This window comes from Ruminococcus sp. 1001136sp1, assembly GCF_039841815.1.
GTDB lineage: Bacteria > Bacillota > Clostridia > Lachnospirales > Lachnospiraceae > Blautia_A > Blautia_A faecis.
Genome location: NZ_JBDPGY010000001.1, coordinates 188735 through 246405, shown reverse-complemented (window position 1 = coordinate 246405; position 57671 = coordinate 188735). Strand labels below are relative to the sequence as shown.

At 44.0% G+C, this 57671-nt stretch carries 43 protein-coding genes and 4 pseudogenes (2 of these 47 running past the window's edge); 36 read left to right on the top strand and 11 right to left on the bottom strand.

The genetic code is table 11. From position 1 onward, the window contains the following. The 4 genes from glgD to ABHC48_RS01110 form a co-directional block, all read right to left on the bottom strand. Window positions 1-591, bottom strand: partial view of a glucose-1-phosphate adenylyltransferase subunit GlgD gene (gene glgD / locus ABHC48_RS01125; protein WP_118581927.1) — the 5' portion only. The gene continues 525 nt to the left of window position 1, outside the view; only the first 591 of its 1116 coding nucleotides appear in the window; its start codon is at window positions 589-591; its stop codon lies off the left edge, out of view. Between the two features lies 1 nt (window position 592). Beyond that, complete coding sequence (locus ABHC48_RS01120; RefSeq protein WP_195408890.1) at window positions 593-1735, bottom strand: glucose-1-phosphate adenylyltransferase; 1143 nt, start codon at window positions 1733-1735, stop codon at window positions 593-595. 155 nt (window positions 1736-1890) lie between these two features. Next, the gene (locus ABHC48_RS01115; RefSeq protein ID WP_179988292.1) at window positions 1891-2121 is read right to left on the bottom strand and encodes a hypothetical protein; all 231 of its coding nucleotides are present in this window, start codon (window positions 2119-2121) and stop codon (window positions 1891-1893) included. A gap of 16 nt (window positions 2122-2137) precedes the next feature. Next, a complete protein-coding gene (locus ABHC48_RS01110; protein ID WP_334285416.1) occupies window positions 2138-2260 on the bottom strand; it encodes a DUF6783 domain-containing protein in 123 nt (40 codons plus the stop codon). Here ABHC48_RS01110 and ABHC48_RS01105 point away from each other — a divergent pair. Both ABHC48_RS01105 and ABHC48_RS01100 read left to right on the top strand, forming a co-directional pair. Then, window positions 2213-2374: pseudogene (locus ABHC48_RS01105) on the top strand (DUF6783 domain-containing protein); the annotation flags it as partial. The gene ABHC48_RS01110 and the pseudogene ABHC48_RS01105 sit on opposite strands and share 48 nt — an antisense overlap. A 217-nt stretch (window positions 2375-2591) precedes the next feature. Further along, window positions 2592-4622 (top strand): GGDEF domain-containing protein, encoded by a 2031-nt coding sequence (locus tag ABHC48_RS01100; RefSeq protein WP_195698911.1) that lies wholly within the window; start codon window positions 2592-2594, stop codon window positions 4620-4622. Between the two features lie 108 nt (window positions 4623-4730). On the opposite strand, the gene ABHC48_RS01095 is transcribed toward ABHC48_RS01100, so the two are convergent. Then, on the bottom strand, window positions 4731-5870 hold the full coding sequence (locus tag ABHC48_RS01095; RefSeq protein WP_195698912.1) for a glycosyltransferase: 1140 nt from the start codon (window positions 5868-5870) through the stop codon (window positions 4731-4733). Window positions 5871-5960: 90 nt separating this feature from the next. Beyond that, window positions 5961-9065 (bottom strand): glycosyltransferase family 2 protein, encoded by a 3105-nt coding sequence (locus tag ABHC48_RS01090; RefSeq protein ID WP_195698913.1) that lies wholly within the window; start codon window positions 9063-9065, stop codon window positions 5961-5963. A 365-nt stretch (window positions 9066-9430) separates the two neighbouring features. Here ABHC48_RS01090 and ABHC48_RS01085 point away from each other — a divergent pair, with 365 nt between their 5' ends. From ABHC48_RS01085 to ABHC48_RS01025, 13 genes are all read left to right on the top strand, one after another. Further along, window positions 9431-16894, top strand: coding sequence for a type II secretion system protein (locus ABHC48_RS01085; RefSeq protein ID WP_195698914.1), 7464 nt, complete (start codon window positions 9431-9433; stop codon window positions 16892-16894). A 19-nt stretch (window positions 16895-16913) separates the two neighbouring features. Then, entirely contained in the window at window positions 16914-17678 is a 765-nt protein-coding gene (locus ABHC48_RS01080; RefSeq protein WP_195698915.1) for a hypothetical protein, read from the top strand. Beyond that, window positions 17675-18028 (top strand): hypothetical protein, encoded by a 354-nt coding sequence (locus ABHC48_RS01075; RefSeq protein ID WP_195698916.1) that lies wholly within the window; start codon window positions 17675-17677, stop codon window positions 18026-18028. Before ABHC48_RS01080 ends, ABHC48_RS01075 begins: the two co-directional genes overlap by 4 nt. A 126-nt stretch (window positions 18029-18154) precedes the next feature. Continuing rightward, window positions 18155-18748: a hypothetical protein gene (locus ABHC48_RS01070; RefSeq protein ID WP_195698917.1), complete on the top strand. Its 594-nt coding sequence runs from the start codon at window positions 18155-18157 to the stop codon at window positions 18746-18748. A gap of 152 nt (window positions 18749-18900) precedes the next feature. Next, the gene (locus tag ABHC48_RS01065) at window positions 18901-20625 is read left to right on the top strand and encodes a GspE/PulE family protein (protein WP_195698918.1); all 1725 of its coding nucleotides are present in this window, start codon (window positions 18901-18903) and stop codon (window positions 20623-20625) included. Between the two features lie 203 nt (window positions 20626-20828). Continuing rightward, window positions 20829-21875, top strand: coding sequence for a PilT/PilU family type 4a pilus ATPase (locus ABHC48_RS01060; RefSeq protein ID WP_195698919.1), 1047 nt, complete (start codon window positions 20829-20831; stop codon window positions 21873-21875). Window positions 21876-22070: 195 nt separating this feature from the next. Beyond that, complete coding sequence (locus ABHC48_RS01055) at window positions 22071-23285, top strand: type II secretion system F family protein (protein ID WP_195698920.1); 1215 nt, start codon at window positions 22071-22073, stop codon at window positions 23283-23285. Between the two features lie 137 nt (window positions 23286-23422). Then, window positions 23423-24190, top strand: coding sequence for an A24 family peptidase (locus ABHC48_RS01050; RefSeq protein ID WP_173773512.1), 768 nt, complete (start codon window positions 23423-23425; stop codon window positions 24188-24190). Window positions 24191-24333: 143 nt separating this feature from the next. Continuing rightward, window positions 24334-26214, top strand: a complete 1881-nt coding sequence (pilM, locus tag ABHC48_RS01045) for a pilus assembly protein PilM (RefSeq protein WP_195698921.1) — start codon at window positions 24334-24336, stop codon at window positions 26212-26214. Continuing rightward, window positions 26211-26831, top strand: coding sequence for a type II secretion system protein GspM (gene gspM / locus ABHC48_RS01040; RefSeq protein WP_173773514.1), 621 nt, complete (start codon window positions 26211-26213; stop codon window positions 26829-26831). Before pilM ends, gspM begins: the two co-directional genes overlap by 4 nt. A 104-nt stretch (window positions 26832-26935) precedes the next feature. Further along, a complete protein-coding gene (locus ABHC48_RS01035) occupies window positions 26936-27649 on the top strand; it encodes a LytTR family DNA-binding domain-containing protein (protein ID WP_118583432.1) in 714 nt (237 codons plus the stop codon). A 229-nt stretch (window positions 27650-27878) separates the two neighbouring features. Beyond that, on the top strand, window positions 27879-28331 hold the full coding sequence (locus ABHC48_RS01030; RefSeq protein WP_195698922.1) for a hypothetical protein: 453 nt from the start codon (window positions 27879-27881) through the stop codon (window positions 28329-28331). A 58-nt stretch (window positions 28332-28389) separates the two neighbouring features. Beyond that, window positions 28390-28809 carry a prepilin-type N-terminal cleavage/methylation domain-containing protein gene (locus ABHC48_RS01025; protein ID WP_195698923.1) on the top strand — a complete coding sequence of 140 codons (420 nt, stop codon included), beginning with the start codon at window positions 28390-28392 and terminating at the stop codon, window positions 28807-28809. 306 nt (window positions 28810-29115) lie between these two features. On the opposite strand, the gene ABHC48_RS01020 is transcribed toward ABHC48_RS01025, so the two are convergent. Continuing rightward, window positions 29116-29490: a hypothetical protein gene (locus tag ABHC48_RS01020; RefSeq protein WP_195698924.1), complete on the bottom strand. Its 375-nt coding sequence runs from the start codon at window positions 29488-29490 to the stop codon at window positions 29116-29118. A 178-nt stretch (window positions 29491-29668) separates the two neighbouring features. After that, window positions 29669-29926 carry a hypothetical protein gene (locus ABHC48_RS01015; protein WP_195698925.1) on the bottom strand — a complete coding sequence of 86 codons (258 nt, stop codon included), beginning with the start codon at window positions 29924-29926 and terminating at the stop codon, window positions 29669-29671. A 118-nt stretch (window positions 29927-30044) separates the two neighbouring features. On the opposite strand from ABHC48_RS01015, the gene ABHC48_RS01010 reads away from it, so the two are divergent. The 10 genes and pseudogenes from ABHC48_RS01010 to ABHC48_RS00965 all read left to right on the top strand — a co-directional run bounded on the left by ABHC48_RS01010 (window position 30045) and on the right by ABHC48_RS00965 (window position 42268). Then, window positions 30045-30626 carry a hypothetical protein gene (locus ABHC48_RS01010; protein ID WP_195698926.1) on the top strand — a complete coding sequence of 194 codons (582 nt, stop codon included), beginning with the start codon at window positions 30045-30047 and terminating at the stop codon, window positions 30624-30626. Beyond that, the gene (locus ABHC48_RS01005; RefSeq protein ID WP_195698927.1) at window positions 30586-31941 is read left to right on the top strand and encodes a recombinase family protein; all 1356 of its coding nucleotides are present in this window, start codon (window positions 30586-30588) and stop codon (window positions 31939-31941) included. The genes ABHC48_RS01010 and ABHC48_RS01005 overlap by 41 nt, the downstream gene beginning before the upstream one ends. Continuing rightward, window positions 31889-33259, top strand: a complete 1371-nt coding sequence (locus ABHC48_RS01000; protein WP_195698928.1) for a recombinase family protein — start codon at window positions 31889-31891, stop codon at window positions 33257-33259. The genes ABHC48_RS01005 and ABHC48_RS01000 overlap by 53 nt, the downstream gene beginning before the upstream one ends. A gap of 295 nt (window positions 33260-33554) precedes the next feature. Beyond that, entirely contained in the window at window positions 33555-34472 is a 918-nt protein-coding gene (locus tag ABHC48_RS00995) for a hypothetical protein (protein WP_227198953.1), read from the top strand. Window positions 34473-34662: 190 nt separating this feature from the next. Then, window positions 34663-36765 (top strand): hypothetical protein, encoded by a 2103-nt coding sequence (locus tag ABHC48_RS00990; protein ID WP_195698929.1) that lies wholly within the window; start codon window positions 34663-34665, stop codon window positions 36763-36765. Between the two features lie 368 nt (window positions 36766-37133). After that, window positions 37134-38111, top strand: coding sequence for a hypothetical protein (locus tag ABHC48_RS00985; RefSeq protein WP_195698930.1), 978 nt, complete (start codon window positions 37134-37136; stop codon window positions 38109-38111). A gap of 241 nt (window positions 38112-38352) precedes the next feature. Next, window positions 38353-39153 (top strand): annotated as a pseudogene (locus ABHC48_RS00980) (prepilin-type N-terminal cleavage/methylation domain-containing protein); the annotation flags it as partial. 424 nt (window positions 39154-39577) lie between these two features. After that, window positions 39578-40489, top strand: coding sequence for a type II secretion system protein (locus ABHC48_RS00975; protein ID WP_272066898.1), 912 nt, complete (start codon window positions 39578-39580; stop codon window positions 40487-40489). A 258-nt stretch (window positions 40490-40747) separates the two neighbouring features. Then, a complete protein-coding gene (locus tag ABHC48_RS00970; protein ID WP_187566504.1) occupies window positions 40748-41380 on the top strand; it encodes a DUF5052 family protein in 633 nt (210 codons plus the stop codon). A 69-nt stretch (window positions 41381-41449) separates the two neighbouring features. Next, window positions 41450-42268, top strand: a complete 819-nt coding sequence (locus ABHC48_RS00965; protein ID WP_195698931.1) for a glycosyltransferase family 2 protein — start codon at window positions 41450-41452, stop codon at window positions 42266-42268. A gap of 4 nt (window positions 42269-42272) precedes the next feature. On the opposite strand, the gene ABHC48_RS00960 is transcribed toward ABHC48_RS00965, so the two are convergent. Continuing rightward, window positions 42273-43091, bottom strand: coding sequence for an AraC family transcriptional regulator (locus ABHC48_RS00960; protein ID WP_195698932.1), 819 nt, complete (start codon window positions 43089-43091; stop codon window positions 42273-42275). 164 nt (window positions 43092-43255) lie between these two features. Here ABHC48_RS00960 and ABHC48_RS00955 point away from each other — a divergent pair, with 164 nt between their 5' ends. Next, on the top strand, window positions 43256-44755 hold the full coding sequence (locus ABHC48_RS00955; RefSeq protein ID WP_195698933.1) for an alpha-N-arabinofuranosidase: 1500 nt from the start codon (window positions 43256-43258) through the stop codon (window positions 44753-44755). On the opposite strand, the pseudogene ABHC48_RS00950 reads toward ABHC48_RS00955, so the two are convergent. Continuing rightward, a pseudogene (locus ABHC48_RS00950) lies at window positions 44702-44905 on the bottom strand (DUF6783 domain-containing protein). The gene ABHC48_RS00955 and the pseudogene ABHC48_RS00950 sit on opposite strands and share 54 nt — an antisense overlap. Between ABHC48_RS00950 and ABHC48_RS00945 the strand changes: the two are divergent. After that, window positions 44855-44965: pseudogene (locus ABHC48_RS00945) on the top strand (DUF6783 domain-containing protein); the annotation flags it as partial. The pseudogenes ABHC48_RS00950 and ABHC48_RS00945 sit on opposite strands and share 51 nt — an antisense overlap. Before the next feature lie 68 nt (window positions 44966-45033). On the opposite strand, the gene tagD reads toward ABHC48_RS00945, so the two are convergent. Further along, complete coding sequence (tagD, locus tag ABHC48_RS00940) at window positions 45034-45423, bottom strand: glycerol-3-phosphate cytidylyltransferase (RefSeq protein ID WP_118584161.1); 390 nt, start codon at window positions 45421-45423, stop codon at window positions 45034-45036. 331 nt (window positions 45424-45754) lie between these two features. On the opposite strand from tagD, the gene sdaAB reads away from it, so the two are divergent. The 9 genes from sdaAB to ABHC48_RS00895 all read left to right on the top strand — a co-directional run. Further along, complete coding sequence (gene sdaAB / locus ABHC48_RS00935; RefSeq protein WP_118584162.1) at window positions 45755-46414, top strand: L-serine ammonia-lyase, iron-sulfur-dependent subunit beta; 660 nt, start codon at window positions 45755-45757, stop codon at window positions 46412-46414. A gap of 79 nt (window positions 46415-46493) precedes the next feature. After that, window positions 46494-47381, top strand: coding sequence for an L-serine ammonia-lyase, iron-sulfur-dependent, subunit alpha (gene sdaAA / locus ABHC48_RS00930; RefSeq protein ID WP_330382726.1), 888 nt, complete (start codon window positions 46494-46496; stop codon window positions 47379-47381). Window positions 47382-47544: 163 nt separating this feature from the next. After that, the gene (locus ABHC48_RS00925; protein ID WP_173772512.1) at window positions 47545-48714 is read left to right on the top strand and encodes an acyltransferase family protein; all 1170 of its coding nucleotides are present in this window, start codon (window positions 47545-47547) and stop codon (window positions 48712-48714) included. 298 nt (window positions 48715-49012) lie between these two features. After that, window positions 49013-50344 (top strand): adenylyltransferase/cytidyltransferase family protein, encoded by a 1332-nt coding sequence (locus tag ABHC48_RS00920; protein WP_195698934.1) that lies wholly within the window; start codon window positions 49013-49015, stop codon window positions 50342-50344. Between the two features lie 3 nt (window positions 50345-50347). Beyond that, complete coding sequence (locus ABHC48_RS00915; RefSeq protein ID WP_195698935.1) at window positions 50348-52627, top strand: LicD family protein; 2280 nt, start codon at window positions 50348-50350, stop codon at window positions 52625-52627. 84 nt (window positions 52628-52711) lie between these two features. Next, entirely contained in the window at window positions 52712-53869 is a 1158-nt protein-coding gene (locus tag ABHC48_RS00910) for a LicD family protein (protein ID WP_195698936.1), read from the top strand. Beyond that, entirely contained in the window at window positions 53866-55761 is a 1896-nt protein-coding gene (locus tag ABHC48_RS00905) for a thiamine pyrophosphate-binding protein (protein WP_195698937.1), read from the top strand. Before ABHC48_RS00910 ends, ABHC48_RS00905 begins: the two co-directional genes overlap by 4 nt. An 893-nt stretch (window positions 55762-56654) precedes the next feature. Further along, entirely contained in the window at window positions 56655-57392 is a 738-nt protein-coding gene (locus tag ABHC48_RS00900) for an SDR family oxidoreductase (protein WP_173735412.1), read from the top strand. A 190-nt stretch (window positions 57393-57582) separates the two neighbouring features. Then, on the top strand, window positions 57583-57671 hold the 5' end (the start) of the coding sequence (locus tag ABHC48_RS00895) for an L-serine ammonia-lyase, iron-sulfur-dependent, subunit alpha (protein WP_195698938.1). It continues 1192 nt past the right edge of the window; only the first 89 of its 1281 coding nucleotides appear in the window; it begins with the start codon at window positions 57583-57585; its stop codon lies off the right edge, out of view.

Here is a 57671-nt window from a genome sequence, read left to right as displayed (position 1 = left end):
CTTCATAATGTAAGTGTCCATGAAAATATTGCGGTTCTTGGCATTTCCGTGGTTTGGCTCAATGGAGAGCACACCCTTCTGCTTGTTCAGATTCAGGATATTACAGTTCAGATAAGCATCCTTCGCATTGTCTACTGCGTGATAAAGCAGGGTAATGTCAGCCTCAGACTGGATATGCTGCTCGATCAGCTTGGAAAAATCAGCAGTATAAACCATGTAATCTGGTGTGATTACCACATATGGATGATGCATTTCTTCGATGCATTCCATATTTTCGTAATAGGAAGCAATATCAGTGTTATAGATATTGTTTCTCTGGTCGCTGTCAGTGAAAAGAACCTGCAGCCGTCCGCTCTTTGAGTTAATGTTATAATGACGTCCGGTGCCGATATGGGAAACCAGAGTTCTTGGTTTCTCTTTCACGTAGACCTGAATGCGGTCAATGCCGCTGTTACTCAGGTTGGAAATCGGGAAGTCGACCATACGGTATCTGCCCAGGAATGAGAAAGCTCCGATTGGACGGTAGTCCTCAAGTCCCTCTACACGGATGTTTCTGGATGATGAGTTTACAATTCCAAATGCTTTATACATATTATTCGGCCCCCTTTACTCGTCTCGCGATCAGCTCGATGTGCTCACTGTCAGCACTTCCTACAAGAGCACCCTTGCCGATGTTTACGCCATTGGCAACAAGGGCACGTATTACGACAGCACCATCCTCCACAATAGCACCTGGCATAAGTACACTGTCAATTACTTTTGCACCTGGTCTCACCCTGGCTCCGGTAAAGACTACGGAATTGGTAACCTCGCCTTCAATTACACAGCCCTGGGTTATGTAAGCGTTCTGGATCCTGGCCTCTGTGCCAATATACTGCGGAAGTGCGGTTACATCTTCGGTGTAAATTTTCCAGGTAAGGTCGCTTAAATCCAGCTCATTATCCGGGCTGAGAAGATCCATATTTGCTTCCCAGAGAGAATCTATGGTTCCAACATCCTTCCAGTAGCCCTTGAAACGGTAAGCGAAAAGACGTTTCTCATCGCCAAGAAGAGTAGGGATGATGTCCTTGCCAAAGTCATGGTTGGAATCCGGGTTCTTCATATCTGCAAGAAGCAGCTTGCGAAGAAGCTTCCAGTTAAAAATATAGATACCCATAGAGGCAAGATTGCTCTCAGGTACTGGCGGCTTCTCAACAAACTCGGTGATACGGTCTGTCTCGCCGTCAGTATTCATAATACCGAAACGGCTGGCTTCCTTAAGAGGAACCTCGATAACGGCGATGGTAGCATCGGCCTGTCTCTCTTTATGGAAGGCAAGCATCTTGTCATAATTCATTTTATAAATGTGGTCACCGGAAAGTACCAGAAGGTATTCCGGATCATACTGATCTATAAAATCAATGTTCTGGGAAATCGCGTCGGCTGTTCCGCGATATACGTCGAGTCCGGTGTCTGCTTTCTCACGAGGCGGAAGTACATATACACCGCTGTCCTTGGAATCCAGTCCCCAGCGTCCGCCAGCTGCAACATAACTGTTCAGCTCAACTGACTCATACTGTGTCAGTACGCCTACTACATCGATGCCACTGTTGGCACAGTTACTGAGGGGGAAATCAATGATACGGTATTTACCGCCGTAGGAAACTGCCGGTTTAGCCACTTTGTTGGTAAGATCGTGAAGACGGCTGCCACGGCCGCCAGCCAGAATCATTGCTAACATACTGTTCTGTTTCATGGTGAACCCTCACTTTCATTTCTTTAAGGCTGCTGTTCGCGGAACTGTATCTGCAAACAGGAATGCTTTAAGCCATATTATACAATATTTTCAATAAAAATACAATTTTTTTGTGCAAAAATATTGTAAAATCCAGATGAAATTTAGCTAAATATTTACTGGTAATTCTGTAGACTTTTCACAGCTTCGATGTCTTCCTGCTGTACCTTCAGGTTGGAAGTGAAAGTTCTGCCATCTGGTGTGGTGATCTGAACCTCGATCACGGTTCCTTCGGAAATGCCGGCCTGCTGTACGGCGGAAATAAATTGTGGGAATTTCGGGTGGCGCCTTGTAAAAGCGTTCCACAGGTTCTTAAGTTCAAGTAATTTCATGGGGTTAATTGCCATTTTTTTATCCTTCCTATCAAGCGCCAGAGTGTGTTTCAGGCACGCCCCACTTTGCGGTATATTTTGCCCGAATTCGGTTGCCGTAGCCCGCTATGGCGCCCTCATCCGGACAAAATCTCCCACAAATTGTGACGCACATCTTGCAGAAAGCCTTTTTCAAACATGCTCTGGGACGATGAAAACGGTTCCCTCTATAACCGATAAAGTCCAATTCTTTACTGCTTTAATTTACAGATGTACGCTTGATGTCTAAAGTATATCAGAAAAAAATCTGCACTGCAATGAAGGACTCAAATATTCACATATTTAGCGAAAGTTCACAAAAGCGACTTTACATGCTATAGGAAACATTGTTATAATAGACGAAAGCCAAAAGCTGATTTTGGATAAAAAAGAACGTGAAAAACAGATGAAGTGCGATATGAAGGAGAAAGAAAAAATATCAAATTTTTGCAGCGAGAGGTGTGAAGATGGAAGAAAAAAAGAGGTATAATCTTGGAGTTCTCATCGGAGGAGTGCATACCTATTTTCCAAAAGAGCATATCAAGGGGATTTCTGAGGCGGCGTCAGAGCTGGATGTAAATGTCTGTTTTTTCCTGGGAACCCGGACGAAGGACTTTTTTGAAGATGTCCTGGGCAGCAAACAGAAAAATTCCTATGACTATCAATTTAATACCATACATGACTACAGCCTGATCGGCGGACTGGATGGTCTGATCATTAATTATGGAACACTGGGAATCCAGCTGCGGGAGGTTGATCCCAACGAATTTGCCCGGAAATATAATGGGATCACCACGGTTTTTCTTACAGAAGTCGTGGATGTGCCCAATTGTCACTCCCTGATCTGTGACAACAAAGGTGGTATTGCGATGGTCATTTCTCATCTGGTGGAAGAGCATCATCTGTCCAGAATCTTGTTCATGGCAGGACCGGAGCATAACACAGATGCCATTGAGCGCAAGGAAGCTTATCTGGAAACCATGAAGAAATACGGGCTTCCTGTAACCCATGGAATGATTGCCCAGGGGGACTATTCCGAGTTTGTGGACAAACAGGTGGAATACCTTCTGGATAGCAACCCGGATGCCCAGGCCATTGTATTTGCCAATGATGAGATGGCTTTTGCCGGCTATCGTGTCTGCGAGAAGCGTGGGCTTGTGGTTGGCAAGGATATTATGATTACCGGATTTGATGACTGTGAGCGTGCATCCGGGATGGAACCGCCCCTTACTACAATTCAGCAGGACGGAGAGCTTATGGGTAAAATGGCAGTTTACGATCTGGTAAACCGCCTGGATGGAAAAGATCCCGGAAAAGAAGCTGTATCCAGACGCGTGCCGGTTTCTTTTGTAAAAAGAGAGTCCTGCGGCTGTGTGTCAGAGGATGTTTCGAAGAAAGAGACACCCATGGGGCTTGGTGCCCAGGTGCACAGGCTGAATAAGACCATTACCGGAATGAAGCTGGAGCTGATCAGTTTTCAGAGGAAATCCTGGTTTATTCCGGTTCTTGCCCGGGATTTAAACGACTGCATGGATGACGAGCAGGCTTTTCTGAAGGAAATTATGGAGAAAATGCGGGAGCTTCATACAAGATGTACTCATCTTTTTCTTCTGGATGAACCGATTGTTTACGATGGAAAACGGAAGTGGACCTGCCCTTATAACCTTCATCTTGCTGCCAGCTATGAGAATGGCAGAATCATTACCAAGGCGGCTTATGAAAGACCTCTGGTTATGAAGGAAAACGGAATCTGTGATCTGATGGAGGACGAAGAGCGCCACCAGTTTATGGTTTTTCTTCTTTTTTCCGGGGAGAAGCAGTATGGACTTCTGGCCTGTGACATTGACCAGGAGGATTTCCCGTTCTTCTATGTGATCAGCCTGCAAATTGGTCTGTCCCTGCATTATCTGGAGATAAGCAAGGCTGAGGCGGCCAGACGGCTGGAGATGTCCAGAGATATGGAAGAGATTAAGGAGAAAAACCGCGTTCTTGGTATTATTTCCGAGTATGATGAGCTGACCGGACTTCTGAATCTGCGCGGGTTTATGGAGCACACCAAGCGGGTTTGCCAGGCTGGGAATGGCCAGAGGGCATATATGATCTATGGTGATCTGGATCACTTAAAAGAGATTAACGACACCTGGGGGCATCCGGCAGGGAACTTTGCCCTTAGGAGTGTTGCCGAAATATTAAAGGGATGTCTGCGCAGCAATGATATTCTGGGCCGTGTGGGCGGTGATGAATATATTATCATGCTGGAATGCGAGGAAGCCGACTTCGGAGAGAAGTTCCGGGAGCGTGTGAAGATGGCATGTAAGCTGTTTAATGAAAAATCCGGCAAGCCTTTCCTGGTGGAGATTTCCCTTGGAATTGCCGAATTCCGCCCAAATATTTCAACAGACATCCAGCAGGTGATTTCCCTTGCAGACCAGCAGCTTTATGAGGCGAAGAAGCATAGGAAGAAGTCGGTGAGCAGGGCGAATAATGAAGGCGCGTGAGAATTGGGAGCTTGTGATGCCACCCTTTAGAGCGGTATCACAAGCCCCTTTGTCAAATCAAAGAGAAACCACCAGCTGAACTGGTGGCTTCTAAATTAGAGCGAAAATTCAATGTTTAAAATGAGAGAGCAGTTTTTTTAATACACCTGACCGTTTAGAGGTACTGTCTGTGGCGTGGGCTTCCTGGATGTGGTGGCGGAAGTCGGCCAGGGTGGCACACTGAGGCATGATTAGTTTGGCTTGTTTTTTGAATTGGGTAATATTGTTATAATTTTTTGTAAGGCTCTCAAATTCTGGAAGAAAAGTGAGATAATCGTAGTACCACTTGAAAGAAGGCGGGAATGCTTCAAGAGGCGAAATATCAAGCTTCTGCGCAAACGCCTGGGTCTGCGCAGTAATCTCTTCTGAAATTTCCGGAATTTTCTTGTATTTGCGATACCAGATAAAAATGTCAATCAGCTCACGCTCCATTACGATGGCCAGCTCGCGGCCCTGAATATTGTATTTGGTACATTGGTTCATGATCAATTGCCAGGAATCAAATTCACAATGGAAGTTTCTGGCACGGTTTCCTACAAGGGATGCGCTGTTATTCACACGGTAACGGACAATCTGCTCGTGAGTGAGCCAGATCCTGTTGGCAGTGAATACGGCTTCACTGTAGAAGGAACGGTCGTTGACACAGACCAGGTTGTTGAAGCGAAGTCCCTTTTCCAAAATGAAATCCCGTTTGTAAATGGCATTCCATGGAACTACACTGATGTGGCTGAAAATTTCGGGAGCCTGGTGGAAATTCAGAACCTTATCGAAGCACTCAGCGGGCACATCAGACAGTGCAAAAAGCGGGGTATCGGAAAGCTCGCCGGTCTCATTGTCAAAGCAGACGGCGCAGCCCTTTACCATGTCGGCACCCGCCTGTTCAGCAATGGACAGATATTTCTGGTAGGCACCTTTTTCTACAAGGTCATCTGCATCAAGAAAGTGAAGGTAATCACCATGGGCTTCTTCGATTCCCTTATTTCGACAGGCTCCTGCAAACCGGGTCTTTTCGTTGAGGAAAAGGCGGATGCGGGAGTCTTTTTGCTGGTAATCTTTTATGAGGGCAACAGAAGCGTCGGTGGATGCGTCATCCACACAGATCACCTCCAGCTCCTCTGGATTTCCCAGATCCTGCTGCAATACACTGTCCAAAGTGGCTGTGATGTATTTCTCAGCATTGTGGACCGGGATGATAGTGGTTAATTTCATAGGTAAATCCTTTCGTAAGGAATGGGGTATAAAAAAGCATTCCCACAAATTGTGACGCACATCTTGCAGAAAGCCTTTTCCAAACACGCTCTAGAGCATTCCCTTATCTTTATTTTTGCCAGAACTTTGCGTCAGTTTCAATCCAGTAAGCTCTGCAGGCAATTCCAGACTACCTGTATCCTTTAACATTCTGCAAAGAAATGCGATCTGGTGTCTGTAAGGTCTTGAGGTACTGTAGCGCTCTGGGTTAAAGGTGTCAAAAGTATAGGACGCTTTTGGCGCAGCAGCCAGAAGCGTAGCAACCGTTTTTATACTATCTGTGGAAGTGATTACGACTTCATCGAATCTTGTCTCTCCCATGCACTTCTTATATTCTTCCGTCCCCAAGTCCAAAATATGGGATAAGGGATAAAATGAGAAAAGTCCCATCCGGCTGGTGAGCACACTTGCCAGCTTCCAGCGGTTACCTTTCTCGGGATCCGGCTTCAATGGCAGGCTGGAACAGTCAGGTGATAACTGTGCCAGATATTTGGCAGAGTCTGTATTGCGGAAATCATTGTATGCAAGCCAGAATTCTTTTTCTGGTGCCTGTGCAGCCAGGGCATTAAAATCCCGAACCAGATTCTGGGAAAGCTTCCGCCCTGTAAAGAACAGGACGCGTGTGCGCGGTGTCGGTACATCATCGGAAGAAGCTGGAGCATAATAGGGCAGCGGTCGTCCATTTAAGAGGGAATCTGCAATATCTGTGAGAAGATATTGTGGGGATTCCTCGAAAATAGTGGCTTCTCCAGAGGAATTCTTTGCTGCCTGTAAATCATGATTGTTTTCCATTTGCAGAGAGCTTTTTTTCGAAGAATTCCAATTGTATTCCTGGGAATCGAACCCATGACCTGTATTGGAAGTAAACTGGTCGACAGGTTCAAAATGCAAAGCTTCATTTGCGGGCATCTTCTCAGAAATCAGTTCTAACTGCCTGATATATCGTACTAACTCCGGCACATTATCAAAAGCGGGATATTCCGGGTGAAATATATCACAAAGTGTGGAGTGCAGATTGCAGGAATGATTTTTCAAACAGGCTCCAGAGCTCTCGGGCAGACAGGAAGTGGTTTCCTGCAGGACAGGAGCAGCTGGTACAGTCTGATGGTCACTGGTTGCATTTTCGTGTCGAAGAAATGTACCGCACAGAAATCGCAGAATCTGTGTGCCTGTGGTGAATCTGGCAGAAAGTGCATTGTGATAATCCGATATAAAAATATCACACGCCGCAGCGAAATCCGGTACATCGAAATCTTTTGGCATTTCTTTTATATGTCTAAATTCAGAAAAATCAATTTCCCTCTCATGATCCAGATGCAGATACAAAACCTGATGATCGGAAAGTTCACAGTCAAATATGTAGAGGGCTGCCATGAAATTCCGGAATGCCTGTTCAGTGTCTGCAATATAGGACCCTGGAAGCAGCGGTGCATACAAAATAGTCTGCATGGAATCCATCTGCAAGCTGCGGCGGAGCTTTTCCCTGTGTGATTCATTGGGAATCACCGGAATGTGGGTGGAAGAACCGATAATGTAAGGCGTTTTGCAGATATTAGCTGTCATACATTCCTGCAGGTAAATATCCCGGTTCTGTACATTGTTAAAATACAGGCAGTCTGCCATAAACATAGTATGCTGCCAAAGCCCTGTATCAGCGGTGGAATCAGGTGTGTTCAGAACGGTTTCCGGATACAGATTGTGTCCGCAGTAAAGCAGCACAAACTGTCCCTCTTCCTTCCGGAAATAGTAGGGCAAAGGCCCATCTGTGATCACGTAGCCGGAGAGTGCAAGTGCTTTGCCGTATTCTTCGCTGTCCGGGCACACCAGAGTAATATTCTCAGACAGAGCTGTGTTGTCGGAAAGATAGCGGTTCAGAAGAGCCTGGAACAAGGCATGCTTCTCCTGAGTCAGGGAGACAATGATCTGGTGTTCTCCAAAATTCTCCAGAAGATGCACAAGTAATTTCAATATCCAGGTAGGAATTTCTTTTCCACGGCTGGCTTCCAGAAGAATCTGCTCCGGATCAGGAGCAAGGCTTCCGGTATAGGCAAAGCCATAAAACTGGGAGGAGGTTTTTTCCCGGTGGATCATCTCAACAGGCTGATAGCTGGGAGAGGTTTTGTGAGAAAGCTTGTAATCCTTTATCCAGGCTTTCTGCTGCTGTACGGTCATTCCGTTGCAGGCCTCTATGAAAGAAATCATTTCCTGCCTGGAACCATAAAGACAGAGCAGCCGCACAATATGTGGCGGAAGGGAATATCGGACATAATGATTGTTCTCCCAGTCCGGAATATTGGACTCCATATAATCGAAAAGCTCATTGATCAATTGCAGCTTCAGTTCTTTCTGGTCAGTCTCATAGTTGGTGAGAAGCTTCCAGAAACGGTAGAAAAAATGGCGCACAGCAATGAAATCCAGCTCTGTCTGATATTGCTCAAACAGCCCCAGCTTCTCCATTTCTTCCTTCATAAAAATAATGGCATTTCGGATGTGAAGGGTAGAAGGCGTGAGACGGCTGAGGAATCCTACATTTTTTCTGTAATTATAGAAGCACTGATCAACGTATCCGATGGAACGGGCTTTCACAGCCAGAAGATAGGCCACTGGAAGATCTTCAAACCGGATTCCTTCCGGGAAACAAAGTCCGTTAAACAGGTCCCTGTGAATGAACTTGATCCATGGGTATGGAGAAATCGCAGGTAATTCATAAGGCTTGTCTGCAACCCGGAAATTCTGATTATGGCAGGATGCAATGTATTCCTTACGAATTCCGGTCTCAGAGTCTACATTATAGTAGCGGAAAAGAACCAGGTCGTTTCCGTCGGCGGTAGCCTTTTCATAAAGAAGTCTGCAGGCGTCAGGCTCTACGAAGTCATCGCTGTCTACAAACCAGACATATTCTCCATGGGAATGGGCAAAACCGTAATTTCGTGCCCTGCTGACGCCGTGGTTCTCTGTGGAAAATATAAAAAGCTTCTCCGGATTTAACGACTGATAAGCCTGCAGAATCTGCAGGCTTCTATCTGTACTGCCATCATTGACAGCTACGATCTCTATTTCCTCAAGTGTCTGTGCCAATAAGCTGTCCAGGCACGCGCTCAGGTATTTTTCCACGTTATACACCGGTAAAATGATGCTGACTTTAAAAGACTTCATCAAAAACTCTCTACCCCATTCCTAATTCCGATATTTCAAGTCAAAATTGCAGTTATTTCGTCAATCTTTTATCTATAATAGTACCAGTTCGACAGGGGGATTTCAAGGGGAAAAGGAAGGGAGAAATTTGTTTATCTTATTTTTTGCACGGAATAAATGGCAAAAATGCCGTAGTTCGCATACTCTTTTCATATTCTAACAGTTGCGAAAGACTAACCCGTGATTTATAATGAGATATGTCGAAGTCTGTCCATTTCTGATTATTGAACGCAGGGAGCATTCCGCAGAGCGGTTAGTGTTTTCAAGCGAACAATAATTATTTTCAGGAAGCTTCGAAGATATTATAAAAATATTGAGGTGAAACCATGAACCCATTTTATAATAAAAAGAAAAAAGGATATACATTAGCAGAGGTTCTGGCCACGGTGGCAATACTCCTTATCCTCATGGCCATTGTTGTGCCTACGATTTTTTCCATAAGGAAGAACCTGCGCCAGAAAGCTCTGGATAATAAGGCAGAGCTGATTTATACGGCGGTGCAGAATAATCTGGTGAAGCTGCAGAGCAATGGTAACAGCAGCCTTTATGACGGGGAAAAAACAGCAAATGCTATGGAAAGAACGCCCTCAGATGCCACCAAGGAACAGAAGCTTTATTACGCACTTTCCTCTGAAAAAGCAAACACAACAAGGGCTGCCAGTGTACTGGTGACAACTGATACTGTAGATGGCGAACTTTACAATAACTACTGGGTAGTAGAATATAACCCGGAAAGTGCCAGCGTATATGCTGTTTTTTATAGCGAGTCAGATAGTATCAAACCATATGATCCAAATGTATATGACAGCTTCCGCTATAAAGACAATCGTCTCAGCGATGGCGCAAGAATCGGATATTACGGCGGAGATGCACTGGATGGCAGCAATACAGCAGTGCTTGCCCCGAAGATCACGGTTACAAATGAGGAAAAACTGGTTGCAACTATTACTTGTATGCGGCAGGGACAGGACAATAAACCGTTGTCATTTGATGTGGTTCTGACGGATGATAAGGGAAATCAATTAAATCTGAAGTATAAAGCATCTGGGGATAAGCTGGTTCATGCGAAGGATGATCTGCATGTTGGAGACATGTCAGAGAAGGATACTAATGAGGAGAGTTCGATTGTAGGGCGCAGTTATACTTTAAAAATCACTTTGGATGATCTGACAAGTGATGCCACCAGATTTGTATCACTTTATGGAGAAAAGAATAGTTATTTAAAGAGTACGAATACCAAGGCACTAAGAGCCGGAACTGCTCTCAATATAAAAGTTACGGTACGAAGTGAAAACCACAAGATCGATGGTCTGTTTACACAGTATGACACCAACAGTCTTTTTGCTGACAAGAGTACTTCTGAAAATGCGGCTATTTATTATGGTCGCCATCTGCAGAATCTGGATCAGGAATCTGGAGTGGCAGAAGATATAAAAACAGCTAAGCTTGGCAATTCTATCCATTTTGAAAAGCAGGAAGAGAAAGAAAAAGATGACACCACTTCCTGGTACAGCTGTTACGGAAACAAGGCGTTCACTCCAATCACCAACAAGAACCTGGAGAGCTTTATCGGCGACAAAAGCATGGCAATCTATCACCTGAATGTAAAAAATGGTGTGGATATAACAACTGCAGATGGCTCTGCCACAGGCAGAAAAGGTGCCGGTCTGTTTGCCGTGCTGAAGGATTCTATGACGGTGGAGAATCTGCGTCTGGCAGGAACCACCATAGCAATTACCGGTGAAGGAAAAGAGAAGGTAAGTGTCGGTGCAATCGCAGGTGAGACCACAGGCTCTGCGAAAATAACCAATTGTGAGGTATATCTGGACACAGAAGACATAGAAGGAAAGAATGAGAACGATGTCTGGATCAGCGGTGCCGGAATTCAGGGTGGATTGATTGGACATACTAACAGTGGGTCAGACTCAGGCTCTTCTGTGACAATAGACAACAGTTTTGCGGCAACTGTTATGGATGGCAGAGAGAACGGTACAACAGGTGATCTTATCGGTACTGTAGGAGGTCTGATCGGACAGGCAGATTGTGCAGTGAGTATAAAAAACTGTTATGCAGATTCTTACCTGACCGGAGATGTAACAGGTGGTTTGATAGGAAGTGTAAACAGTGGCAGCGTAAATGTTGAGTACTGCTATACGGCAGGGTATCAGAATCCAGCCAATCACGGCGGTGGCCTTGTAGCAAGCTCTGTTGACAGTAATGCTCTCAAGATAAAAAACAGCTATACAGTTGCTACTTACCTGGAAAACAGCGAAAGTAACAACAATCCTGTAATATATGCTGTCAGCCCAGGTACTCTGGAAAATGTCTACTATTTAAATAAGGGAAAAAATGTGGAAAATGACAATGGCGAGGCTGTGGATTATTTAACCTTTAGTAATAAAGCTAAAATGGCAGAAAAGCTGAACAACAATGGCAGCAATTCCTTTACCACTTCCACCACAACCTATGCCTACAATTTGAGAAACCAAGGTCTCACAAGCTATTCCTATCCATCTTTGAAAGATATTTCTCATTATGGAGACTGGCAGGCAAGCTATGAGGCAGGAAGCCTTGTATATTATGAGAAATATGCAATAAATGAGTCGAATTCCAGAGAATACGGCTTCTTTGGTGGAAATGTCCAGTCCTCTTTGTCAGATAGTCTGACTGTCGTTGGAGATGGATACGGTATTGTATATGCGAAGAGTGCGCTTGAGACATTGTCTGGCTTTATTGTCAGTTATCAGAACAGTGAGGATGCAGACAAGCTGAAAGAATGGAAGGTTGACTGCAACAGTACGGAAACTGAGAAGTTCGAAGTTTCTGTAAATGATGGCGATACTGCGCAATCAGAGGAAACTTACGTTATTTTCCCATTGCCAAAAGAAATTATGAATGCTCAGGCAATCAAGGGTGTTTACTACCAGAAGCTGACAGTAAAAGGTGCATCAGATGCGGAACTTAACGATGAGGGGACTGCAGCACAGGCTGACGGTGATGAGACCGCAGAGGTGATGACTGGAAAGACATTCTATTTCAATCCCCATTTTGCTAAATCAGTAGAAGCTGCAGATCAGGCTCCGAATAATATTTCAGCTATTTATCTCCGCACACCTAGACAGCTTTATCACATGAGCTTATACTATCAGGATTATGCATCCTTATTAAAGGGAATTTCCTTTATCCAAGAACGGGATATTGATTATGCGCCATATGACTGGAAAAATTATGAAGGTGTTCAGGAAGCGGTAACTGTCCAGAGTCCTGTGGGGGTAGCGGAAGATGGAACAATCACACCTTTTACATCTACCTACAAAGGCGGAGGATATGAAATCCGTGGAATCAGCTTTGCCGCAAAAGGTACAGCGGTTGGATTTATTGGAGAAAATCAGGGATCCATACAGAATGTTTTCCTTGTGTCTGACTGGGAGAATAACGATTTTACAGGAACCACAGCGGTAAGTAATCCATACCTTAGCTATACTGGAACGATCGGAAGTAACCGTAATGTTTATATGGGGGCTTTGGCTGGAATCAACAAGGGAACCATTCAGAATTGTGCAGTCTGTGGTTACAGTATGGGGCGTGATGGAATCGTGTATGTCCAGCGAAACGGAACTCTTTACATGGGTGGACTGACTGGCAGTAACCAGGGAAATATCTATAACAGTGAAGTGGATGCTCCGGCAGTGAATGCAAGTGTGCTCTACGGAAATGCTTATCTGGGCGGTTTTGCAGGCGAAAATATTGGTTCCGGTCTGATTCGAAACAGCTATGCAGTTGGAAATGTATCAATTGAATATTCAAAAGGTGCAAACTGTACGATCGGTGGATTTACTGCAAAAAATACAGGTGTATTAAAAGGCGATTATTGTGCAGTTGCGTTGGGCGCAGCCGGAACTTCCAAAACCTATGGCTTTTCACCAAAAGGCGGCGGTGTTGTTTCTTCTGACTGTTATTACCTCAGCGGGGGTACTTTCCGGTATCTGAATAATATGCTTCCGTTTAGCAATGATCAGGGCGCTGGCATCCATGTTACATATCAGGAAATGGTGGAAAAGGCAATGAAAGGAACTATGGCAGACGAGTCCCGGTGCAACGGAGCAACTGATGAAGAAAATTATCCTTTTAATGCAGTAGTAACTAAAGAGGGTAAAAAGGTTCATTACGGCAACTGGCAGATCCCGGTTAACCTGGGAAGCATTGGTGTCATTTACTGGGAACATGAGGAAGGAGGAGCCAATGACGGCTACCATTTCTCCTATATCGGTTATAAAGCCAGCAGTCAGGATCCTACTTCAGTTTTGGACAAGGTAGGAGACAGTACCTTGTGTACTCGTCATGATGATGGCGGAAGAATCACGGAATACGGATATGGATATTATTATGCTATCGGCAGTACCAAACCTGCTTCGACAATGTACTATTTCCAGGCTGGAGATAGTGAGAATGCCCAGGCTTCTGAGAACCTGACAAATCAGCTGGATGGAGTGACTGTTGTGGCATACACTACCGCCCAGGCGATTGGAATAAGCAGCAGCTCAGATACGAGTAGTTATATGAAAATGACAGTTAACGACCGAACGGCGAACGGTATCTGGCAGTTTAGTTATAACAGCCAGCTGTACACTTTTACTATCAACCCGTTTTTTGCAAATGCAATGCAGTACGGTAGCAACTCTCCAAATTATGATGGAATTCAGTCTCCTACTGTAACCGTTCTGGAAGACGGCTTCGAAGTCCAGGCAAATGCCAATGAAATAATGCCCGGCGAAAACGGCAAAGAATACGAAATCCGCTCTGCGGAGCAGTTGGAGTATATGAACTGGAACTATAAGACAGGGACTGCGACGAAGACATTGGATACGGCAGATGATGTGGAGCTTGTTGATAAATATCCGTATCTGGGTTATATGACGGGAAATGATGCCCCGGTGAGTGCAGATTACAACTGGATTCAAAGTCATGATGTAGACGCGAATATGACATCTGCACCAGATGGCGGAAATGTTTTCTTTACACAGATTGGTTCTATGTATGATGAGAATGGTGTGAAGGATACTTCAGATGCACAGGCTCATATGTCTTACTTTAATGGGAATTATGACGGGAATACATATTATATCAAAAATATTGAAATTAACAGTAAAAATACCGTTGTTGGTTTGTTTGGAAATATTATAGGCGCAAAGGTAAATAATGTTATTTTGTATTCGGATAAAGGAAATTATATTCAGCGAAGGAGTGATAGTGAGAAAAGTTGGCACGCAATGGGAGGTATGTGTGGACTTGCAGCAGTAGGAAAGGGGAAATCATCCGATGATGTAAAAATATCAAATTGTACAGTATCTGGTTACACAATTCGGGACAACACCACAAAAGGTGCATGGGGTGATACAAGCATTGGTGGAATGTTCGGAATGAGTACAATGGATTTAAGTAAATGTACTGCAGTTAATGATATTGTAGTAAACACAATATTTTCCGGACGAATGGAATCAGTTAGAGTTGGTGGCCTGGTTGGAAGTATGCGAGGCTATATTACAAATTGTTATACAGGTGGAAAAATAATCTGTACCAAAGAATGCATCGATAATGTTTCGAAAAATTATCAGGGAAGCAGGCTGATGCTGGCTGGAATATCGGGTGGTATTTACATTAAAAACAAAGGAAATTTGTTAACCTTGTTAGGTGATTCAATTCTTGGAGTTAAAGACTACAAGGATGACACAAATGGAAATAATAAAAAATGTGAAAGCCCAGCTACTGTTATCAGGAATTGTTATACTTATGTAGAGATGCCAAATGATCCAGCTTATATTGATAAAATTACATCTATTGAACCAATTGGCAGTAATGGTGAAACTCATGATGAAAAGAGCGATAATTACCATGTTAAAATAGAAATTTCCAATTGCTATTATTATGAAGATAATATCCCAAAATCTATACAAAAAAATTATAAAATTAAAGAGATATGGGGTGCTAATTCAAATGCAGATTGGAACAACATTGATTCTACAGCCATTCCTCTCAGCTGGGCAGAAATGGCAGGGGAGGTAGATGTAGATTCTACAATTGGCGGCGAAGCAAATGGACAGAAGGTACAAGGTAATTTTGTTACTCTCCTGAATACTCCAAGCAATGCTGACGAGGTTCCAGCTACTTTCGCTACAGTTACCAAAAAAGAAAACGACCAGAACGTAGACGGTAAATACTCCTTCCCAGGCAACCGCACCGACCTGGAGGGTGAGAACTATCCGTTCCCAACGATTCTGACACAGAAAACCAAGCGTGGAACCAGCGTAAATGTTCACTACGGTGCATGGCCGTTGGAGGGTATTTTCTGGCGAGAAAGCCGCGCGACCATGGATATTTTCGAAGACATGGATTTGGAGAAGATAGATGACAGCAATCAGCCAAGGGCATTGAAAACATTCTATCTGGACAGTAACCTGGTTGGTGATGACAGTCTTGGTGAAAAGCTGACTCTGAATAATGGATTCACAGTGGAATACAGTAATGGAGATGATAAAGATGACACTGCGACAGCGGCAGTTTCACAGCAGTCCGACTGGTCAGATGGAGTCTCTGAAGGCGTTGAGATTTCAGATGACACAGAAACATTTGTATCCGCCAGTGAAGCAGGCGACAATGTACAGACTGAAACCCAGACCTCTGATCAAAAAGATTATATTGCGCAAATTGTAAAGTTGGAGTACTCTGAAGCAGAGAACTGCTACGTTGCTACAGTTGAGGCCCTGAAAACAGGAACCACGGTTATTACTGTGAGAGCAACAGTACGCAAGACTGTAGATAATCAGGAAATAGAACTGGAATACCAGGCCTCTTTCACGTTGACAGTAACAGCAGATCTTACGGTATACTCTGACTCCGCAGAAATAAAAGGAGAACTTCACCAGACATCAGATTCAATCACGCTTTATGCAGTGCCTACATCACAGGCACTTAGTGTAAATGAAGCTGGTTCCTCCGGAAGCACAGCAGAAGTGGGTGCGGATGGTTTTTCATCAGATGGCAGTGGAGTGGCAATTGAAGAGGATGCGGCACAAAGTGAAGAAAGCGGTATTTCAATGGAATCTCTGGAAGCCGACGTGGACACAGAAAATCTGGATGATGTAGGTGGATTTGAAGCTGGCGAAGAATACGCAGATATGGTTACGGAATCAGAAGAAGCGGGCTCCTATGGCAGCAGCGATTTTGAATCTGCGCCAGAATCCAATTCGGAAAACAGTGCGGCTGAATATTTTGAGTCAGATCCCGAAACTGCTTCTGGCTTCGAAGTGGAAATCAGTGAAGGCCAGAATGTCCAGACCTCGGGTGACCAGAAAATTGCAGTCTATGCAGATACAGCACCATCAAAGAACTTTGCGTCAATGATGACCTGGACTATAACAGAAGATCCGGTTGGTGCGGTTACTGTATCAGAAATATCAGACAATCAATTTACTGTAACCATTGAGTCTCTTGTTCCGGCAACACTTACTGTGAAAGGAACCTACACGTATAAAGGAGTAGAATATACCAGCTACACTTGGATAAATGTGATAGGATTAGAGAGTGGGCAGACGGTATCCACAGATCCTTCTGACTCAGAAACAGGAGCTGACTGGTCTGGCAGCAGTGCAGACAGTGCGAACTATAGTTCGGATGCTGCATCGGGCTGGGAAGACCAGAATAACGATACAATAGACATTATACCAAATGAATCCGCGGATGATTTTTCCGAAGATGATGGCAGCTGGGAAAGCGGAGACAGTGGATTTTAAGAGAAAGGAGGTATCTGAAATGCTGAGAGAAAAAATAAGAAAGAAATTAAAATCAGAACAGGGTACCTCTATCTTCTTTGGGCTGTTACTTTTCCTGGTGGCATCTATTCTGAGTGTGGTAATGCTGGAAGGTGCAGTGACTACTGTGAAAACAGTGGCATCAGACCGGGAGTCGGAGCAGAATCAATTGAGCTGTACCAGTGCGGCACAGGTGCTAAGAGATTCTATTATTAATATAAAGCTGTCCGCAATGGTTACAGTAAAAAAAGATACAACGGGTGCAAATATAAAGACAAACAAAAACTGGAATTCATCTGAAGTTCTCAACTCTTCTTTGGCGACGCCGACAGATTTTGCCGATCTGATACAAGGTTACCTGAAGGAATTGGATGCTCAAAATGAAAATGTTGCAGCAACAGAAAAAATGGATACTCTTACCAAAAAGTTGACATTATCAACTTCTGGAGCAGGATCTGAAACGGCGATTACTCAATTTAAGGACCTGAATCCCATAAATACAGAAGTTACCATTAAGCGTATTAAAAGCACTGACGATACGAAAGCAAATGAAGTTACCTATGATATTACTGTAAGGTTAAGTACTGGTAATGGAAGTGATTCCAGCCGGGTGATACTTAGTTTAACTGGAAAAGTAAAGCAAACCGGACAGTCAGTGACGACGACAAATGATGGTAGCACTGAAGCTACCACGTATGAATACACCTGGGAAGCAAAAGACATTTTTTACGGTGACACAGAACGTACTTTGGGAGATTCACAATGAAAGAATCAGGATTAAGATTAAAAAAGAAACTGCAAAGTAAAGCCGGTGAAACAATTGCAGAGACTCTTGTTACCATGATCATTTTGTCCCTTGCAGTGCTGATGCTGGCAGGAGCAGTTGTGACGACTGCGCGTGTAAACAAGCAGGCGGACAATACAGATACCTCTTTCCAGACAAGACAAACAGGAGCAGAGGTAAGCACAGGAACCAATTCTACGAAAGTGATCCTTTCAGAAGAGAATGCCACAGGAGGTGCCGGCGGTGCATCAAGTGCGGAAATTCCGGTGCAGGTATATCAGTCCCAAGCAAACAGTCTGGAAAAGAGTTATATTTATTATAAAATAAGTTGAATTTTAAAGCTTTCACAGAAAACTCGCGAGCTGCGGCGGGAAATTATGAGAATGTATAATTTCTGTGCATTGGGAAGCATGCTGCTGTGAACAGGACAAACAGAAACACATTTACAGGAGAAAGGCATGAAAAATACAGCGAAAATCAAATTGAAAAACCGAATACGAAAACTGCTGTCTGACAAACGAGGCTTTTCTCTTGGGGAGCTGCTGGCGGCGACCGTTATCCTGCTGCTTGCAAGTCAGGTTATGACGCAGGGAATGGCTTTTGCCACCCGGATGTATAATGAATCTTTGACCAGATCCCACGCAAAGCAGCTATGTTCCACCTTAACGAATGTAATTGAAAAAGAGCTTCGATATACAACAAGTGTTAATAAAGGCAGTGATGGAACGGTACTTAAGTATTTCAGTCCGACTTACGGAAAAACAGAAAGTGCTTTTGCAGCTATAGATGAAAATGAAAATAAAATTGATGGAACAGCGGGGGGCGAAATAGCGGTTCAATTAACCGCAGAGGATGGTTCCCCGTACTGGCAGAAACTGATTTCTTCTGCCAGTTACAGTTCCTTTGACCTGAAAGCAACAATTCAAAGCGTGAAACTGGAAGGAACTACCTTCCATGTAATTCTTGAAATCACAGATAAAGATGGCAAAAAGATTGTTACCAACAAATTCGATGTGATAGCAGTAAACGATATAAAATTAGACCAATTATAAAAAAGAAAATAAGACTAATTGCAACTATTCAGCAGGTACTGTTTTACGAAACGTGTAACTATAAAGGCACTGAACAGCTGCAACAAATTTGTTATAGATAGATTTAAACATGAATCACATACCGAATATAAATGCAAAGGAGAGACCCCCACATGGCATACAAACGTCTTGGTGACCTGCTGATCGCGGCGGGGACGATTACACCGGAAGAACTGGATATGGGACTGCAGAGGCAGAAGGAGACCAAGGAACGGCTTGGAGCGGCTTTGATCTCAGCAGGAATCATCACAGAGGCAGAGCTGATCGAGGCACTTCGTCTTCAGCTGGGTATTGAATACATAGATCTTTCGAAAACCACTATTCCTATTTCCATGGCACAGGTTGTTCCGAAAAACATTGCGAAACAGTTCCAGGTAGTGCCGGTCCGCATGGAGCGGGACGAGCTTTATCTGGCCATGAGCGACCCTATGAACTTCTATGCAATCGAGGAAGTCAAGAAAGCAGTCCGTAAAAAGATTGTTCCGATGATTGCTACCACAGAGGGCGTGGAGCATGCCATCCTGGTCCTTTACGGAAACGAAGGCGCCGCAAGGGCTATTGAGGCCATGAAGCGTGAGGCTCCGATCGAAGAGGACAATGGCGAAGAAGCGCAGTTTACAGGAAACATCCTCAACGACAACATTAACGATGCGCCGACTATCCGTTTGGTAAACTCCATTATCGAGCGTGCCATTCTGGAGCGCGCCAGTGATATACACATTGAGCCAAAGGAAAAAGAGCTTCAGGTGCGCATGCGTATTGACGGTGTGCTCCGTAAGATTCTGACGATCCCCAAGAACCTTCAGAACTCCGTTATTTCCCGCTTGAAAATCATGAGTGGAATGGATATTGCAGAACGTCGTGTTCCACAGGATGGACGATTCAATGTTAAGAATAAGAAGCGTGAGTTTGACCTCCGTGTAAACTCCCTTCCTACTGTATATGGAGAAAAAATCGTAGCCCGTCTTCTGGACAAAAGAGCCGGCTATCTTACTCCGGATTCTATCGGTCTTATGGGTGACAACCTGAAGAAATACCAGCGGGCTATCCACTGTACCAGCGGTGTTATTCTGATCGCCGGTCCTACCGGAAGTGGTAAATCCTCCACCATGAACACCATGATTTCCCAGTTAAATACAGAGGAAGTCAATGTAGTAACCCTGGAGGATCCGGTTGAGTACAATATTGACGGAGTAAACCAGGTGCAGATCAATGAGAAAACAGGCATGGATTTTGCCAATGGTCTTCGTGCCATCCTTCGTCAGGACCCGGATATCATTGCCGTCGGAGAGATTCGAGACGGTGAGACCGCCCAGATCAGTATGCGTGCCGCAATCACCGGACACGTTGTGCTTTCCACAATCCATACCAACGATGCTGTGGGAACAATCGAACGTCTGGAGGATATCGGTGTTGAGCCGTACCTGATTGCCACCGCTCTTCGCGCCGTTATTTCCCAGAGACTGGTCCGTCGGATCTGCCCCAAGTGTAAAAAGAGCTATGAGGCGACAGACGAGGAAGTAAGACGCCTTGGCCTCAGCACAGAGCACAAGCATATTTTCTACCGGGGCGAGGGCTGCGCAGACTGCTTCAATACAGGCTACCGCGGACGAATCGGTGTATTCGAGATCCTGGAAATCACCCCGGAAATCCGCCCCCTCATTTCCCAGCAGGCTGGACGACCTGCCATCGAACAGGAACTGGCCAGCGCCCACAGCGAGTTCAAGACACTGCGTGAAAATGCCATTCAGTTGGTGGAAGAGGGAATTACCACTGCCGAGGAAGTGCAGCGAGTCATTTACGAAACAGGGGATATGAAGAAAGCAGAAGAAGAGTAATCTGTTTGCTACTGTTCACTGGTAACGTTCCGCGAGGCGTTTTTTGTGAACAAAGTTCACAGAAAACCCGAGAATTGCGGCGCGAAATCATGCGAATGCATGATTTCTGTGCATCGCGAAGCGCGTTACTGTGAACGGAGTGAACAGTAACATCTGTTTAGTTAACTAAATTAGAAAATACAGAAAGTCAGGAGATCAAAATCATGTACAACATAGAAGACTTAACCGAACAAGCCCGCCGCAGCGGCGCTTCCGACATCCACCTGGTATGCGGCCTGCCGCCGAAATACCGTTTGGATGGCCAGTTGGAGAACATGGCAGAGGAACATCTTTCAGAAAAAGACTGCGATATGCTTTGCCAGGATCTGGCGAAAGACGCTATGTACGAAAAACTGGAATATACCGGAGAACTTGATTTTTCCCGTGAAATAAGAGGAATCCGCTGCAGATGCCATGTATTCAAACAGCAGGGAAAAGTCTCCGCAGCCATCCGTCTGCTCAGCGAATCCGTTCCAAGACTGGACTCCCTGGGACTTCCTCCCTCTGCGCTGGAATTCACCAGCCTCCACAAGGGAATCGTCCTGGTAACCGGTGAGACTGGTTCTGGTAAATCCACCACTCTGGCAGCTATGCTGGACGAAATCAATCACACCAGAAAAAACCACATTGTAACTCTGGAGGATCCGATAGAGTATGTATACACCCCGGACCTCTGCGTCATCAATCAGCGTGAGGTGGGCAAAGACACTGCAAGCTTTTCCGAAGGTCTTCGTGCCAGTCTGCGAGAGGACCCTGACGTAATCCTTATCGGTGAAATGCGAGACAAGGATACCATCGAAACTGCGATCACAGCAGCTGAGACCGGACACCTTGTATTCGGAACCCTGCACACAGGCAGTGCTTCCGATGCTATTGACCGTATGGTGCAGGTTTTTCCAGAAGGAATGCAGAACCAGATCCGTCTGCAGCTTTCCATGACCCTGATGGCTGTTATTTCTCAGCAGCTTGTGAAGAAAAAAACAGGCGGCCGTGTGCTGGCAAGTGAGGTTATGGTTGTAACCGACGGTATCCGAAACATGATCCGCGGCGGAAACACCCCTCAGATCGCCAACGCCATTGCCACCAGTGCGGCAATCGGCGGACAGACCATGGACCAGTCACTGGTAAGTCTGGTACGTTCCAGACAGATCGACAAGGCTATAGCTGTGGAGTATAGTCATGACCAGGCTTATGTGAAGAAGAATGCATAAAGGACTTTAGATGCATATATATTTTTCAGTGTTTCGGAAAGTGAAAATTTGAATTTGAAAAAGCACTTTACTGCATATTGATCAGCTAAAGTGAAAATTTGAATTTGAAAAAAGCACTTCACTGCATATTGATCAGCTGTGAAGTGACTTAAAGGCTGCGTGGCATAAAAACTGCGCAAGAAAGGTGGACAACAATTGGCAACCTACAAATACACAGCCATCTCCAAAGACGGAGTAAAAGTCTCTGGCGTGGTAGAGGGCTTCAATGAGTTTGACGCGGTTGACCGTATCAAACAGGACTGTGATATTGTTCTGAAGCTTACAGAGGTGGAAGAGAAGAAGCCCGGGCTTCTCAGCATGGAAATCGGCGGCAACCGCCTGAACGCCAAAGCTTTTTCCCTGATGTGCGCCCAGTTTTCCATTATCCTCCAGTCCGGAATCCCCATCGGCCGTACCGTCCGGCTGATCGGAGACAAAATGACAGACAAAAAGCTGAAAGGCATTCTGAAAAAAGTGGCAGAGGATGTTGAGGCAGGTCGAAGCGTGGCAACCAGCTTCCAGGAGCGTGGCGGCAAGCTGCTTCCGGCGGTTTTCATCGAGACCATCCGCGCCGGAGAGGAATCCGGTAACCTGTCTAAAGCTTTTGAGACCATGTACCAGCATTATGACAAGCAGGTAAAAATGCGTGCAAAAGTGCGAAATGCCCTGATTTATCCGGTTTTCGTCCTTGCACTTGCAGTAGTGGTAGTAATCGTTCTGATGGTGAAGGTTGTACCTACCTTTATGGACATTTTTGCATCCTATGATGCAGAACTGCCGCTGATCACACAGTCCCTGATCCTGATATCCAACTTTTTCCGGAAATATATTTTCCTGATCATAGTTGTGTTCGCTGCCATCGCCCTTATCTTCAAGCTTTACGCCAATACGGAAAAAGGTCGGATGAACGTGGCGAAGCTTGCACTGAAAATCCCGGTGCTTGGAAATGTGTCCCTTCTCAGTGCGGCCAGTGAGTTTGCCGCAAACCTGACCACATTGATCGGAGCTGGTCTGCAGCTTACAAGAGCGGTCAGCATTACTGCGAGGGTTATCAACAACTATTACATCAGCCAGTGCGTGGGGAAAATGACCTCCCGTCTGGAAGAGGGCCACACCCTTGGCGAGTGTATGTGGGAGGCTGACTGTCTGCCGGATATTCTGGTGGATATGACTGCTGTTGGAGAGGAAACTGGTGAGCTGGAGAGTACTCTGCACACAGTTTCCGGCTATTACGAATCTGAACTGGATATGGCAGTACAGGACGTTCTGAAAAAACTGGAGCCCACTTTGCTGATCGGTATGGCAGTTATTGCCGGATATATTGTTCTGGCAGTTTATATTGCAATGTTCCAGATGTACAGCGTTATGTAATTCCGGGAAAAGAAGGCTGCCCTTCCTGCTGTTTGTGGAAAAAGTGCCGAAAAAAAGATGCTTACGAAATAAAAATACAAAAAATTTGGAAAAACAGGTAAAATTTTAAAATGTCGATATATGAAGATACCTTTTTTATGATATACTGTTGTGTATTAGCAGGTGTTTTTGGTGCGGTGCTTGGATCTTTTCTGAACTGCGCCGCATGGCGGATCGCCCATGGAGAATCCTTTGTGAAAGGAAGAAGCCACTGTACAAGCTGCGGACATGTTCTGGGCTTTCTGGATCTGATCCCGGTTTTTTCCTGGATATTTCTGGGTGGAAAGTGCCGTTACTGTAAAACAAAAATCAGCCCAAGATACATGCTCACGGAGCTGTTTTTTGCACTGGTGAGCGTGCTTACTCTTCTTCGGTTTGATCTTTCCCCGGAGTTTGTGCGAAATATGGTGCTGGCCTGCTGTCTATTCTGTCTTTCCCTGGTGGATCTGGAGATTTTTGAGATTCCCAACGGATGCCTTCTGATCCCTGTAATTGCCTGGTTCGTGGCAATTCCTTTTACGGAAATGAGCGGAATGGACGTTTTATACCATGTGGCTTCAGGAGTGGGCTACGGAGCGGTTATGCTTGCTCTTGTCCTGCTTTTTGATAAAATTCTTGGAAAAGAGACCATGGGAGGCGGCGATCTGAAGCTTTTTGTGGTGATGGGATTGTACCTGGGAGTGGCAGCATCCCTGTTTGCCCTGTTTTTTTCCTGTATTCTCGGCCTTATTATGGGAGCTATCCAGAAACGGGGAAAAGAGAACAAAGGACCGCAGATTCCCTTCGGACCTGCCATTGCACTGGCGTTTTATGCCATGCTGCTGTATGGGGACGGGCTGGTGAACTGGTATATGGGGCTGCTGTAAAGGGTAGCTGTAGAAGTACTTTTTCAAATACACAGCAGAACGAACCGGGACATATTCCGGGAAACTATGTAAGCGGCACAGACACGCTCTGGGAACTGTGCGGTCCGGATTGAAACAAGAAAAGACATAGAAAGAGGATATATATGGCAAAATCATGTCTTGGAATTGATATAGGCAAGGATCAGATGAAGCTGGTTCTGATGAAAGGTGAGAATATTGTGAAGACCGCTTCGGTACAGATGCCGGAAGGGCTTCTCAAGGATGGCAGAATTGTTTCTGTGGAGACCACAGGAGAATTGATCCGAAAAACCATGAAAGAGAATAAGATCCGCTGTAAAGAAGCGGCTGTTGTGGTGTCTTCAGGAATCTGCTTCCTTCGTAATGTGACGATGCCGGAAATGACTGCGGAGCAGCTGGTTTACAACCTGCCTTATGAATTCCGTGATTATATTACAGATGAATTAAAGAAGTATGTTTTTGATTATTCCTGGGGTTCCGGAGAGGAAATGCCCAAAGGCAAGAAGCTGAAGAAAGCTTCCAAAAAGAAAAAGAAAGAGGAAAAGCCAGAGGAAGAGGAGAACCAGAAGCGCAATGAGATGGAGCTTCTTGCAGCAGCAGCGCCTCTGGAGGTAATGGAGGATCTTCGCCTGATGACGCGAAAGGCAGGTCTGAAGCTGACGTTTGCAGCTCCTGAGGTGTCTGCCTGTGAGAATCTTCTTCACTATAAGCTGAGAAATGAGCAGGATAAAGATAAGGAATATGGAATCCTGGATTTGGGAAGTACATCCAGCCGCCTTTTTATTTTCAAGGGGGACAGACATCAGGTTACCCGTGTGATCGAGCGGGGGATGGAGCAGGTGGAAGAGCTGCTTGCAGATACTTTTCATATTGATATTCATCTGGCTCATACCTGGCTGCTGGCGAACCATGAGGACTGTATCCACAGTGAGGTGTGCCAGGATGCTTTTTCCCAGATCAGTGTAGAGCTGATGAGGGCTTTGAACTTCTATCAGTTCAGTAATCCGGAAAGCCGCCTGGAAGATATTTATATCTGCGGCGGTGGTGCTTCCATAGTCACCATGCGCCAGAGCCTTGAGGAAAACCTGGATGTGAAGATCCATGAGGCAGGGGAGCTTCTGGAGAGAATGAATGGAAGCGGGGATGAGGCGTCATCTCTTTGGATGCTTGCAGCCGGTACGGCCCTTGGACGTACTGCCCATGCGCCCAAGAAGCAGATCAATCTGGCCCTTGCGGGACAGAAGAAAAAGCATTATTTCGTTGCCATTCCGGCCATTGGGGCAATTATTGTAGCTGCCGGAGTTATTGGAAAAGTTGCAGTTGCAGACAGATTGGTGAAAATGAGCGAGGCGCAGAGTGCTGCATCTGAGCTGCAGAAGCAGGTGGATGACATTACTGCTTATATTGACAGCTTCGGGGATCTGCAGGAAACATATGCCCACTATACTTATCAGGGGCTGAATGCAGATGAGTTAAGTTATCTGAACCGCCCGGAGGTTTTGCAGCTGATGAAGAATGTAATTTTCCCGAAGGTGACGGTAAGCAGCTGGAGCGTAAGCGGGAATCAGCTGACCCTTCCGGTGACCGGAGAGAACCTGTCAGACATTAACAGCCTGGTGCAGGAGTTGGAGCAGGTTCCAATCGTGGATTATTGTAATGTAATGACTGCTGTTACAGATTCCAGTTCCACAGATGAAAATGGAAATCCTGTTTCATCGGATACAGTTACAGGACAGATTATTGTTTATCTGCTGGATCCGCTGTATGTGGAGAGCGGAGATGGAAGTGAGGAATATGGTGTCGCTGCGGACGGTGATGGAAACATGACCGGAGCGGTAGATGGGGCTGCAGCTGATGAGGGAAATGAGACAGGAGTGGTGGACGGAACTGTGGTTGATGGTGGAAATGAAGCCGAAGCCGTGGATGGTGCTGCGACCGGTGATGGAAACGAGACTGAAGCAAATGATGGATTTGAGGCAGGCACAGAGGGAGGAGCACAGGAATGAAGATCATGAGCCGTGATTTTACTACAAGAGAAAAAATTATGCTTCTGGTGCTTACCCTGATCCTTCTGGCAGCCGGATATTACGCAGTGATTGACCAGCCGATCAGAACCGCGATCAATGAAGCGAAAAGCCAGCAGGACGAGCTGAATACAGAGCTTATGCTTCTTCAGACCAAGGCCGCTTCTTTGTCCCGCATGCAGAGCGAGCTGGATTCCATCGAACAGAGTGGAAGCCTGGGAAAAATGGGAAGCTACAATAATTCCAAGGCAGAACTGGATGAGCTGAACCAGCTTCTTCAGGATGCCAATACATACGATATCAGCTTCAGTGACGTGACACGGGACGGCGACCTGATCCGCAGATCATTCAGCTTGACCTTTTCAGCGTCTGATTATGACAAGGCCGCAGATCTTGTAAACCGTCTCTGCACAGGCGAGTGGAGATGTATTGTAAGCGATCTCCGCTATGTTGCCGCCGGAGACGATCTGAATACAGGAAGTGTGAATGTAGGTGTGACCGCTACCTTCTATGAGACCATGCAGGGTGGAAAAGCAGACAGCGGGCTTCCTGCCGATACTTCTGCGGCAGCCGGTGCGGCTTCTGCCAGCGGTTATTGATGAGAAGTCAGAGCGGCTTCTGCCAATGGTTATTGATGAGCTGTTAGAGCGGGAAATGATGTAGATATTTTTATTTTATTGTGGAAAATGGGGGATAACCAGTTATGCTGCGGGCAGCAATTGTGGAAAAGTCAAAAGAACACAGAGAATATATCCGTGCCAGCCTTACCGGTATAAATATGGATATTCAGGTGAGCGAATATGCAGATGAATATGACTATCTGGACGATCTTAATGAGGATGCGTCTTCTTTTGATATTCTGCTGCTGAATACTACGATTCACAGAGAAGGAGACGGACTGGAGCTGGCGGCGAAGGTACGTGCCCGGAGCCGTAAGGTAATGATCTGTTTTATCACAGATTCCCAGAGGTACTATGCGGAAGCTTTTTCCGTATTTGCTACCGGGTATCTCCTTTATCCTTTTGATGTAAGTGAACTGCATAACTGCATTACTTTTTTCTGGCAGAAGCCGACCATGGAGCGCCGTGCCTCCCTTATGCTGAAGGAGGTGGGCGGAAGCTTTCGCCGTGTGTACTGCAGAAATATTCTGTATGTGGAGAGCGCCAACCGCAAGGTGATCCTGCATCTGGAGAATGGCGAAACCATAGAGAGCTACGCCAAGCTGGACGAGCTGGAACAGCAGCTTCCAGGCAGATTATTTTTCCGGTGCCATCAGAGTTATATTATCAGCCTTTATTTTGTGGAAAAAATGGATACCGGCAAGTTCATAGTCCAGTCTGCCGAAATTCCTGTTTCCCGGAAATATCAGCGCGCGGCGCGGGAAATGTATTATGATTATATGTTTGAAAAAATGTGAAAGCAAGTCGGATATGGCAGCTTGAGAAAGGGAATGGGAAATGTCCTTTCTCAGGCTGTTTTTGAATATATCTATAAGCTGGTAATGTCAAAAATGACAGAAATTGTGTCAAAAACTACATCCAATAGCCATTTTCGACAAAAATGTTGCTATTATTGACATTATGCACACAAATTAAAAAAATTTTGTTATAATACAAACATCCTAAGAGAAAGGAGCGGAACGGAAAGTGGCAGTGCAAAAGTTAGATGCCATCGATGGAATGAATCAGAGACAGAACAGACATTTTTTTACATCCTATCCTGAGATGAATGAAGTGTTAAACAGATTTGCAGCAGAAGCAGACGCGGATGAGATCTGGATATCTGCCGAGGTTCAGGAGCTTAAGGAAAATCGATCAGGTAATCAGCTTTGCCAGATTGTAGGCATGGCACTTGATACGGCGAAACGAAATTGTATCGAGACCACACCCCCACGGGGACGCTACATAAGAATCCGTTGCCGGGACATGCAGGAGCAGACATTGATTAAGATTCAGTATTCCTGCGAGGACCGTATGCTTCGGGAATTCGACAAGGCTATCGTTAAGATGCGAGATCTTATCGAATCGGTTGGTGGTTATCTGAAGCTTCAGCTTGATGGTGACATAGGAAGCATCAAAATCGCCATCCCGGATAACTGAGAAGTCCCGGACGCTTCAGAATCTTAAAAATGAAAAATATTAAATAGGAGGCTTTAAAATGTTTAAAAAAGCAAAAGAAAACAAAAAAGGTTTTACATTGGCTGAGCTGCTTATTGTTGTAGCTATTATTGCCGTGCTGGTTGCAATTAGTATTCCGATTTTTACTAGTCAGTTGGAGAAATCAAGAGATGCAGTTACAGTGGCAAATTTAAGAGCTGCTTACGCAGAAGCATCCTCTGAATTTCTTACCTCCACAGACAATGGTGGTTCAGCTGCGAAAGATATTACAGAAAAAGTTACTTTCAAAGGTACAAAAAATGAATCTGGAAATGATAAAGCTAAAGCATTTAGCGGATTAGCAAATGAATTACCATTTACTTTAGATGCTTCAGTTATGGCTGCAGACGGAACTGTTGGAGAAAAGAACGTAGTTTTCTCTTTTGGTACAGATGGTAGTGTTACAGCCAAAATTAACTGACTGCTTCAGTAGGGGCATAACAGTTTAAATTATTTTTAATAATATTCAATCTATTGTCATATAATATTTTTGAAATTTGAAAACACGGGTCAACGAAAGTTGCGCAATATTAAGTAAACACAAAAACATCCTGTATCAGAAATGCTCGTAAAGAACATCGATCTGGCAGGATGTTTTTATCATTGTAAATCGTAATCTTGTATGAATATTTTACTGATAATAAAATTTTAGTCTAACAACTACATTATAAAGTAATTAAGAGTTTTTATTATATTATGCTTTTTAATTTACACAAATGTTAAATCACTATTTTTTTACAGCAAAAGTAGGTGCGGTACCGTTAGCATGAACTGTAACAGTAATAGTTTGTCCCTTTACAGCACTCTTCAATACAGCATCATCTGTAACTTTAACACCACCAATATCATTAACATTTCCTAAACCTGCAGTTGTACCAGTAATGACTACGCCGCCAGATGTCACATCCGTTTCACTCTCCAGAACCTTGGCTGCTGCTTCTGCATATTGAGATCTCAAATTGGCGGCATCTGCAGAATCACGAGCCTTCTCCAACTGTGTTGTAAAAATCGGAATACTAATCGCAACCAGCACGGCCCCTGTCGTTCGAATTTTCTCATAGTTGAACGAACTTACATGCTGTTTAAATACGCCCCAAAACATATAAGAAGACATTGTATGGATTTAAAAATGCGGTTTCTGCCAAAACCATCCTGCCCAGTCAAATCTCTTTGCGAGTATGACGGATGCAGGATATTTTTGCTAAACCAGTAAAATTGTTAATACCTTTAATCGTGCTTGGTTTCCCTTATTGAAATTTAGAGCCTTCTTCAAACATGCCCTAGTTTCCGGTTACATGCATTCTTTTTTCAAGTTCTTTTTCCATATCAGCACGCTCTTTTTCTCTCTGCGTATTTCGTCTTTCAGCCTGAATGTCCATTTTTTCCATATTTTCAAATAGATAGCCCATTCCACGACCTCCAATCTCGCCCATCATTTCTTTTACTTCGTCTATGGGCACATTCATCTTTATTAGTAAAGCCCACAAAATCTTTTTATAGATTTCTTTTATCGATTCCGGTGCATTGCTGTAAGCCAATATTTACAAGTTCATAGTAGCATGCCCGAATATAAAATACAATAAAGAACTGTTCGAAATAGCCTTCCGAATTTATGTTATATTGAGCTTAACCCAAAAACATATGAGGAGGCAGCCAATGAACCAGATTTTAACCTTTCAGTTAGCCAGTATTTCCCTAAATGCAGAAGTTCCGGAAAATAACGGCATTTCCGGAAATGGCTCAATTTCAGAAGCCTTTGAGGATCATGGACTTCTGCGGTTTTCACTGAGCAATTTGCCCGGGCAGGCAAGAGCAAATCTGTCCGTTATTCTGGCGGAAAAGCAATCTCTTATTAACAAAGCGATTCCTGGTTTTACCATGGAAGAGGACTCCATTTTGATTGGAAATGAGAACTCGTTTATCTCTCCTGAGAAAGAAGAGGCATATTGCCAGTTCCTGGAGAAACTATTTCAGACTGCCTGTGTCCGCAAATGGGTAGTGCCCAATCGAAAGAATACCAGTTCCGGAGCCGGTGAAAAACATCGTTTTCGAAACTGGCTGAACCAGCTTGGCCTGAAAGGTGCAAAATATGCCAACGTCCGAAAAATTCTTACTGAAAATTTATCTGGCAGCAGTGCATATTCCAGTCAGGAAAAGATGGAAGCTTACAATAAGAAGAGAAGGGAGGCCAGACAATATGAGCGAAATACAGAAGTTCAGTCTTTTGTCCCCTTATGAAAATCTTTTATCCATTTCAACAGCAGAAAATTCTTTATCTATTCCGGCAGCGGCAACCCTCTCATCCATTCCCACCGCGATATACTGCCGTGTTTCCACCCTTCACCCTCATCAGAAGGATTCCCTGGAAAATCAGATTCGTCATTATCAGGAATTTATGAAGAAAGCTCCCAATTATATTTTGACAGGAATATATTATGATTTCGGAATTTCCGGCTATAAAGAGACCCGCCCCGGATTTTGCAAAATGCTGGAAGATGCCCGGAAGGGCTGTTTTCGGCAGATTATTACGAAATCCATCACCCGTTTTGCCCGCAACACAGATACTGTGCTGAAAACCACCCGGGAGCTGAAAGAACTGGGGATTGATATATATTTTGAACTTCAGAAAATCCATACCCTGTCCCAGGAAGGGGAGCTGCTGCTGACTCTTTACGCGGCATTTGCACAGGCAGAAAGCGAAAATGCCAGATGGCTGACTAAGATGGCGATTCAGCAGAAGTACAGAAAGGGTCATCCTATGCGGCAGCTGCACCGTTGTCTGGGGTATCGGAAGGATCGAGAAGGGAATCTGGTTCCGGATGAAAATGCAGAACTTGTACGGCGGATTTTCCAGATGGCTGCTGACGGATGGAGCATCAGCCAGATCACGAAATATTTGAACGAAAACAAAATTATCACTCAGAATGACAGGACTTTCAGCCGTTCCACAGTAAGCCGGATTCTTCATAACAACGCCTATACGGGAGATTATATTTGCCAGAGATATTATGTAAACAATCAGCGAAAACTGGTACGAAACAAAGGGGAAAAGCAGATGTATTACATCCGGCACGATCATCCGGCAATCATTTCTGAAGAATTGTGGGAAACCGCACAGGAAAAGCTGGCAAAGAAGAGCGAAAGAAACAGGCAGGGATTACCTTCTGATGAAATTGCCGTAACGAAAAAAGCTCAGGTCCCAGACGCACCGGAGAAAAGAACCCCGAAAGAAAAAATTCCACAGAAAGAAAAATCAGGACTTATCCCGGATAAACAGCCTTTAACTATCGCCAATTATCCTTACAAAGACCGGATTTTCTGCAAATATTGTGGTTCCAGGCTGCGGCGGATCATTGCCAGAAACCACTCTGTCTGGTGGATCTGCAATGGTCTCAGTCGAAAAGGAAAAGCTTTTTGCAAAGGAGTCCGCATACCGGATGAAAGGCTTTCCCCGCTTCGGAACATCAGTTTTTCAGCATATATTGGAAAGGAGCTTATAGATGGAAAAGAAACTTACGGTTATTCCCCCAAGCCAGACGAATGGAAATGCTAAATCTGCCAGCAGTTCCCAATGCAGAGTGGCAGCTTATTGCAGGGTGTCTACCGAACAGGAAGAGCAGCTGGGCTCTTTTGCCAATCAGATCGCATATTACACGGATTATATTAATGAAAAAGAGGAATACCAGCTTGCCGGAATCTTTTCCGATGAGGGGATTTCCGGTACTGGTACGCGTAAAAGGGCTGGCTTTCGCAGTATGATCGCGGCCTGTGAGGCGGGAAAAGTAGATCTGGTGATCACCAAATCTATCAGCCGTTTTGCCAGAAATACCCGGGATTGTCTGCATTACGCAAGATATTTGAAGAGCCTTGGGATTCCGGTGATTTTCGAAAAAGAGGGGATTAACACGATGGAGTCGTCTGGTGAGCTTTTGTTTACCATTCTTTCCAGTCTGGCCCAGGAGGAATCACGAAATATTTCCGAAAACACCAGGTGGGGAATCCGTTCCAGGTTTCAGCAGGGAATCCCTCACATTAATGCCGCTTGTTTTCTGGGATACGATAAGGATGAGGCGGGGCATCTGGTGATAAATGAAGGGCAGGCGAAAGTGGTGCGGCGGATTTTTCGTGAGTTTCTGGAGGGGTGGCAGCCATCTGAAATAGCACGAATGCTGAATACCGAAAATGTTTCGGGCGTGCATGGAGAATCTCGTTGGGCTGCGGTTTCGGTCGTTCGCATCCTTCAAAATGAAAAGTACAAGGGAGATCTGCTTATGCAGAAGTATTACATCCGGGATTTTCTTACGAAAGAGCTGGAAAAGAACGATGGAAAACTGACACAGTATTATGTGGAAAATGATCATGAAGCGATCATAGAGCGGGAAATATGGGACGCGGCACAGCTGGAAATCAACAGGATCAAACAGTTTAAACGGAATCATCAGATCCGGGAAGTGGGAAGCATCAGTCTGGAACCTTTTTATGGAAAAATTTTTTGTGGGTGCTGTGGTGGAAGGATGGTGAAGAAGAGCAGAAAAAGCGTGTGGCGCTGCATAAATTCCGGCAAAGAAAAGGGCGGATTTTGTAAAGCTAAGCCTGTTGAGGGGCATAAGATGGAAGAATATGTAAGCGCTGCCTGGGCACAGCTGGTATCCCAGAGAGAAAATCTTCTGCCAGGCTGGGAGAAAGATATTGCCCAGGGAAATGCCCTGGAGCGCTTACGTGCAGCACAGATGAAAGAACTGACCGAAAAGTATCCTGCCTGGTTCCAGGCGGCGAAGAAGACGAGAATGGTGATTAGGGAAATTATAATTGGGGGTGATAAGGGGTGTGAGATTTTGTTTATGGATGGCGTAAGGCTGGTGACGGATTAGAGCCTTTTTTGAAAAATCATTCCCGTTACCAGGGGAATAGGCTGTGAAGAAAGAAAGCGGAAGAATTTAGCAGATTTTCGAAAAGTACTTGTAAATCAAGAACTTCAATGTTATTATGATAAAAATCATATTTCTCATATAGTTCAAGGCATATCCGCCATCTGATTTATCTAATCACACATCAGAAATCCATGCTTTTTAACCCATTAACGAAGAAGAGCAGGAGTTCTGAATGAAAGGTATGTATGCTTAGCTTGTCTTTTCTGACTCCTGCAAAGAAAAGGAGGACCAGCCTATGGTAAACAGAAACTACAAGGACACGATATTCCGGATGCTATTTTCAGATCGAAAGAATCTGTTATCGCTTTATAATGCGATTAATGGAACATCCTATATGAATCCGGAAGACCTGGAGATTGTCACACTTGAGAATGCGATTTATATGGGAATGAAAAATGATCTGTCGTTTATTATTGACACCAATCTTTTCCTGTATGAGCATCAGTCAACATACACACCGAATATGCCCTTACGGGATCTTTTTTACATATCCGCTGAATACCAGAAGCTGGTGAATAAGAAGTCTCTATATTCATCAGCATTGCAGAAAATACCGGCACCGAACTTTATTGTATTTTATAATGGTACAGAGCGGAAAGAAGACAGATGGGAGAACCGTTTGTCAGAAGCATATGAGAATATATCCAGTGAACCGAAACTTGAACTTAAAGTAGTAACTTTGAATATCAATGAAGGCAGTAATAGGGAATTGATGGAACAGTGCCAGATACTAAGGGAATATGCAATATATGTAGCGCGGGTTCGTAAATATGCAAAATATATGCAGCTGGAAACAGCTGTAAAAAAAGCTGTAGATGAATGTATTCAGGAGGAAATTCTGGAAGAATTTCTTCGGAAAAATAGAGCGGAGGTTATCGCAGTGAGTATATTTGAATATGACAAAGAAGAGGAAGAACGTAAACTGAGAAAAGCTGAGTTTGAGGCTGGTGAGCAAAGCGGAATACAAAAAGGAATACAAAAAGGAATACAAGAGGGAATACAGGAAGGAAAGGAATTGAAAACAAAAGAAATTGTCAATTCACTACTTCAGGATGGAATGGGCATTGAAAAGATTGCAGAACTGCTGAAAATTAGCAGAGAACATGTTTTGGAATTAGCAGGAATGAAAATGTCAAAATATGATGGCTTATAAGCCAATATGAAAAGGAATATCCAACGCAATTTTGGGCTTTTAACTATAAATTGCATTGGATATTCTTAATGTTTTCTTTGCACCCCATTCTACTTGTTAATTCCCCCATCAAGTGCTAAAATCAAAACAATGAAGTTCTGCAATGGTCTAATAAATCTATCAATCTATCTCAGGAAGGAGCAAAAAATCTATGAAAAAGAATCACCACCTTCATCGGCTGGTTCGTCTTTGCCTCATCATTTCCCTGCTTCTGCTGTGCAGTACAAGCCAGGTATTTGCTGCAGCAAAGGTAAATGTGAAAAACACCAAAATCAAATTATCAGCCACCAAACTCACCTACAATCAAAAAGCCCAGCGCCCGAAGGTAAGCGTCACCTATAAGGGCAAAGTCCTGAAAGAGAAGAAAAACTATGTTCTGAAGTATTCCAAGGGCTGCAAAAAGGTAGGCACCTATACGGTTCAGATTATTGGAAAAGGTGCTTATACCGGCAAAGTGAAAAAGCAGTTTACCATTTTGCCTCCAAAGACCCAGGTAATGGGTGGTTATGTTGGAAAAAAGAATGCCAGTGTGATAATAAAAAGGCAAACCGCTCAGACCAGCGGTTACCAGCTGCGCTATGCCACAAATTCCAAATTAAAAAATGCGAAAACCATAACAGTCAAAGGAAACAAAAACAACACCGTTTCCCTCAATGGACTGAAAGCCGGAACTACATATTATATGCAGGCCCGTACCTACATGGCCATTAAAGGAAAGAAATATTATTCCAAATGGTCTTCCACGGAACGTTGCAAAACAAGCGGAAAGTCAAAAGGAAATACTTCAAATACAACGCCTACCCCTAAGCCGGTTCCGAAATTAACGCTCGAAGAGGGAAAAGCAAATATAACCCTGGAAAGCGGAAGATATTATGAGATTGAAACGTCAAATGGAATCAAAGACATTAATATTTCTGATCCGGCTGTTGTATATTCTACAGATGAAGCTGAAGGCGGAAATAGCCGCTTATTTGCGACACTTGAGCCTGGGAAATGCGTGATTACCATCACGGATATTTATGGACAAAAAATTACTTCCACGGTTTCAGTTACCCAGAAGCTATACAATCCGCATACTGAGACTTCTTATGTAGTGACATCTGAAACCGTTGACAGCACACTTCCTGTTCCCACCATCAAGTCAATAGATTATGGTGACGGATGGGTGGATGTGAACTGCCCGGGAACTTTTTCCCAGTCAGATCCCTATGTTGGTTACGAAGGTTATCTTTCTTACAATGATAAGTTTGCATATAGTGTTCAGGATACGCGAACAATCGGTGATGATAACGGGATAGGAAGTGTGAGTTTCTATTATTTAGACTCAGGCCGCAGTTACTATACAAAAGTACGTTCTTACACCATCCGCAATAATGTAAAAGTCGTTGGACCGTGGAGTGAAATCCGTAAAGTGGATTTGCCAATATATGATACGAAAGGTACAACACCTGCTAAATATACATATGAAATTTATGGTCTGGACAAGCAGAAAGCAGATATTTACACACAGTGTATCAAACCTCTTTTTATAAAAACAGACAATCAGGATCTAAATTCTTTTAGACTGATCTGTGATGGAGAAAGCCCTTTGATAAATGTGTATTCAGGTGGATCAACGCACATATATGATGATATTCCTTATGAAAACGGCGATTCCGAGACCACTTCCCTGAAAAAAGTAAAAGGCGGTTATATCGGATATGTATATTTTGAAAAAGCAGGAACTTACAATATCGAATTCCGGGAATACTCCATGTCTGGTTATACGGTTGCAAAAACAGTGGCATTAAATGTTATGGATTATGACCAGGCTGAGAAAGCATGGATGACTGACATTATCAATAAAGTTACAACTTCCGGTATGACTCCATTTGAAAAAATGGATGCTGTAAGTGATTACCTCACAGAGCCAGGTCGCTTCAAATATGTAACGGTACATGGAAATTATCTGGTATCTCTGGCAGCAGAACCTAATACTCCATTTTTTGTATCTTATCGTTGGGATTCCTGCACATCACCGGCAGCCCTTTGTGATTTTGCAAAGTTAATCGGTGGTTTTGATGATATTCATAATTGTTATGGTGATTATCAGAGAGGCACTGAGGAATGGTCTCGCTGGCATTATGTGGCTAAACTTACGATAGGAAGCGAAACACGAAATTACGCCGTATGCCCGATGAGCCCAACCGGTGAAGTCGGCGAAACACAGATGATCAACCTGACAGACCTTAGTAATATGAGGAAATTTGGGTGATTTCAATTTAAATAATTCTTTTTACCGGGCAGACCAGAAGTCATTTCTGGTCTGCTTTTCTGCACAATTCTTATGAAAATCATATACATAATCCTCAATTTTTTTGATTGACATTGCCCTTCGTTAAGTCGTATACTTAATTTACTTTTACAAAAGAAAAATCTAAATCTGACCATTCGGTCAGGTAATTCCATTTCGTTATGAATATTTTGCGTGGGGATGAAATAGTTGTTGTAAAGTTGTACTTTTGTATACTAATACTTGAAAAATACAAAATATATGTATATACTAATGATAGTACAAAATGTTCGTTCTTGTATTGTACACATGACTTTATATAACTTTTTCATACCAAGAAAGGAGTGTGCATGCGGGAAAAGAACGCCACATCAATTGAGTACTTTAAGGATCCACGACGGATAGTGGATTTTCTGAATGGAATGGTTTTTCATGGCAGGCAGGTTATTACAGAAGATAATCTGTTGGAGAAAAATCCAGTGCTGCATAATGTCTATCGGGAAAAGAATAAAGTTGTCGCTATAGAAAATACACCAGATTTGTCTGTTGCAGTGACGTGGAAGAGTCTGAAATTTCAGTTTATGATTCAGATACAAACACTGGAGCATTATGCAATGCCGGTCAGACTTTTGCACGAGAAAGGAATTGACTATTATAATCAGTGGAAAAAACTGCAAAAGGATCATAAGAACTGTAATGATTTAAAAGATAATGCCGAGCGGCTTTCGGGAATGAAAAAGACCGATCATTTTTACCCTGTGCTTCAAATTGTAATCTATTTTGGACAAGAGCACTGGCGTGCAGCCTTCAAAATGGATGATCTGACCGGAGCAAATGATTTTCCAGAAGAACTGCAGAAATTATTTTCCGAGACACCAATGTTGCTTTTTGAAGTGTATTATTTCAAAAATATCCACTGGTTCCAGACCGATTTGCAACAGGTTTGTGGATTTTTGCAAAGAACGAATGACAAAACGGCTTTACAGGAGTATGTAAAGGCGAATGAAGAGGTTTTCTCCAAACTAGAAGAAGACACATTTGACCTACTTACCGTAATGTCGGGAATTAGGGCCATGAAACTTATAAAGAGAGATGTTGAAACGGTGGGAGGTGAATTTAATATGTGTAAGGCGTTTGATGATATGATGAGAGACAGCAAACAGGAAGGGATTCGTGAGGGCAGACGTGAAGGCGAACGTAAAACAGAAGAACGAATGAATGAATTAATTCAAAAGTTAGTCTCTGCTGGACGCATTAATGATTTATTGCAGGCAAGTAATAATAAAAAGTATCGAAAAAAACTGATGGCAGAGTTGGGAATTGCATAAGGGTAAAATTGGGTGGCAGCCTTTGACAGCTGCCACTCTATTTAATTTCAGAAGAGTTACAATCCGTTAGGTGAATATAGCCCAACTTTAGTATTTTCATTTATTACATTGTACTTCATGACCTTATGTGTTACTCTATTCTAAGAATCGCAATTGTATTTGACTAATTCAGGCATATACAGTAATGTTGCCGATAGGAGACATGTCCGTTTATGGAGTAAAGGAACTATGAAAAAAAAGAAAAGGTTTTACACTGGCAGAGCTTCTCATTGTTGTTGCCATAATAGCAGTATTGGTGGCAATAGGTATTCCCATATTTACCAGTCAGCTTGAAAAAAGCCGAGAAGCAACCGATGCCGCAAATATAAGGGTACAGTATGCACAGGTTATGGCTGAAGCAATTACAGTCGATGGAAATGTAAATATAGATGGAAAAGATTTTGAAAAAATCAATCTTAGGCAAAAACAGCCAGACTGGCAAACTGAGACAATCACCAATAGTCTGGGAAATTTTTCTGTTATTGAAGGAATTCCCGGGACACAGGCGTGGGTAGAATATCATGCTGATACAGAAACGGTTTACATTAAGTTTGAGGGGGAAAGCCAAAATGGTGATAGCGACTCAAATGGGGAAAATAATATCCTGATAGATAGCAGTTCCTGGGATAGCACATCCGGTTGGGAGGTAATAAATGCGAAGTTTGAGAATGGAAAGGCAATTCTAACGCCTTTTTCTCATAAGGATAGTGTGCTAAAACAGGGTGGCGATGGAACGATTATGTTACAGGCGAATAAAAAATACAAACTTGTTGTTAATATAGAAGAGTGTGGCGCGAATCTAAAGGTTAGATTGTCAAATAGAAATGGCAATAATACCTACCTTGAACAAAATGTTCAAAATTGGGGGAAATATGAATTTGATTATACGCATGAAAAAGGGCGCGATGATGATGTGCGAATTTCTTTTGAAGTCCCGAAAGGTCAAGAAAGAAAAGATTCGGTATGCATTACATCAGTCTCTTTTATGCAGGTAAATAATTGAAAACACAGTCTGTGCGGATATTGAATAATTGCGAACATAATCGAAAAGAGGAAGAAGAGCTCCGGTATAGGGAGGAATATGATGTTGGAAAAATTGCTGGAGTTGAAATGGAGCGCAAAAATACGAAAAAGAAAGTAACAGAGCTAATCTTGTCAAGTTGAGGACGTCTTGTTAATCAATTCATAGAAAAAAGAATTTCTCGCAAGGTAGAAGGCAAACAAGTCTCGTCCTTGTTGGGATACTTTTAATTACTGCTGGAAATGCCGAAATGTGGTATTAACTGACATCCCCTTTTCAGCGCAATTCTTACGAAAATTATATGGTATTTTGTCGAAAATGCAGGTGGATTTCTTCATATCTATATGCTATCATTAAAAAGAAAAAGTATGTTTTTTGCAAAAAAACATAAGAAAAAGGGATGTTTATGAGAAGTAAAATGAAATCTGTTAGGGGGTTTACTCTGGCGGAACTTTTGATTGTTGTGGCAATAATTGGCGTTTTAGTTGCAATCGCTATTCCCGTTTTTACCAGTCAGTTGGAACGGAGCCGCGAAGCGGTGGATCTTTCAGATGTTAGGTCGGCTTATGCAGAAGTAATGATGGCTGCAATTACAGGGGATACTATGGCTACATATACTAAGAATAGTAGTGAAACAATATGGAAAAATAACGGTGATTATTCCATTACTGTAAAACCCTTAAAACAGCAAAAAGATGGCTGGCAAACACCGCTTCCAATTACCATTGGTGGAGTATCGTCAGGCACAGGAGAACCCCAATGGGTTGGAAATCCAGGACCTAATGGATCTTGTGTAATTACATATCATCCAGCGGAAGGGACAAATTCAGAATATGTTTCGTTTGTGTGGAGTGGTGGAACTGTTGGGGATAATGGAAGTAATAATCCAAGCGAAAATCCCGGAACAGATCCATCAAATCCAGATAATTCTAATCAAAATATTCCGCCTACGAACATAATAGGAGGTTTAACAGCACCTATACATTCTTATCCAGAAATTGCATTTAATGGTATTAGAGGAAATGTTTATTCTTATAATGGGAAATTATATGTTTGTATTAATAATCAAAAATATGATGCAAAGGGTAGTCCGACAGGAAATTATCAATGGCAATTTCCAGAACTTAAAAAGATTGAACCATTAACATCTGCCAATTTAAAAGAAAATGATAATCATCAAAATTGTCTTGAAAATTTACAACGAGGACAATTGTACTTTGATGGAACTGATTATTATATATGTCATATAGACTCTAAGTATGAGATTGCTCCACCAACAAATACGTGGAACTGGACTAAAATTAATAGTAGTAAATAGATTTTTATTAGTAATGGGTTGAAGTTAGAAGTTTTAAGCGTAGTAGTTTAATTTGCTACTACGCTATTTTCAACTATTTTTTCAAACACAACTATTAAGCTTAAAAAAACGATATAATGTATAAAAATTTAGAGTATGTGGTACAGTGATTCATCTTGTATTCTGTGATTTGTCATGCTACTATAAATCTGTAACTATCTTTTGATTCAAGTTATAGCGGAAGCATATCAAACATAAAAACACATGGAGAGAAGAAAAATGCAAAAGAAAAAGAAGAGGATATTTGCAGTCCTTTTGTCCGCAATTCTGGTAGTTGCGCTCACCGGCTGCAGTAAGCTGGGTTCCATTATTAATGAAATTCATGGCTCATTGATCGGAAACAATTATACCGTATATACCTATGATAATTATGGAAATCAGACCTTGAAAACTTCTGGAAAGAAAATCAGCATTACCGGAAATAAAATCGAAACCGTCAGCTATGACAGCGATGGAAGAGCAGTAACCGGCTATGATCTGTCTTCAGTAATCACCATTACCATTGATGGAAAAGAAATCGAAAGCTGCGGAGATACCTGTGTATTTGTGCAGAATGGACTGAAACCGGAGGTGGATTTTTCATTAGACGAGGTCAACAGTAACGGTGGGAACGGAATCACGGATAATGCAGCTCTGGCAAGGGTTTTGAACCGGTACAAAAATGATTTCGGCAAATCCAGGGTTGTGGTCATCAAATCCCAGCTTGGACAGCCTATCGCCGCATTTTCCGGAGACAATGTCTATTGGGAAATTCCAGATGATCTGCCGAAAATGACCAAGCTTATGGTCGATGGGAAAGCACTGTACATACACCGGGCAAACTACCAGATTATTGATAAAGATCTTCTTTAAAGATAAGTGTGTATTTAAGAAATCGGATGTTTTATAATGATAGAATGTGAAAGATAAGAGGAGTTACAAATGGAACTTACAGAACCAGGACTACGAGTGAAAAATGCAGAAAAAACGCAGCAGTCCAAGAGGGCATCAGGGGAAGAAATACGACCAGCGGTATCTGTGATCATGCCTGTATATAATGGAGAGAAATACATCGCCCGGGCAGTGCAGTCTGTTTATGCGCAGGATGTACCACTGGAGCTGATTGTCATTGATGACGGCTCTGTTGATGGAACCCGGGAAGTTCTCATTCCATGGGAAAACAGACCGGATTTTGTTTATATAAAAAATGAGCGAAATCTCGGTGCTGCCGGCTCCCGTAACCGTGGTGTGTCTGTTGCGAAAGGCAGATATGTGGCATTTCTGGATGCAGATGACTGGTGGGAAGAGGGAAAGCTGGCGGCACAGCTGGCCGCTCTTGAAATGACCGGTGATGTAATCTGCTCCACAGGACGTGATCTCATGAATCCGGACGGAACCTTTACAGGCAAGTATATTCCGGTTAAATCCAGGCTGGATTATCATGAGCTTCTGAAACATAACAGCATTAACTGTTCTTCCGTTCTGATTCTCCGTGAGGTGGCACTGGAATTTCCGATGGAGCATGATGACAGCCATGAGGATTATATCACCTGGCTGAAGGTGGTGCGAAAATACGGACATGCCACAGGAATTAATAAGCCCTATCTGAAATATCGTCTGTCTCAGGGCGGAAAGTCAAGAAATAAAGCCAAATCTGCCATCATGACCTATCAGGTGTACCGTTACGTTGGCTATGGACCGCTGAGAAGTGCCTGTTTCTTTTTGTCCTATGCACTTCACGGAATCTGGAAATATCGTTAAAGTATCAATGGGGCTCTCCCATTTTCCTGCGCCATTGCAGGGGAGAGCATCCTGCCTGTTTCCTGAAATATCTGCTGAAATGGGAAAAATCTGAAAATCCGCACATCTGCGCAATCTGCTGGACAGTCAGTGCTTCATTTGTCAGCAGGTTCTTTGCCTTATCCATACGAATCTGAAGCAAATCTGCATGAGGGGTACTCTGGAAAAATTTTTGATAGCAGGAATAGAACTGGCTTTTTTCCAGGCTGACCGTTTTACAAAGCTCTGTGGTGTCCCATGGCTTAGCGTAGTTCGTGAGCATTTCCAGCCGAAGCTTTCGAAATGCAGAATAAAGATTGTCTCCTTCTGTTCCACTTCCATGTATCTGATGGCTTTTAAGTCCCCTTGCAATCGTAATCATAAGCTGCTGAAAGAGAGTATATTCGTATTCATCGGAAAATAAATCATTTGCTATATGTTCTTTGTGAAGGAGCCGGATGCAGGCATCGATCTCTTCACAGTTTCCCGGATAAAAAACAGTGTTAAGTGGGATCCCATACTGTTTTTTCAGATCTGCCTTACAGGAAAAATGAAGGTAGCTGTTCCGGAATCTGTGAACAGCCTTATAATGCTGCTCATATCCGGGAGCATAGAGGATACATGCATTTTCCTTGGAAATATTGAGCTTTTTGTCCAGATAAACCTTCATAGGTGTCTTAAAAAGCAAAAACAGATAGTCTCCGCTTCCATTGGGACGGTAGATCTGATCATAATCAGGGTTTGAATAGTTGTATTCGCAGAACTGAATGGAAAAATCCCTGTCTGCAGATTCGTGAAAATTCATGATCCGGACTCCTTTCACCATTTTTTTCACTGTAATCGTTATCGGAAAAAAAGTCAACTATATCGGAAGAAAAAAACTGGTAAAAAAATCGTATGCCATTAAAATAATAGATACATAAAGAGCAGAAAAATGCCATACAACTGGCACCATATAAGGAGGACACCATGAAAAAAGCACAGATCATCATCGATAAATATTTCCTCACCGGCAAGGTGGATAAGCGGATTTTCGGTTCTTTTATTGAACAGCTGGGACGTGCTGTTTATGAAGGAATCTATCAGGAGGGCAGCCCGCTGTCTGACGAGCAGGGCTTTCGTAAAGATACTCTGGAACTGGTAAGGGAACTTCAGGTTCCGATTGTCCGTTATCCGGGAGGCAACTTTGTTTCCGGTTTTAAATGGGAAGACAGTGTTGGACCGAAGGAGCTAAGACCTGCCAGACCGGAACTTGCCTGGGGTGTGATCGAGAACAATCACTTTGGCCTGGACGAGTTCGTAGACTGGGCGAAGAAAGCAGACACAGATATTATGATGGCAGTGAATCTTGGAACAAGAGGACCGGAGGAAGCCAGAAATCTTCTGGAATACTGTAATTTTAAGGGCGGTACCTATTACAGCGACATGCGTAAGGCCAATGGTCATGCAGAGCCGCATAACATTAAGACCTGGTGTCTGGGAAATGAAATGGATGGTCCATGGCAGATGGGACACAAGACTGCATATGAATATGGAAGAACAGCAGCGGAGACCTCCCGTATTATGAAAATGCTGGATCCGGAGATCGAGACAGTTGCCTGCGGAAGCTCCAATCTGATGATGCCGACATTTGGAGATTGGGAGTACACGGTTTTGGACGAATGTTACGATCTGGTGGATTACATGTCCCTTCACCAGTATTACGGCAATGCTGCTGATGACACCCCTGATTTTCTTGCAAATTCCAAAGGGATGGATGACTTTATTTCCGGCGTAGTCAGCATCTGCGACGCTGTCCGTGCGAAAAAGCATGGCAAAAAGCGCATTAACCTTTCCTTTGATGAGTGGAATGTGTGGTATCACAGCAATGCAGCCGACGAGAAACTGGAAAAATGGGGACAGGCTCCACATCAGCTTGAGGATATTTATAATTTTGAAGATGCCCTTCTGGTTGGAAGCATGCTGATCACTTTACTTCGCCATGCAGACCGTGTGAAAATGGCATGCCTGGCACAACTGGTAAATGTAATCGCGCCGATCATGACCTCCGATACAGGTGCATGGCACCAGACTATCTTTTATCCATATATGTACACAAGCATTTTCGGAAGAGGAACTGTGTTGAATACACAGGTACTGGCTCCGGTATACGACAGCAGGAATTACTGTGACGTTTCCTGTCTGGATTCTGTGTGCGTATGGAATGAGGAGAAAGATACTCTTACAATTTTTGCAGTGAATAAAAGTCTTGAGGAAGATCTGGAGGTAAGCTGCGATTTGCGCCAGTTTGAAGGCTATCAGGTGAAAGAACACATTGTACTTACTAATGACGATATGAAAGCTGTAAATACAGAAACGGATCCCGAAAAGGTTGTGCCTGTGAAATCCGCTGCAAGCCGGATTGACGGCGGTAAATTAAGTACTGTGCTTGGAAAACACAGCTGGAATATGATCCGTTTTGCTAAGTAGTCCGGGATAAATATTTGCAGATGCTGTGTTAGAGTGTGTTTGAAAAATCATTCCCGCAATCTGCACGCCCCACTTTGCGGTATATTTTGCCCGAATTCAGTTGCCGTAGCCCGCTACGGCGCCTTCATCCGGACAAAATCTCCAATAAATTGTGACGCACATCCTGCAAATCGTTTTTGGGGAAGCGTGCACATTGTTGTCATGAAATAAAAAAGTCAGAGATTTCGTAACCTGCATGAATCATACGAAATCTCTGACTATATAATTACCAATGCTTCCTATTTCTGCAGATCCGCCTTAATCTGCGTAGTAGAAATCTCCGGTGTCCTCGGAAGGTACACCACGTCGCAGTAAGGCTTCAGAAAGTCAAACTTCCCTTCCCAATCGTCACCCATAACAAAGGTATCTACGTGGTATTCTTTAATATCACTTACCTTCTGCTCCCAGTTCTCCTCGGGAATCACCAGATCCACATAACGGATGGCTTCCAGCAGGGATTTCCTTTTTTCATAAGAGAAATAGCATTTTTTATGCTTCTCGTTCCAGTTAAATTCATCTGTAGATAAAGCTACGATCAGGTAGTCGCCATAAGCTTTCGCCCTGCGCAGCAGATTAATGTGCCCATAGTGCAGCAAATCAAAAGTACCGTAAGTAATCACTCGTTTCATGAATTGTGTGCCTTTCATAAAGAAATCTGAAAATAGTTTTGCCGGAATGGTTCCAGGCGATTTACACACAACTATTTTACCACAGTCCAGGTAGAAAGGAAACATAAGATTATTTATCGGGAGTATTGTGCATTGCGAAGCGCGTTACTGTGAATGGAGTGAACAGTAAACAAGAAGTAAACAGTTACTCTTTATCCATGTTGTAAAAGGTATGTTTTAATGTTAAGATGGAACAATAACAGTGCAGATGTGAGCGGTAACGTGAAAACATCTGCAGGCTGCCGGAAACGAAAAAAGGCAGCGGATGAATAAAAGGAAGAGGAAAATAAGTATGAATGTATTTGACATTCTGGGGCCGGTTATGATCGGACCGTCCAGCTCACATACTGCGGGAGCAGCCCGGATCGGTCTGATGACAAGGGCTCTTCTTGGAAAAACTCCGGTGAAAGCGCACATATTTTTGCATGGTTCTTTTGCGAAAACCTATAAGGGACACGGCACGGATAAGGCTCTTGTAGCGGGAATACTGGGAATGCAGACAGATGATGAGCGTATCCGCTTTTCACTTGATGTGGCGAAAAAGGAGGGACTGGAAATTCAGATTGAGACTGGTGAACTGGAGAATACGCACCCGAATACTGCGGAGATCACTTTGACTGCAGCAGACGGGGAAAAGGTGTCTCTTCGGGGCAGCAGTATTGGCGGGGGGAATATCCTGATCACCCGAGTGAATGGAATGGAGGTTGCCCTTACCGGGCAGAATCCTGCTTTGATCGTGCTTCACAAGGATGCACCAGGGACGATTGCTGCGGTTACAGAGCTGATGGCAGAGTATGGGGTGAATATCTGCAATTTTCACTTGGCGCGCGAGACCAAGGGTGGTCTGGCGGTAATGACTATCGAGAGCGACAGCCATTTTGTTCCGGAACTCAATGAGAAGATTAACCGGCTGGAGAATATATATTCCAGTACGATGTTAGAGCGTGTTTAAAAAATCATTCCCGCAATCTGCACGCCCCACTTTGCGGGAAATTTCACCCCACAAAAAATACAATAAAGGAGAATTCACTGTGGATTTAAACTACCACTCAATGGAATCCCTGCTGGAGGCAGCGAAGGAGAACAACTGTCGTCTGTCCGCGCTGGTTCTGGAGCAGCAGGCGGAGCAAATGGAACTGCCGAAGCAGGAAATATATGAAAAAATGAGGGAAAACTATCGGGTTATGGCATCCTGTATCCAGCCTGGCAGCGCCCCGGATCTGAAAAGCACAAGCGGTCTCACTGGTGGAGATGCCTATCGCATGCGCACTGCTGTAGAGCAAGGGAAAAATCTTACAGGCCCCCTTCTTGGAGGAGCCCTCTATCGTGCACTTGCAGTATCAGAACTGAACGCTTCCATGGGAAGAATCGTAGCAGCGCCTACAGCAGGAAGCTGCGGCATTGTACCGGCAGCTGTACTCACCATGCAGGAGCAGTACCAGCTTACAGAAGAGGAATGCGTCATGTCCCTTTTCACAGCATCCGCAGTGGGAATGGTAATTGCCAATAATGCTTCACTTGCAGGAGCGCAGGGAGGTTGTCAGGCTGAGTGCGGTTCTGCATCTGCTATGGCAGCGGCGGCAATTGTGGAACTTGCCGGCGGCACACCTGATATGATCCAGTCGGCAGTAGCCACTGCTCTAAAAAATATTCTGGGTCTTGTATGTGATCCTGTTGCAGGGCTGGTTGAAATTCCATGCATTAAGAGAAATGCATCAGGCGTAGCAGGGGCATTTGTGGCAGCAGAACTGGCTCTGGCCGGAATCCGAAGTGCAATTCCGGCTGACGAGGTGATCTGGACTATGAAAAAGGTAGGAGATGTGATGCCTACTGCCCTTAAAGAAACAGCAGAGGGTGGCCTGGCGGCAACACCTACAGGGCGCAAACTGCACCAGCAGGTTTTTGGAGAAATGAAATAGTATATTATTGCGATTTATCGGCAACACAAAACCACAGGAAAATATTTCAAAACACGTTAAAATGTTAAAAAGTTATTCCAAAAACCACAAAAATATGTTATCCTTTATTCATAAAACTGACATGTCTGAAAAATAATTAAGTCAGAGTATAAAGGTGGCTAAAATGAGCAAGAATACGAAGGAACAGGAAATCCCATATTCCTACCTTGTGGATAATATAAAAATATTTTTGATTTTTCTGGTGGTTTTTAATCATATCATTGCATTCCAGCTGGTTAAAGCAGATCAGGTTGTGCGTTTTGTGTGGTATGGAATTACCATATTTCATATGCCGGCGTTCATATTTATTTCCGGTTATCTGTCCAAGAAGCCTCAGGATGTGATGAAGAATGTTAAGAATTTATTGATTCCATATATTCTGGGTTATACACTTACCTGGGCAGCGCAGATCTGGCTGGGAAATAAAATGGATTATGAACTGCTCCGTCCTTCCGGAACCGTTATGTGGTATGTGCTTGCGTTGTTTGCATACCGTCTGACCATAGAAGCATTTGGAAAAATAAGGTTTATTGTACCTCTCAGCATTATTTTTGCGCTGTGGGCAGGAACCAGAATGGAATTCAGTACATTTTTATCAGCTTCAAGAATTGTGGTATTTTTCCCGTTTTTTGTGGCAGGATATTTATGGAAGAGTGAATACACCAAGGTGATCCGCAAATTTAAAGGCAAGATCGTGGTTGCGCTTTTCGTGATCATTCTGCTGTTTGTGGCGACCAATTATATGATCGGAAATAATATTCCGGTAGACCTTTTCCGAGGCAATCATTCCTATCTTGCAAGTGGAATGGACAATGTGGAGGGAATGGTAGTCAGAGGAATGATGTATCTGATTTCCTTTACGGTTATTTTTGCATTGCTGGTGCTGATGCCAGATAAACGCCATCCATTTATTTTCCTGGGAAGAAACACAATGGGAATTTACTTTTTCCATTATCCCATCATGATTCTGATGAACGGACTTATGATTCTGAATATTCCGCAGCTGATGAATGTCTGGGCATTGTTCGGAGTGTCGCTGCTGTTTGTACTGATACTTGGAAGCCTTCCTGTAGACTGGATCTACACTAACATTATGGGACTGATCACATTTATTCTTTTCAAACGTGAGAAGAAGGTGGAGGATGAAGGCCTGGAAGACGAATACGATAATGAAGAGGAAGACCGGTTCGCAGTACTGGCACAGCGTAGAATGGCTATTGAAGAGCTGGCCGCTACATGGGATACATCGTTTGATACAGAAGAGAAAGAGGAGCATGAAGAAGGACAGTCCTGAGGGATTGTCTTTCTTTGTATCGGAAAGGGACTACTGTGAGCAGAAATTTTGTTCATATTTTTTCACAGGCAGATGTTCTTTCATAATGACTTACTATGCAAATTGTGTTATACTAAATGTATTTAGTGATTGCTGTTTGCAAAACATACAGGAGAAATTAATGCAGAATCTTTTGGTGAATGAGTGGTGGATTGCGAATAGTAATTTTTTTGCGGTAATCCTTACGCGCGCCTGGGAAACGCGCTGAATGATATGGGTTTCGAATTTTGACAGGGAGTATTTTTCAGGGGAAAACACTATGAAAAAAGTAATCACTTACGGAACTTTTGACCTGTTCCACGAGGGACATTATAATATTTTAAAAAGAGCGAAAGCATTGGGCGATTATCTGATCGTGGGCGTGACCAGCGAGAGCTACGATATTGAGCGTGGTAAGCTGAACGTGCGGGACAGCCTTCTGAAAAGGATTGAGAACGTACGCCGTACCGGTTTTGCAGATGAGATCATCATCGAGGAGTACCAGGGGCAGAAGCTCAGCGATATCATCAAGTATAAGGTGGATCTTCTGGTACTTGGTTCTGACTGGCGCGGCAAATTTGACTACCTTAAGAATTACTGTGATGTGGTGTATCTGGAGCGTACCAAGAATATTTCCAGCACCAAGCTGCGCGGTGAGGGAACCACTTACACCGTGGGTGTAGTTACAGATAATGACCAGGATAATGGGATTGTGTGGGAGACAAAATATGTCAGCGGTCTTCATGTGGAGTGCGTTTTTTCTGAGAATGCAGAGGCAGCGGAGTCGTTTTGTGACAAATATGAATTGGATTCCTACTACAGCGTGGAGGCAGATAATGGGGAATGGCAGCAGGGATTTGACTGCTTTTTGTCCCAGGTAGATATAGTTTATATCAAAACCGAGCAGCCTAAGAGGGAGAAATATATCCGCAGATCCCTGGAGCTTGGAAAATATGTGATAAGTGACGCTCCTATGACGAATAATAAGGAGAAGCTGAAGGACCTGTTTGCACTTGCGGCAGCCCATCATGTACTCCTTGTGGAGAAAATAAATCTGGTGTATCTGCGAGCCTTTAACCAGCTTGTCTGGCAGACACACAGCGCCTTGGTGGGCGATATTGTGTGTGTGAAATGCTCTATTTCACAGGATCATTTCGAAGGAGGGCGGAGTTTTTCCGAAACTGCAGTTCTGCCTTTGTGTGCTATTATCAAGATACTGGGAAGAAATTACCAGGAAGTGAATTCCAATGTGGTGAAGGACAGATCTGGAAACTGCATTTACGATATGATTACCATGAAATATCAGGATGCTCTTGCCACAATCGAGATTGGCACCACAGTAGATGTGGAGGATGAGTTTGTTGTGATCGGTACGAAAGGCCGTGTGACCATCCCGGGAGACTGGTGGAATACAGGATATTTTGAGGCAAAGATAGACGACAGCAAGGGACTGAAGCGGTACTGCTTTAACTTCGAAGGCAATGGCCTCCGTTACCTTTTGCAGGAGCTGCTTATTATGATCAGTGATGAGAGAACGGAATGTACCAGACTTTTTAATGAGGAATCAGAGACTCTGGCAGACATTCTGGAAATCATAAACCAGAGAGGATAACCAATGACAGAGAAACAGGAACATCTGCTGCAGCTTTTCCGTGAGCTGGATGAGATCTGTAAAAAGAATAATCTGAGATATGTGATGGCGGGAGGAACAGCCATCGGTGTTGTGCGAAACGAGGGATTTATTCCCTGGGATGATGATGTGGACATCTATATGCCCAGAGATGACTGGAACAAACTGGTGGAAATTTCCGGATCCGTGCTTCCGGAGCACCGCGCCCTTCAGTGTGTGGACGTAGACCGCAGCTATACCAATACTTTTCCAAGGTATGTTGCTACGGACAGCTGCGCCCTTCACAAGCATCAGATTATCGGCAGGGACAGTGCCGGTGAGATCATCGATGTGCTCACCCTGGATCCCATTCCCGCAGATGATAAGGAATATGAGAAATACAGAACTCATATGATGATCTACTCTGAGCTGGTAAATATGGTAGTTGTATATGGTGCCCGCTGGGAAATTCCGGTGACTGCCTATCTGCGCTGGCTTTTTTCCTATACATTTCTGGGGAAAGACCGCACATTGAAGAAACTGGAGAAGATCATGTATTCCTATAAGGAAGAGGATTGTCCGCGCTATGCAATGCGCTGGGGCGGCTGTCCGTTCCTTTTTGATAAGGACATGATGTTTCCTGTGAAATATATGAGCTTTGAAAATACAAAGGTAATGGTGCCGCACAGAATGAGTGACTATCTGATCTGGCATTACGGAGATGAATGGTCCTATATTCCACCCCATGGGGAAAGAGAATCCCATGATGCGGTTACGGTAGAGGGAATTACCTATAAAGAGCTTCGGGATGATTATCTGCCGGGAATCCGCAAGGGCAGGCTTCGCAGAGATTCCATCTGGCGCAAGATATATTCTCTTGCAGGCGCGAAGCGGAACCACCGTCTTCAGTATAAGCGCAATCTTCTGCTGGCAAAAAGTACGGTGATGGATCTGGAGGCGCGCATTTCAGAAAGCAGACACAGCCTGAAGGAATTGGTAGAAAAGCGTGACTTTTCCCAATTAAATGAAATCTTTACAAAATATTACCAGGTCCAGCTGAGCTCTGCGTTTATCGGCAGGGAGGATTTTGGCGGGATCTATGCTTTTTATCATCCTGTTTTGCTGGAAGTCAGCGATGTGACCTTTTATGCGGCAATGCTGACGCTGGTTTATACAGAACGGATCGGGAAAGCATGGAGAATGCTGGTGGTGAAGGAGCAGACCGGTACATTCCCTTCTGAACTGGCCCAGTTGAAATCTGATATTGAACTGTTTCGAAGAGCAGTCTGCGATTATGAATTTAAGCGTTATCAGGAAGCGGAGGATACGATGGTGCCGTTGATGGAACGGTATCCGGAAGTGCCGGGATTTGTGAAATTTAAGAGCCGTTTTCTTATGGAACGCGCCCGCAATGGAATTGATATGGTGGAAGCGGAGCTTTATATTGATGAGGCACTGCGGCTTTTCCCGGAGGACGGGTATTTCCTGAAGTACCAGGGAGAACTGCTCTGGATGAAGGGCAAATGTGCGGATGCTCTGGAAGTTTTTGCAGATGCCCGTGAGAAAACAAATAATGGAATTACCCAACTGGAGTTGGATAAGTTTTTGAATCCTTATGGCAGGGAGACGGTGAAGACTTGTCAGCAGCTTCTGGATGTTGGACAGAAGGATGGGGCGATGAAGCTTATGGCTTTGTGGTACAGACTTCTGCCGGAGAATCCTTCTGTGCGGGAATATTATTATCTGGCCCGCGCAAGTGTTGCGAAAAAGCGTTCTGAGGTGGAAGAACTGATCGGGGAAATTCTAAAGCGCATTGATGCAGAGCGTGCAGAGAGCCCGGGTGAGAACAATGACATCCAGATCTATAAGCGTGCACTGACAAAAGCATGGGAGCGCCTGGGCTATCCAGGTGAGCTGGCAAGGGTTCGCACAGATCTGGTTTACACCAGTGAGGCGGATGATCTGGAATGGCTGGCAGAACGTGCCAAGGACGGACAGATCCGCAAGGAAAAACGAGCCCAGGTGTACAAGGTAATTGGAGATGTGAGAAGAAAACAGGGACAGACGGAGGCTGCGTTCCAGAACTATCTGGAGGCACTGCGGCAGAATGGAAGCGGTTTTGTGCGAACGGAGCTTTCCAGAATATTTCTCACAGATCTGTATGAAGGAAGCAAGAGAGCAGCTGTATATGCAAAAGCCGGAGATGCTTCTGAGTTTTTGAATCAGTGGCTTGGAAAGTATGGAAGTATAGAAGAGATACAGCAGCTTGTGAAAGAATGCTTGTGACACACATCTCGCAGAAAGCCTTTTTCAAACAGGCGTTGGTAACAGTGTGATTACTATGAACAGACAGATGGGAGCAGACATAGCTTGAACAGAGAAATAAAAGAAGTTGTAAAGCTTCTGGCCGAAATAGATAAAATATGTAAAAGAGAAGGAATTCCTTATTATCTGGGACCACAGCTTACTTTGTGCTGTGTTACCGGGCAGGAGATCACCAGCCCTCATGCAGGTGTGGTCTATATGCGGACTGCGGATATGGAGCGCTTTCGTCTGGCTGTGGAGAAGGAGACTCCGGATGGCAGAATTGTAGAATCCATGAATAACAATAAGCGTTTTTATGGATTTTTCCTTCGCTATACAGATCTGGATACGTTGTGCTTCCGTCTGAATGAAGGCAGGAACTACAAATATCCGGGTATGGGAGTGGATATTCTGCCCCTGCGTGGAAAACAGCGTTCCAGACTCGCTCATTTGTGGACAAGAGCCCAGGAAGTGGGATGGAATGAGCTGGCTGATTATTATGGAGACCGAAAAGGCAGGAAAAAGGCAATCTGCCGTTTTGTCATGAGGCTTCGCCTGGTCACAGGACGTGCCCGTCTGGGAAAAAGCCTTTACCGCATGCTCTGTAAAAGGATGAATGTGGAGGATACCCAGGAATATGTAGTTCGCCTGAAGAAAAAGGCAGTGTATTTTCCAAGGGAAATTTTTGATGAGACAGAAACTGTGGTGATCGATGGCAGGAAGTTTCCGGTGCCGGGAGATACTTATACGTATCTTCAGAAGTATTATGGGGAAGACTACCAGGAGAAGGTTCTGGATAATTATACAGTGAAGCTGTCGGAAATGGTCAGTGCCAGGATCCGATTCGAGGATTATTTTCAGGAAGTGGGAAGTCAGAAGAGCCTGATCCGGAAGCGAAGCCATGCCCGACGAAAGCAGGGACATGCCAACCAGAAAAAGGAATATCTGAACTGGAGCTGGAATTATGTGAAATTCTGTGCATCCAAGATTGAATTGGAGAAATATTATCTGGATAACAAAGAGTATATTATAAATCTTTATAAGAATAAAGATTATCCGGCTTTGGAAAAAGTTTTTGTCCCATATACAAAGGCTATGGTGAAGAGCCTTAAGAATGACGAGGTGTTTATTCCGGATGAGGAGCTTCAGCATATTTATCTGGATATGTTGGGGGTAGCAGGAAGGACAAATCTGAAAAAAAAGGTGGAGAAATTCTGGAAATGAAAGTAACGGATTACATTGTTGAGTTTTTACAGAGAAAAGGGATTCATGATTTCTTTGGATACCAGGGAACCATGATCGCCCATCTGGTTGATTCTATAGAGAAAAATCCTCATACCAGAAGCCATTCCAGCTATCATGAGCAGGGAGCGGCTTTTGCAGCATGTGGATATGCCCAGGCGGGGGAACGGTGTGCATGTGCTTATGCGACCAGCGGCCCGGGTGCTGCGAATCTGATTTCAGGAATCGCAGATGCTTATTTTGATTCTCTTCCGGTTGTTTTTCTTACTGGTCAGCTGAATACTTATGAGTATTCCGGCATCCCGGGACTTCGGCAGCAGGGCTTTCAGGAGATTGATATTGTTGCCATGGCGAAGCCTGTGACCAAGTATGCAGTACAGATCCGGGAAGACGAGGATATTGTAAAAGAACTGAATAAAGCTTATCATATTGCGAATTCTGGTCGGAAGGGGCCGGTATTGATTGATCTTCCTATGAATATACAGCGGGGGGATGTAAAAAATCCGGTTTATGACATAAGTCTGGATGAGATGGGATTTGGTGCAGCTTGCGAGAGCAGCATGGAAGCAACTGCAAACAGCTGCGGAGCAGCAGGCGTGGACATGGCAATGAAGCCGGACGACAGTGGAGTATTAGAGTCTGCAAAAATGGCAGACTGTGAAATATCAGCTTGTGCTGTTTCTGCAGCAGATGCAATCCGTGAAGCTCTGGATAAAGCACAGCGTCCAGTAATCATGTTAGGACATGGAGTCAGCGACAAAGCAGTTCGCGACCAGTTATTTACTCTGGCACGCCAGTGGAAAATACCAGTGATCACAAGCGTGTTGGAAATGTCAGCACTACCGTGGGACGATCCGCTGAATTTTGGATGCATCGGAGGCGCTTACGGACATCGCTATGCCAATATGATCGCCAATGCGAAAAGTGACTTGCTGATTTGTCTTGGCATTTCCCTTTGCACCCGTCAGATTGGTACGAAAGTTCATGAGTTCGCGAAAAACGCGAAAATCATCCGAGTAGATATTGATAACTATAATTTGCAGCGAAATATTCACGAAAATGGAATTGATGAAATGAAATTCTGTGCAGATGCTGCCGAGGTGATTCGGGCAATGGCAGAAAATGCGGAAAGTGCAGGGAGTGCAGAATCTGATGGCTCGACGGTTTATGATTTCAGTGAATGGCTGGCTGTGTGCGCCGATATAAAGAAATCTTTGCGCGCAGTAGATGATTCCACCCCGGAACGTTATCCGAACCGTATGATCGCAGCTTTAAGCGACGCTCTTGCAGACACTTCCGCAGTAGCAGTTGACGTAGGACAGCATATGGTATGGAGCTACCAGTCCTTCCATAACCAGAAAGACCAGAAGCTTCTTTTCTCCGGCGGACACGGAGCAATGGGCTATGCTCTTCCAGCAGCAATCGGAGCTTATTACGCCACCGGAAAGCCAGTAGCCTGCATTTGCGGTGACGGCGCATTCCAGATGAACATTCAGGAACTGGAGTGGGTCAAGCGTGAGAATCTTCCTATTACCATGATGGTAATGAACAACCACGCCCTGGGAATGATCCGCCACCTCCAGCGCGACTACTTTGAGCAGGTCTATGCTGATACCTCAGAAGGCAGCGGCTTCTCGTCCTGCAACTTCGCAGAGGTAGCCAAAGCTTATGGAATCAGCAGTGCCTGTATGGAAGCCAATGAGGTTGTTGAAAAAGCGGCAGACTTTTTACATGGCACCGAAGCGCCGAAACTCCTTGAAATCCGCCTGGAGCCCGGCACCTTCGCTTATCCCAAGACCTGCCTGGGCGAACCCATCCACAACCAGCAGCCGTATATCCCGAAGGACGTCTACGACAGACTGATGGATTTATAAAAAATAAATTTATAAGAACCGGGCTATTTTCAATAACACATTGAAAGTATGACCTGGTTCTTGTTATCATAGAGAATAACGAAATTGTTATTTAGTTGATTAAAAGTTCTTTAATGCGGACGCATTTGGACAATGTGTATTACTCACTCGCCGGCGCAACGCTCCAGCGAACTAATCGCTAACTGCGACTAATGCGTTCGGGAGAGCCCTCACGCATAAGTCTCCGTAAGCGCTGGATTTCGCTTACGCTAAGAGCGCGCCTGAAATGGCTCGCTGGAGTAATACACATTGCCCAAATGCTGTGTGTCGGCTGAAACTGATGCTGTTTAGGAACTTTTAACAAGGAGGTGGTGGGAGTGATTGGTTTCCCGATACTTTCTTGGCAATGATAGATTAGGTAAAACTAATAAAGCTGCGAAGTATCAACCATCTAAATGGGATATCGAAGGCACATAAAATAATATGTCAAGTTTTTTACTTGTAAAACAGCCCTAAAAATGTGCAAATACTTCATCAAAATTGTAAAAGCCGCTAATTTCGGGCAAAATCCCTATAAACTTTCGTTTGCGATACAGTATAGGGAAACCAGTCACTCCCCCTCCCCACCTGTTGAAAGTTCCTATGTACAAATAAGTCCCAGCCAGTACACAGCATTCGGGCAATGGTGATTGCTCTAGCGAGCCATTTCAGGCGCGGTTTTAGCGTAGGCGAAATCCACTGCTTAGGTCGACTTAATCGTGAAGGCTCTCCTGAACGATTTAGTCGCAGTTAGCAGTTAGTTCGCTGGAGCGTTGCGCCGGCGAGTGAGCAATCACCATTGTCCGAATGCGTCCGCCTTTAACAACTTTCAACACACTAAATAGTAATAAAATATACAGAAAAGAGGACACCCCATGAGCAAAGTAACCATAATCACCGGCGGTACATCTGGAATTGGAAGAGGGATTGCGGAGAAAATTCTGGAAAATTCTGCGTCAGACGATATTTTATATGTAAGCTATGGACATAACACAGAGCAGGCGGAGGAATTTCTTCATGCACAAACAGAGGAAAATCAGAAAAAAATCCGGTTGCTCCAGGCTGATATGTCATCCTATGATGAAATGATGAAATTTGTATCCCGGGTCAAAGAAGAAGCGAGCCATGTAGACTGGCTGATAAACAACGTAGGAATCAGCACCTATGCGAAATATGAAGACTACACCTTCAACGAATGGACCAAAATTGTGAATACCAACCTGTCTGTTCCGGTATTTCTGGTGAAAGAACTTCGCCCCATTATGAGCGAAGGCGGCAGCATTCTTTTTACAGGCTCCTACGCAGGACAGCAGGCTTATTCCTCATCTCTGGTTTACGGCGTCACCAAATCCGCCATTCATTTCCTTACCAAATCCCTGGTAAAAGAACTGGAACCAAAGCAGATCCGGGTCAATGCCATTGCCCCGGGATTCATTGAAACCAGCTGGCATAAGAACCGCACTCCGGAAAGCTATGAACGCATTAACCGTAAGATTGCGCTTCACCGCTTTGGTGAGATCTCAGAAGTGGCAGATATGGCATACGAAGTTCTGAAAAATGGATACATGAATGGAAGCGTTGTAGACATTCATGGCGGATATGACTATTTCTAAAAAGAATCCTGTGATCTGATTCCAAATAAAAAATCTGTATCAGGATTATATTCGCGAAGTGATTAACAAAAACAAAATTCACAAATATAGTTCGGGATTTTTCTAAATATAAAATTTCTGGAATTAATTGATTTTAAGAAGATAGTGTGCTAAAGTATTTATAATGTTGTGCGAAAGCGAGGAGAAAACATTGCACAAAAGTGATGAAAAATACCAGGCTTACGTAAAAATCCTAGAGGAAGAACTGGTTCCTGCAATGGGATGTACCGAACCCATTGC

What these genes read in the sequence shown, in the direction of transcription:
- ABHC48_RS01120 (WP_195408890.1), bottom strand. Translation starts at nt 1,735, where the DNA reads ATGAAACAGAACAGTATGTTAGCAATGATTCTGGCTGGCGGCCGTGGC.
- ABHC48_RS01115 (WP_179988292.1), bottom strand. Translation starts at nt 2,121, where the DNA reads ATGGCAATTAACCCCATGAAATTACTTGAACTTAAGAACCTGTGGAAC.
- ABHC48_RS01110 (WP_334285416.1), bottom strand. Translation starts at nt 2,260, where the DNA reads ATGTGCGTCACAATTTGTGGGAGATTTTGTCCGGATGAGGGCGCCATA.
- ABHC48_RS01100 (WP_195698911.1), top strand. Translation starts at nt 2,592, where the DNA reads ATGGAAGAAAAAAAGAGGTATAATCTTGGAGTTCTCATCGGAGGAGTG.
- ABHC48_RS01095 (WP_195698912.1), bottom strand. Translation starts at nt 5,870, where the DNA reads ATGAAATTAACCACTATCATCCCGGTCCACAATGCTGAGAAATACATC.
- ABHC48_RS01090 (WP_195698913.1), bottom strand. Translation starts at nt 9,065, where the DNA reads ATGAAGTCTTTTAAAGTCAGCATCATTTTACCGGTGTATAACGTGGAA.
- ABHC48_RS01085 (WP_195698914.1), top strand. Translation starts at nt 9,431, where the DNA reads ATGAACCCATTTTATAATAAAAAGAAAAAAGGATATACATTAGCAGAG.
- ABHC48_RS01080 (WP_195698915.1), top strand. Translation starts at nt 16,914, where the DNA reads ATGCTGAGAGAAAAAATAAGAAAGAAATTAAAATCAGAACAGGGTACC.
- ABHC48_RS01075 (WP_195698916.1), top strand. Translation starts at nt 17,675, where the DNA reads ATGAAAGAATCAGGATTAAGATTAAAAAAGAAACTGCAAAGTAAAGCC.
- ABHC48_RS01070 (WP_195698917.1), top strand. Translation starts at nt 18,155, where the DNA reads ATGAAAAATACAGCGAAAATCAAATTGAAAAACCGAATACGAAAACTG.
- ABHC48_RS01065 (WP_195698918.1), top strand. Translation starts at nt 18,901, where the DNA reads ATGGCATACAAACGTCTTGGTGACCTGCTGATCGCGGCGGGGACGATT.
- ABHC48_RS01060 (WP_195698919.1), top strand. Translation starts at nt 20,829, where the DNA reads ATGTACAACATAGAAGACTTAACCGAACAAGCCCGCCGCAGCGGCGCT.
- ABHC48_RS01050 (WP_173773512.1), top strand. Translation starts at nt 23,423, where the DNA reads ATGATATACTGTTGTGTATTAGCAGGTGTTTTTGGTGCGGTGCTTGGA.
- pilM (WP_195698921.1), top strand. Translation starts at nt 24,334, where the DNA reads ATGGCAAAATCATGTCTTGGAATTGATATAGGCAAGGATCAGATGAAG.
- gspM (WP_173773514.1), top strand. Translation starts at nt 26,211, where the DNA reads ATGAAGATCATGAGCCGTGATTTTACTACAAGAGAAAAAATTATGCTT.
- ABHC48_RS01035 (WP_118583432.1), top strand. Translation starts at nt 26,936, where the DNA reads ATGCTGCGGGCAGCAATTGTGGAAAAGTCAAAAGAACACAGAGAATAT.
- ABHC48_RS01025 (WP_195698923.1), top strand. Translation starts at nt 28,390, where the DNA reads ATGTTTAAAAAAGCAAAAGAAAACAAAAAAGGTTTTACATTGGCTGAG.
- ABHC48_RS01020 (WP_195698924.1), bottom strand. Translation starts at nt 29,490, where the DNA reads ATGTTTTGGGGCGTATTTAAACAGCATGTAAGTTCGTTCAACTATGAG.
- ABHC48_RS01010 (WP_195698926.1), top strand. Translation starts at nt 30,045, where the DNA reads ATGAACCAGATTTTAACCTTTCAGTTAGCCAGTATTTCCCTAAATGCA.
- ABHC48_RS01005 (WP_195698927.1), top strand. Translation starts at nt 30,586, where the DNA reads ATGAGCGAAATACAGAAGTTCAGTCTTTTGTCCCCTTATGAAAATCTT.
- ABHC48_RS01000 (WP_195698928.1), top strand. Translation starts at nt 31,889, where the DNA reads ATGGAAAAGAAACTTACGGTTATTCCCCCAAGCCAGACGAATGGAAAT.
- ABHC48_RS00995 (WP_227198953.1), top strand. Translation starts at nt 33,555, where the DNA reads ATGGTAAACAGAAACTACAAGGACACGATATTCCGGATGCTATTTTCA.
- ABHC48_RS00990 (WP_195698929.1), top strand. Translation starts at nt 34,663, where the DNA reads ATGAAAAAGAATCACCACCTTCATCGGCTGGTTCGTCTTTGCCTCATC.
- ABHC48_RS00985 (WP_195698930.1), top strand. Translation starts at nt 37,134, where the DNA reads ATGCGGGAAAAGAACGCCACATCAATTGAGTACTTTAAGGATCCACGA.
- ABHC48_RS00975 (WP_272066898.1), top strand. Translation starts at nt 39,578, where the DNA reads ATGAGAAGTAAAATGAAATCTGTTAGGGGGTTTACTCTGGCGGAACTT.
- ABHC48_RS00970 (WP_187566504.1), top strand. Translation starts at nt 40,748, where the DNA reads ATGCAAAAGAAAAAGAAGAGGATATTTGCAGTCCTTTTGTCCGCAATT.
- ABHC48_RS00965 (WP_195698931.1), top strand. Translation starts at nt 41,450, where the DNA reads ATGGAACTTACAGAACCAGGACTACGAGTGAAAAATGCAGAAAAAACG.
- ABHC48_RS00960 (WP_195698932.1), bottom strand. Translation starts at nt 43,091, where the DNA reads ATGAATTTTCACGAATCTGCAGACAGGGATTTTTCCATTCAGTTCTGC.
- ABHC48_RS00955 (WP_195698933.1), top strand. Translation starts at nt 43,256, where the DNA reads ATGAAAAAAGCACAGATCATCATCGATAAATATTTCCTCACCGGCAAG.
- tagD (WP_118584161.1), bottom strand. Translation starts at nt 45,423, where the DNA reads ATGAAACGAGTGATTACTTACGGTACTTTTGATTTGCTGCACTATGGG.
- sdaAB (WP_118584162.1), top strand. Translation starts at nt 45,755, where the DNA reads ATGAATGTATTTGACATTCTGGGGCCGGTTATGATCGGACCGTCCAGC.
- ABHC48_RS00925 (WP_173772512.1), top strand. Translation starts at nt 47,545, where the DNA reads ATGAGCAAGAATACGAAGGAACAGGAAATCCCATATTCCTACCTTGTG.
- ABHC48_RS00920 (WP_195698934.1), top strand. Translation starts at nt 49,013, where the DNA reads ATGAAAAAAGTAATCACTTACGGAACTTTTGACCTGTTCCACGAGGGA.
- ABHC48_RS00915 (WP_195698935.1), top strand. Translation starts at nt 50,348, where the DNA reads ATGACAGAGAAACAGGAACATCTGCTGCAGCTTTTCCGTGAGCTGGAT.
- ABHC48_RS00905 (WP_195698937.1), top strand. Translation starts at nt 53,866, where the DNA reads ATGAAAGTAACGGATTACATTGTTGAGTTTTTACAGAGAAAAGGGATT.
- ABHC48_RS00900 (WP_173735412.1), top strand. Translation starts at nt 56,655, where the DNA reads ATGAGCAAAGTAACCATAATCACCGGCGGTACATCTGGAATTGGAAGA.